Raw genomic sequence first — 57671 nt, 5'->3', positions numbered from 1 at the left:
AAATTTAGGCGACGAAATTGAAAACGTTGTAACGGGCAAAATTTTAAGTGTGGAAAAGCACCCGGACGCAGATAAGTTAAAAATCTGCCAGGTGGACGTGGGAAGCGAAACCATTCAAATTGTCACAGGAGCAGACAATGTAAAACCGGGACAGACCGTTCCCGTTGCGAAAGACGGAGCGCGCCTTCCCGGCGGCAAGAAAATAAAAAAGGGCAAGCTTAGGGGCGTTGTGTCCAACGGCATGATGTGCTCGTATGAGGAAATTGGCATGACGAAAGAAGATTTCCCCGACGCTGAATATGGAATTTTGATTTTGGAGGACGGCCTGCCTTTAGGAAAAGATATTAAAGAAGTATTCGGGCTGGACAACCCGGTTGTGGAATTTGAAATTACCTCCAACAGGCCGGACTGTTTCAGCATTATCGGGCTGGCAAGGGAAACGGCTGTTACCTTTAACAGGCCGTTTCATCTGCACACGCCCGAAGTGAAGGGCAGCGGCGACGACATTCACAATTACATGAAAGTAACGGTTGACGAGCCTGCCCTTTGCAAACGGTACACCGCAAAAATGGTGAAAAATGTGAAAATTGGACCGTCCCCCCGCTGGATGGTGGACCGTCTCCGCTCCTGCGGCATTCGCTCTATTAACAATTTAGTTGACATCACAAACTATGTGCTGTTGGAGTATGGTCAGCCCATGCACGCATTTGACATGAACTATTTAGAGGGCGGCGAAATTCATGTGCGCTGCGCAGAAGAAAACGAAAAAATGACGACGTTAGACGGCACAGAACACACCTTAGACAGTTCTATGCTGATGATTTGCGACGGGAAAAAACCTGTGGCGGTTGCCGGTGTTATGGGTGGCGAAAACTCTGAAGTGCGAGAGGAAACGAAAGATGTGCTGTTTGAGTCTGCAACGTTTTTAGGCTCATCCGTCCGCATTACTGCAAAAAAGTTGGGGTTAAGAACAGAAAGCTCCTCGCGGTATGAAAAGGGTTTGGATACGGAAAACACGGTGCCGGCTGTTTTGCGCGCCTGCGAGCTGGTGGAGCAGCTTGGCTGCGGCGAGGTGGTAGACGGATTAATTGACGTTTATACAGCTAAGCCGGAAACTGTAAAAATACCCTTTGAGCCGGAACGAATCAATCGGTTTATCGGTTTTAATGTGCCGGAAGAATTTATGGTTCAGGCACTCACGGACTTAGGATTTGTTGTTGCAAACGGTGAAATTACCGTCCCGACCTACCGGCCGGACGTGCTATGCTTTAACGATGTTGCAGAGGAGGTCGCCCGCATCTATGGGTATGACAAAATTCCCTCCACGCTAATGAAAGGCGAAGCGACGGTAGGCGTGAAAACGTATGAACAAAAACTGGAGGAACGGGTGAAAAACACGTTGGTGGGCTGCGGACTGCACGAAATTTTGGTGTTCAGCTTTACAAACCCGAATATTTTTGATAAGCTTAACATGGATGATGACGACCCGCGCAGAACCGCGGTTGTCATTTCAAATCCGTTAGGGGAAGAAAACTCCATTATGAGAACAACTGCGTTGGCCTCCATGATGGAAGTGATTTCACGAAACGAAAACTTTAAGGCGGAAAGTGTTCGTCTGTTTGAGGTCGGAAAGGTTTACCGCCCCGTTTTAGGCGAACAGCTGCCGGAGGAAAAGCACGTTGTTACCTTAGGAATGTTTGGCGGCTGCGATTTTTATGATTTAAAAGGCATAGTAGAAGTCTTGCTGAACGATTTGGGCATTGCAAAAGCAAGCTTTTTGCCAAAGAGCGACGATCCCACCTTCCACCCCGGCAGATGTGCAGAGCTGATTGCCGGCGGCAAGGTAATCGGGCGGCTTGGCCAAATGCACCCGGCTGTTTGCGAAAATTATGACGTGGAGAACCATGTATATGCTGCGGAGCTTGATTTAGACGCGTTAATTTCGCTGGCCAATACGGATAAAAGCTATAAAAAACTGCCCAAATTCCCGTCCACGCAGCGGGATTTGGCCCTGATTGCAGACGACGGCGTTTTAGCTGCGCAGATTGAAGGAATTATAAAGAAAAAAGCAGGGAATATCTTTGAGTCCCTGACGCTGTTCGATGTTTATAAGGGCAAACAGGTGCCGGAGGGTAAAAAGTCGATGGCCTATTCAGTGGTGTTCCGCGCGGAAGAGAAAACGCTGACAGACGAAGACGTAAATCCCGTGGTAGACAGCATTTTAAAAGCCCTGTCCGACCAGTTGGGTGTAACCTTGCGTTAATGGTGAATTTTATGAGTAAAACAATTGCGATATCTCCCGGTTGCCTTTCAGGCACGGTTATAGCACCGCCATCAAAAAGCGCGGCGCACCGTGCGCTTATCTGCGCGGCTTTGGCCAAGGGAACATCCGTCATTTCAAACATTGCTTTGAGTGATGATATATCTGCTACTTTAGCGGCGGTGCGCATGTTGGGCGCCGAGGCCACCGTTTCAGATGGCAATGTAACGATTTGCAGCGCGGGGAAAAGAAGTCCCTTTTGCGGCGAAAATATCTTCTGCAACGAGTCCGGCTCGACCCTGCGGTTTTTGATTCCTATTCTGCTGAGCTTTGGCGGACGGTTTACCGTATCCGGCAGGGGACGGCTGATGCAAAGGCCGTTAGACGATTATTTTCAGATTTTTGACCAAAAAGGAATACAATATGAACTGCGGGGAGATAAGCTTCAGCTTGAAGGAACGCTTTTGCACGGCAGGTTTTCTCTTGCGGGAAACGTGAGTTCTCAATATATCACCGGTCTTTTATTTGCGCTTCCGCTTTTGAGCGGCGACAGCGAAATTGTTGTCACAACACCTGTTGAGTCTGTAGGATATATTGACATGACGCTGGAAATGATGAAGCGGTTTGGCGTTAGGGTGCAAGCACAAAAGGATTACAGATACTTTTATATTCCCGGAAACCAAACTTATCAGCCGCAAAACACTGCGGTGGAGGGTGACTATTCCCAGGCGGCGTTTTATCTTGTTGCAAACGAGCTGGGCAGTAAAGTTTGCGTGACGGGGCTAAGTGAAAGCTCCTCCCAGGGTGATAAAGAGATTGTAAATATGATAGAGCGGCTAAAAAAAGACGAGCCGGTTCATATTGTTGATGTGAGCCAGGTGCCGGATTTGGTGCCGGTGTTGTCTGTTTTGGCAGCAAAGGCAAAAGGCATTACCCGAATTGTGGGTGCATCGCGGCTCAGGCTAAAAGAAAGCGACCGGCTGCATGCAGTGTGTACAGAATTAAAAAAACTGGGCGTTTTGATAAAAGAAGAAAACGATGCGCTGGAAATTTGTGGTGAAAGCTGCTTTTTTAGTGCCGTGGTCGACAGCCACAACGACCACCGGATGGCAATGGCGCTGGCAATTGCGGCAACGGCGGCGGAGGGCGACGTTGTGATTTGCGGCGCGGACAGCGTGAAAAAATCCTACGGGAACTTTTGGGAAAAATTTGCAGAGCTTGGAGGCGCAATACACGAATGTCAGCAACCTATGGAAACCTGTTTCAAATAACGATTTTTGGGGAGTCCCATTCCAACGCAATTGGCGTAGTTTTAGACGGACTGCCTTCAGGAATTGCAGTTGATTTTGATAAAATAAAAATGGAAATGGCTCGGCGTGCGCCAGGAAAAAACAAGCTATCCACCCCCAGATCGGAGAGCGATGTTCCGCAAATACAAAGCGGAATATTTAACGGAAAAACCACGGGAACGCCGGTTTGCGCAATTATTTCCAATACAAACACCAGATCGCAGGATTATCAGCCGGAACTGCTTCGCCCCTCCCATGCAGATTACAGCGGCATCGTGCGCTATCACGGGTTTAACGACTACCGCGGCGGCGGTCATTTTTCCGGCAGATTAACTGCGCCTTTGGTATTTGCCGGCGCGATTGCAAAACAGGTTTTGGAAAAAGAGCAGATTGAGGTTTTGGCGCACATTAAAAACATTGGCAGCGTTTGCGACGCAGCGTTAGACTATGCTGCACCTGACGTTGAGTTATTAAGAAAGATAAAAAGCGAAACCCTGCCGCTGCTCGACCGCTCGAAGGCTGCGGCAATGGAAAACGAAATTTTAGCGGCAAAGTTGGAGGCAGATTCGATTGGCGGCGCGGTTGAAGCGGTCGTAATAGGGCTAAAGCCCGGAATGGGTTCGCCGTTTTTCGAGTCGATGGAAAGCCGGATTGCCCAAATCCTTTTTTCTGTCCCGGCGGTGAAAGCGGTTGAGTTTGGCATTGGAACCTCGTTTTCACAAATGCGCGGCAGCCAAGCGAACGATCCGTTTTATATTCAAAACGGTGAAATAAAAACAAAAACCAATCATAACGGCGGTATAAACGGCGGCATTACAAACGGTATGCCGGTTGTGGTTACAGCTGCCATTAAGCCTACGCCGTCTATCGGCAAGCCGCAGGAAACTGTAAATATCAAAGAAATGAAAGAGACCACTTATAGCACCCATGGCCGGCATGACCCCTGCATTGTGCAGCGGGCTGTACCGGTAATAGAGGCGGCGCTGGCTGTGGCGGTTTTGGATATGCTGTTGGAGGAAAAGACATATGCTGGAACAATATAGAAAAGAGATTGACCAAATTGACGAACAGCTCGTGGACCTTTTTGAAAAACGCATGGACACGGCAAAAAAGGTAGGCGAATATAAAAAGGAACGCGGCCTTGAAATTTTTTGTCCTGATCGGGAAAAGGCCGTGATAAAAAAACGGACGGAGCAGACGAAAAATCCTGCCTACAGACAATATACCGCCGAGTTTTTTGAAGACATTATGCGGATTTCGCGTTCGCTTCAGGCAAAGGTTTTAAATGGCGCGCAGAATTTTTTATATCAGCCTGCTGATTTTTTAAACGCCGATTTAAAGGTTGTTTATCCCGGCGTTGTTGGGTCTTACAGCGGTGAGGCATTAAATAAGTTTTTTCCCGCTGTGAAGCATAAGTTAAATGTAAACACCTTTTTAGAGGCGGCAAAACTGGTTGCAGACGGGGAAGCGGACTTTGGCGTTCTGCCTTTTGAAAACAACTCCTCCGGCGCAATTGCCGATACCTTGGATTTAATTTTGTCGGAGCATTTGTTTATTGCCGGCGAAACGTATGTAGACGTGCGCCATTGCCTGCTGGGAACCAGTGACGCTGAGATGGAGGACATAAAAGAAATTTATTCCCACAATCAAGGGTTTGTTCAAAGCGGCCTGTTTTTAAGCAGCCTTAAGGCGGACATTAAATGTGTGCCTATGGAAAACACTGCGTTAGCCGCCAAATATGTTGCAGAATGCGGCAACAAAAAAAAGGCGGCCATTGCAAGCAGGCTTGCCGCAGAGAGTTATGGCCTGAAAATTTTGAAAGAAAACATTCACGAAAACAGCGGCAACACCACCCGCTTTGTGGTGGTTTCCAACAAACTTACCTGTGATAATAATTGCGACAAAATCAGCGCGGCGTTTACCACAAGGCATAAAAGCGGTGCGCTTTGCGATGTGTTGGCTGTGTTTGCCCGCAACGGCGTAAATTTGATGCATATTGAATCGCGTCCGTTAAAACAAAAGGATTTTTCCTACATGTTTTACATAGATTTTGAAGGAAATTTGGCTGACTCTAATGTTGCGGATGCTATTACGCAGATTAAAGAAACCGGTGCGGAATTAATTCTGCTTGGAAATTACAGAACTGAGAACGTAAGATGAAAGGTTGCAGCATGAAAAAGAGCAATATCGTTCTAATCGGAATGTCGGGAGCAGGGAAGTCGACAGTCGGGATTGCTCTGTCTTTTAAGATGAGAATGCCCTTTGTGGACATGGATAACTACATAGAGCGAACACAGAAAATGACGATTTCTAAAATATTTGAAACACGGGGAAACGAATATTTCCGCGACATCGAGGCAAAGGCGGCGAAGCATATCGGCCTTTCCTACCGGCATACCATCGTTTCCACCGGCGGCGGCGTTATTCTGCGGCCGGAAAACATGAAATATTTAAAGAAAAACGGAGTGGTGGTCTACATCAACCGCTCTGTGGAAAATATTTTAAAAACACTGAACGCGGAAAAAAGGCCGCTTTTAAAAAACAATCCGCAAAAGCTTTACGATATGTATGAAGAGCGCCACGAGCTGTATTTAAAATATGCAGATGTGGTTGTGGTGAATGGGTCTGATTTTAAAAGCGGCGTGCAAAACGTATATGATGCGGTAAAAGGGCTTGTGAAGCAATAAAATTGGAGGGAAAAGTGATGAGAACATTAAACCATCAGGTGGATTTATGTGTTGTGGGCGGCGGCTTAGCTGGCCTTTGTGCGGCTGTTTCTGCCGCGCGGCACGGGATTAAAGTCGCAATTATGCAGGACCGGCCGGTTTTCGGCGGGAACTCGTCCAGCGAAATTAGAATGTGGGTTTGCGGCGCACGGGGAAAAGACAACCGTGAAACCGGCATAATTGAAGAGATGATTTTAGACAATCATTACAGGAACACGTCCCTTAGCTTTAGCATTTGGGACAGTGTACTGTATGAAAAGGCGCTTTTGGAGGAAAATCTTCAGGTAATTATGAACTGCTCGTGCTTAGATGCAGAAATGGACGGGAACAAAATCGTAAGCGTAAAGGGCTGGCAGACGACGACCCAAACCTTTCACATTGTGAAAGCAACCTACTTTGCCGACTGTTCAGGCGACTCTATTTTAGCGCCGTTATCTGGCGCAGAGCATACCTACGGACGGGAAGCAAAGCGCGATTATAATGAAACCATTCCCCCTGATGAGCGGGATTTAAAAACCATGGGCATGAGCTGTTTAATGCAGTTCCGCGAAACCGACCACAAGTGCGAGTTTATCCCGCCGAAGTGGGCCTATCAATACACAGACGACTCCTGCTTCAAATGCAAGCGCCACGACAAAGAAGAAAACTATTGGTGGATTGAAGTGGGCGGCCTTCAAAACTGTATTGACGACACAGAGGAATTAAAAGACGAGCTTTTAAAAATTGCGTTCGGCGTTATCGACCACATTAAAAACCACGGCGACCACGGCATGGACAACTGGGAACTCGACTGGGTGGGCTTTTTGCCCGGCAAGCGGGAAAGCAGACGCTATATCGGAAAACATGTGGTGACGCAGAACGATGTGGAAGCAGAAGGAAAGTTTTATGACATAGTGGGTTACGGCGGCTGGACTATGGATGACCATTTTCCTGAAGGGTTTTACTATCAAAAGGGTGAAACAACTATTTTCCACCCAGCTCCATCCCCTTGGGGAATTCCGTTTCGGGCGCTGTGCTCCAAAAACATTGAAAACCTAATGTTTGCAGGCAGAAACATCAGCGTGACCCATGCGGCACTGAGTTCCTCCCGTGTCATGGCAACCTGCGCTGTTTTAGGGCAGGCGCTGGGCACAGCCGCGGCACTAATGGTTAACAGCGGCACAGATATAAACAGCATTGATATAAAAGAGCTGCAAAGACAGCTTATGTTTGACGACTGCTATCTTCCGTTTATGGAAAGGGAGGTTTCGCCCCTCACCCTTAAGGCAAAAACAAACGCTGAAATTGTTCGGAACGGCAAAGACCGCGGGGAGGAAAACTTGTGGAAAGGAAGCGCAGGCGACAGCTTGGTTTATGAATTTGATTCGCCGGAGCTGGTTGAAAAAATAAGAATCATTTTCGACAGCGACTTAAACCGCAAATATCACAACATGCCCTGCAGATTCGACCTTGTAGAAAAAAATTACCGCATGCCAAAAACCATGGTAAAGGAATATGCGGTGAAAATTACAGATGAAAACGGAAATGTTTCTGAAATTCATGTTAAGGATAACTGCCAGCGTTTGGTATTTCATGAGATTGGCAAAAAGGTGAAAAAAATTGAGCTTGTCCCCTTCGCAAACTTTGGCGGAACTGACGAAATGCGCGTGTTTTCCTTTGAACTTGTGTAAGGAGGAGAAAAAAGATGATATTATCCACCACAACAGACAGTGTGTTTGAAACATTTGGGTATGAAAACGGCATTCGGCTTCTGGCAAAGCTGGGCTTTGACGCGCTGGATTTAAACCTGATTCATCCTATTTATGAAGCAGAATTTTCGGAAGAAAATTATGAAAACACCTGCTTAAAATTAAAGCAGTGGGCGGAAGACAACAATATCTATTTTAACCAGGCCCACGCGCCGTTCCCGTCTTACAGGTTTGGTGACGATGAATATAACGAAAAGGTAAAACCTGCCTTAATCCGTTCGATAAAAGCGGCAGGTTTGGTGGGAGCAAAGCAGATTGTTGTGCATCCAACAGCATGTCCCGACAGTGTAGATCAAAAAAAGTTTAACATTGAGTTTTATAACAGCTTACTTCCGTATGCAAAAGAAGCGCACACAAAAATTGCGTTGGAGAATATGTGGGGTTTTGACAGTGCACAGAATAAAATTGTTCCCAACGTGTGCAGCTTTGGCCGGGAACTTGCCGACTTTTTTGATGCGTTAGACCCGGAGTATTTTACAGTTTGCTTAGACGTGGGCCATTGCGGCCTGGTTGGGCAAACTGCGGAGGCCGCAATATTTGAGCTTGGGGGACAGCGGCTTTGTGCGCTTCATGTTCACGATAACGACAATGTGCGCGATTTGCACACCATTCCCTACCAGGGGAAAATTAACTGGGACGCGGTGATGACCGCGCTGAAATGTATTGAATATGACGGTGATTTTACCTATGAAGTCGGCGGGCATTTTTTAAGCACCTATAAAAATGAGCCTGAACTTATGGTGAAGGCTTTAGAGTTTATGGTTACTACCGGCAGGATTTTAATTGCAAAATATGATAATGCTTTTTAAAAAATATTGGAGGAAGGCAGCATGAAAGCGACCAATGCGGCGGTAATGAAAGAAAAAAACAAAAAGCTGGTTTTGGACTTAATTCGCGAACGGAATTTGTCCAGAGCAGAATTGTCGCAGCAAACGGGCTTAACCAAGCCCGCGCTTTCCACCATTGTGGACGAACTGCTAAAAGAAAACATTGTTTTAGAAGTGCCGCAAATTACAAACGAGGTGGGCCGGCGCCCAAAGAAGCTTTATTTAAACCGGGAATATTTATATTTTGCGGGCGTAAATATTACAAGAAACCATTTTGAGGCGGGCATCATCAATTTTTACGGCGAGGTTTTAGTTCAGAAAAGAGAAAAAATGAAAGAAAGCCTAACGGCAAACGAAGTTATAGAACAGGTATGCAGTATGATAGCCCGGGAAATTTCAGAGCTGTCAATTCCCAAAAAAAAGCTGTTTGCAATCGGCGTTACCACCCCAGGGCCGGTTGATCGAAACAATACCACAGTTTTAGCTGCGCCGAACTTTAACCAGTGGCACTTTGTAAACATTGGTGCGCAGATAAAGCACCATTTTCACGTTCCTGTTTATTTAGAAAATGTTTCTAACGCATGGGCGGTTTGTGAAAAATATTTTGGAACGGCAAAAGAGGTTCCCAATTTTATGGTGGTGAAGATTGACGAGGGCATTGGCTCCGGCATTATATTGGGCGGCAGTCTGTATGAGGGATTAAACGAGCTTGGGCACACAACCATAAATTATAACGGAATTCTCTGTGAATGCGGCAATAGGGGGTGCCTAGAAACCTATGCATCAATCCGTTCTATTTTAAAAAATACCCCCTACCAAACCTGGACGGAGGCGGTTGATGCAGAAGACACTGTCCTCATCGAAAAGGAAGCAGAATATTTAGTTCCTGCGCTGGTGAATGTCAGCAATTTGTTTTCTCTTGACATTATTGTGCTGGCTTCAGACATCGCTTACAAGTCCGAACAGTTGTTATCTATTTTAAATGCCCGTGTCCGTGAAAAGAGCCTGAACCAAAAGGTAAGCATCGTGAAAACAAAAATAACGTCTTCCATCCAGAGTGCCGCTGTGATTGCGCTGGACAAATTTTTTCATTTATGATTGACAAATGGAAAAAGATGTGCTACTATCAAATTAATAAGACCAATTAACTAATTTTAAGGGGATGGTTTTTATAAAAATTTTTCAAAAGGGGTTTAACTATTCCCAGGACGGACCGGGAAACCGGCTTGTGTACCATATGCAGGGCTGTAATTTTCGGTGCAAGTGGTGCTCCAACCCGGAAAGCATGGAAAACGTTTGTAAAACCACTGTGAATTACAGTCCGGAGGAAATTGCTGACGAGGCGAAGCGGTGCAAAATGATGTTTTTCGACGGCGGTGGTGTAACCTTTACAGGCGGAGAGCCAACCGTGCAGTTTGAAGAGCTTTTCAACACGCTGCGCATTTTAAAGGAAAACGAGATTCACACCGCAATTGAAACCAACGGTTCCTGCGGCAGACTGACAGAGCTGCTACAGTTTGTAGATTTTTTGATGATAGATGTAAAGCATGTTGATATGGAGCAGCACAAGCAATGGACGGGGGCAGACAACTTGCAAACGCTGAACAACATTGCGGAAATAACAAAAATGGGGCGGCAGGTGCTCATTAGAATTCCGCTCATTCATGGCTTTAACAGTGGAGCGCATAAAGAATTTGCTTCTTTTTTTAAAAATCTAGACACACAAAACGCAGCTTTTGAACTGCTGCCATATCATGAATATGGCAAGGATAAATGGGAGCGTCCCTATGAAATTGAAAACGGATTTGTTTCCAAGCAGGAAATAGACAATTTTAAAGAGGAATTTTATAAAAACGGATTGAAACTGGTTATAACTTAAGGAGGGTTATTTGTTATGCTGCAAAATCTTTATGAAAAAAATGAAATTACAGACAAAGCGAAAAAGCTGTTTGCCTATGAACGCAGCAAAAAACGGCTGGACGGCTGGTTTATCGCCCAGGAAATTGCGTGCGGGGTTGACAAACAGTTTACAGGAGTTCCAGAGGAACTGAAAAAGGCTTATATTTTGCAGGAAATTGCAAAAAAAATTCCACTGGAGCTAAACGAGAACTGTATTTTTGCGGGAACGCAGGACGATGGTTTTGCCAGGAGCTATGCGCTGATTAACCCTTCTTTTAAGGTAGAGGAGTTCAGCGGATATTGCGACCCCACGGCAGTATTTAGTGACATTGAGCCGAATGACGAATTTTCAAAAGACAGAATTGAAGCGGTGAGGAAACAATATGAAAACACCCCATATGTGCAGGAGCTGGGAAAGGTTTATAAATCTGCAGAGAATTACACCAAAGAGGTGGCGTTTTTCGTTGAACAGGTAACGGGCCACTTGATTCCCGATTTTCGGTTTGCGCTAAAACATGGGTTGAACGAGATGATTCAAACGCTCAGCCAAAGGAACGGAACCGGATATCAGGCAATGGCGGAATCTTTAAAAACCGTCTTGATTTTGGCGCAGAGGTATCGTATAATTGTAAAAGAACAAATGAAAACGGCAGACATACATAGGAAAAATCAGCTTGCACACATAGCGGATACGTTAAAAAAAGTGCCGGAAAACGGTGCGGAAAACTTGTATGAGGCAATTCAGTTTTTCATTTTGCTTTGGCAGGTTATGTGCTTAGAGCAAACGCCCAATCCTTTTGCTTTTTCCGTTGGCAATGCAGACCGGATTTTTGGCGAATTCCGAGGCGGCATGGACAGAGAAGAAATGTCGGAGCTTTTCCGCCACTTTTTGGTGTTCTTTAATGTTGCCGACAGAAGCTGGGCCATTTCGCAAAATATCATTATCAGCGGAAAAGACATTTGCGGAAACGATTTGACCAATGAGACCACCTATGCGCTTTTAGATGCATATTACGACATGAATTTGCCGCAGCCCATTTTGTCGGTAAAGCTGCATAAGAACACGCCGGATAAGCTGTACCGCGAGCTGGGCAGATTTTTCTTTTCTCCAGGCGTTCTGACGCCGTCGCTGTTTAACGACGATGCCCTGTTCGAGGTGCTTAAGGCAAGCGGGGTTGAAGACAGCGACTTACCCGACATTGCGATTGCCGGCTGCCAGGAACCCCTTATCATGGGAAAAGACAACGGCAACACCACAAACAGCTGGCTGAACCTGCCAAAAATTTTAGAACTGACGTTAAATGGCGGTATATCTATTTTAACGGGTGAAAAAATAGCAGAGCTTAGCCCCTGTGATTTGCGAAGTGTAAGAGAGCTATTTTATAAAAACGTGGAATTTTTTGCAGAAAAAATGGTGGAAGCTGCAAACGGTGCGTCGCAAGCACTGTCAAATTTAAGAGTGCCGTTTTTATCCTGCTTTATGGGCGGGTTTGATAGTGGAATTGACCTGCGGGATACAAAGCAGCAGGGTACAAAATATAACGGCAGCGGGTGCTTAATTCACGGATTAACTGTTGTGGCAGACTGCTTTATTGCAATTGATAGCTTATTAAAAGAACGGCCTGACGAGGCGGAAAACCTAATTCCAGCTTTAAAGAACAATTTCGAGGGATATCAATCGCTACACAAATTTTTGCTTTCCTGCCATAAATTTGGAAACAATTTAGAAGATGTTGATGATGAAGCGGCGGAGATTGCAGAGCGGATTGCGGACATTGTGTCATCGAAAAAGAACTATTTGGGCAACCCCTTCCGGCCGGACTTCAGCAGCCCGTCTACCCATCTTTTATACGGATATTGGGTTTCGGCAACGCCCGACGGAAGAAAGGCAAGGGAAATGCTGGGCTATGGCGTAGATCCGCTGTATGGGGAAGCCGGCAACGGGCTGGGCTTTCGTATGCTTTCTAACATGAAGCTGCCCTTTGAAAAAATGAACGGCGGATATGCTTCCCATTTGGGAATTGACCCGAAATATTTTAAAGCGGATACCATGGAAGAAAAGGGAATGGAGTTTAAAAACAAGATTATAAATCCGCTGTTTTTTAACGAGCTGAATGAAGGGGCGGCACCGTTTTATCTCTATGTGAACGTAACAACGCCGGAAACCTTGCGGAAGGTTTTGGAAAATCCGAAAAAGTATGCCCCCAGCGGCGTTTATATCATGCGTATTCACGGCACGTTTGTAAACTTTTTGGATTTGTCCCCGGCCATTCAGCAGGATATTATAAAGCGTTTGGACTTAAAGTCAACAGCAATTTAAGGGGGGGAGCAGCTTGAAAGCAATTGGACTGGACATTGGAACCACCAGCATTTGCGGAATTTTGGCAGACATACACAGCGGCACCGTGGAAAAATCAATCACCCTCCCCAACGACAGCGGATTGTCAAGTCCCAATGTTTGGGAAAAAATACAATCTCCGCTGAGGATTTTGGAAACAGTTCACATCATTCTTTCAAAGCTGATGTGCGATGGTGTAGTGAGCATTGGTGTGACGGGACAAATGCACGGAATTTTGTATGTGGATGCGGAGGGAAACGCCGCGAGTCCCCTTTACACATGGCAGGACGGCCGGGGTGATTTGGCGTTTCAAAACACAACCTATGCCAGATTTTTAAACAGCGCAACTGGCTACGGGTTGGTAACAGACTTTTACAATGAAAAAAACGGCCTGATTCCTGAAACGGCGGAAAAATTCTGCACCATTCACGATTTTGTTGTGATGAAGCTTTGCGGCAACAAAGCGCCGGTTATTCATGTTTCGGACGCCGCAAGTTTTGGATTATATGATTTAAAAAACAATGCTTTTACAATTGTAAATGATAGGATTCCGGAAGTTGTTCATGGCGTTCAAACTGTTGGTTACTACAAAAATATTCCTGTTACCGTGGCAATTGGGGACAATCAGGCCAGCTTTATCGGCTCAGTGAAAGATCAAAATGCAGTTTTGGTTAATGTGGGAACAGGCAGCCAAATCTCCGTTCTGTCTGATGAAATTTACAGCGTAAGGGGCCTTGAAACCCGCCCGCTTTATGATGATAAATATATCTTAGTTGGATCGGCGCTTTGCGGCGGCAGGTCTTTTGCCGCTTTGGAATGCTTTTTCAGGGAGGTTGTCTTCCTTGCCACAAAAGAAAAATGCGCATCGCTCTATGGGCCGATGTTAGATGCAATTGATAATCTGAAAGAAACTGGACTCATATTTGACAACCGCTTTTGCGGAACCAGGGAAATGCCGGATTTAAGGGGGAGCATTCAAAATATATCCCTTGAAAACTTCACGCCGGAAAACTTTATTTTTGGCAGTTTATACGCCATATCTGATGAGCTTTTTCAAATGTATCAAAAAACAGGAAAAACGTGCGGTGCCCTTGTAGGCTCGGGGAATGGCATTCGGAAGAACAAAAAGCTTAGGCAGATGTTTGAAGCGGCATTTTCGTGCAAAATGAATATACCGAACCAGCAGGAGGAAGCTTCCTTTGGTGCAATGCTGTTTTCTCTGGCGGGCGCCAAGGTTTATGAAAGCATTGAGGAAGCGCAGAAAATCATTCAATATGAGGAGACGAGATAACATGTTTTATGACAAACCAATATTTTTTGAGCAAAACAGGGTGTACAGGGTATATACCGGCGGTAAATTGTTTGCCGGCTTTTTTGGCGACAGCTCTGAAGACAGTTTTTATCCTGAGGAATGGGTTGCATCTCCGGTGAAAGCAATGAACAAAAATAGCAGCGGCCCAAAAGAAGGCGTTTCCAAACTGCTGGGGGAAGACCTCTATTTTGACGATGCGCTGAAAACCTATAAGCAGGAAATGCTTGGCAGCCGAAACGATTTGGGCTTTTTAGTGAAGGTGTTAGACAGCGGTATCAGGCTTCCTGTTCAGGCGCACCCAACCAAAGAATTTTCAAGAAAATATTTTCACTCAGAATATGGCAAAGCAGAAAGTTGGGTGATTTTAGGTCTCAGAGAAAACGCCAAGCTTTATTTTGGATTTCAAGACGGTGTTACCATTGAGGAATTTAAAGCGGCCGTTGAAAGATCTGAATATGACAAAGAGGCAATGGTTGGCCTGATTAGAGAAGTTAATGTAGAAAAAGGAGACGTTTTATTTATTCCGGCAGGCGCTGTTCATGCCATTGGCTACGGCTGCCTGATTTTAGAGGTGCAGGAGCCTACCGATTTTACCATTCAGCCCGAACGCTGGTGCGGCGACGTGAAACTTTCTGACTATGAAATGTATTTAGGAATTGACAAGGAAACTGCCTTTACATGCTTTGATTTTGAACATAAGGTGCAAGGCAAGGTGAAAGCGCAGATTATTGAAAAAACGGAACAATTTCAATATGAATCTTTAATTGGGAAACAGCAGACAGATTGTTTCCGGGTAAACAGAATCAATGCAAGCGGAACCATTTCGTTAAAAGAACCTGCGTCGGTGTATGTTGTAACAGACGGAAACGGCGTTTTGTCCGGACAGGACTATGAAAGAAACCTGAAAAAGGGCGATTATTTCTTCCTGCCCTATAACGCCGCAGGTAAGTTCAGCCTTTCTGGAAATCCGTCCATTGAAGTAATTGAGTGTTGTAAATGAACAAATTGAAAAGGAGCGAGCCTAAGTGAATTATTTACCGCATATTTTAGGTTATATCGGCGTACTGTGCCTGGTGCTTTCCTTTCAGGTGAACGACAAGAAAAACATTATGCTTATGCAGGCAATTGGCCGTGCGTTTTTTATCGGCCAGTATGTGTTGCTGGCGGCCTTTGAGGGTGCAGCACAAACCGCGGCATGTATGTTATGCGCCATTGTATTTATGAACCGGGACTGTTTGGAACCCAAAAACCGCAAATGGCTGGTTTTGATTAACCTGCTTGCAGTGGTTTTTGGCGTTATTTGGTGGAAAAACTGGCTTGGCCTGTTTGCAATGGTGGGAGCCATTTTGCAAAATGTGGCGTTTGCAATGAAAAAGCCAAAAGTTGTGCGGATATTAACGGCAATTAGTATTCCGTTTTGGTTTACTTATAATTTTTCGAGCCGGTCCTATGCCAGCATGACAAGCGACTGCCTGACCTTTATTTCGGTAATGACCGGCATTGTGCGGTTTGACATTTTAAAACGGCCGGAGAAACCGAATAATCAAAAAGAGGGGATAGAAGCATGAATAAAGATATAAAAATCATACTGCCGCCAAAACTCTACATTTGTTCCAGCCGGGAAAACCAGACCATTCAGACGGACAGGGAAGAATTTAACATTTTTTATGCCAACATCATTCAGCCGTATTCAGAGGATTTTGACGTTTTCGTAAACTGCGAATATGGAGAAAACCTGGGACATTGCTGGCGCATTGATCAGTTACTGGACAGCGGAACGGTTTTTCCGCTGGAAATTAAGGTATATGACGCATATGGCGCATGTCTGGCGGAAAAGAAAACCATGGTTGAAGCTGTGGCGAAACAGCGCTGTGGTGAAGCTTTTCGCGTGCTTGCCGTCGGCGACTCTATGACGAGAAGTGCAAAATATCTTGCGCACTTGGCCACAAAGCTGTATGGCATTGAATTTGTGGGTTCGCGGTCGTTTGATAAAACAATTTATCACGAAGGCCGCGGCGGGTGGAGCTTTGAAAACTATTTTCACGGAACGCGGGAAAAAGGCAGTGTTACCTCGCCGTTTTTGTTTCCCAAGGGTGTTTCTGGTAAGGAATATTTCGGCGATTTAGGATACCACAGGGACATTGCAGATGCACTTCACGACCCTTACCAGTTCGACGGATTTAAAATGGAGCTTCCGAAAGACGGGCAAATTGTTATGGACAAAAATGAAGCATTTCGGTTTGAACACGGGAAAATGACGCAGCTTGAGAAAAATGTTTTGTGGGAGTTTTCTTTTTCAAAATATATAGAACGACAAGGTCTCACAGACTTAAACGCGGTGACGATTTTGATGGGAGCAAACGATTTGCAGATTTGTCCCTATGAGGAGTCGGATAAACGCATTACAAAGTTTATAGACAATATGGAGCGGTTTGTTCAGTCGGTAAGGGAATACAGCGCAGCGCTTCCAATTGTAATCAATTTGCCGGTTTTGGGTGCGGAGCAGCACGCTTGGGGAAAACAACTGGGCTGCAGGGGTACACAGAAAATGTATCGTTTTAACATTCTGCGGGCAAATCAAATGCTGATTGAAGCTTATGGAAACCGGGAAAATGAATTTATCTTTTTAAGTCCCATGTTTTTAAATCTAGACCCGGAATATGGATTTCCCAAAGAGGGGTACCGGGCGAACAAATATGCAGAAGATGTTGTTGCGCACCAGTCTAACTGGGTGCATCCAAACGAGCAGGGATATTGCCAGATGGGGGACGTGCTTGGCGGTGTGCTGGAAAAAATAAGGGGATTAAGCAGCACAAAAGGAGGAGAATGAGAATGGATCATTGGAAGGTTGCTTATGCAGAGCACAATGCTTGCAAAAACTTGGACTTTTTTACTATTGAACAAATAGAAAACGCAGGGCTTCGCATAATTCCAGCCAGCGTGCCGGGAGAGCTGCAGCTTGATATGATGCGGCAGGGCATTATTGATGATTTGTTTTATTCGGACAATGCATTGACAGCACAGAGACTGGAAAACTTGCATGCATGGTATTATACCCGATTTGACACAAAAAAGGACATGCACCTTAAATTTTATGGGATAGACACCGTTGCGGATATTTATTTAAATGGGAAAATGGTTAAGTCTGTTTCCAACATGTTTTTAGAATATGAAATTTTTGAACCGCTGAAAGAAAAGGACAATGAGCTGATTGTTCACATTAAACCGGTATGCATTGAGGCCAGAAAGTTCGAATTGCCGGCTTCGTGCATCTCACTTGCGGCTTACAACTATCCGGCCTTTTATATGCGCAAGGCTGCGCACTCCTATGGCTGGGACATTATGCCGCGGATTGTGACCAGCGGAATTTGGAAACCGGTGGAGCTGGTGAAAACAAAGAAGAACCAAATTAAAAATGTCTTTTTATCTACAAGTTTAATCGACGGAACAGATGCCGCGCTGACTTTTTGTATCACTACTGAGGTTGAAGGTGATTTTATACAAGATTATTCTGTGCGTGTCACCGGCGTTTGCGAAGACAGCAGGTTTGAAGTAGAAAAGACATTGTATCACACCGACTACCGTTTTGAACTTTTTGTGGAAAACTGCAAACTGTGGTTTCCAAGATTTAAGGGAAAACCTAACCTCTATCGTGTGAAGGCAGAGCTTTTATTCAGAGGGGAGCCGGTAGATTCCTATGAATTTAGAAGTGGAATCAGAACGGTAAGGTTAGAAAGAACAGACGTTGCAGGAATTAACGGCGAGTTTTGCTTTTATATTAACGGCGTGAAAACATTTATTACCGGCACGAACTGGGTTCCGCTGGATGCTTTTCATTCACGGGACGAACAGCGGATGGAAAAAGCGCTAAAACTTCTATATGAGTCCGGCTGCAACATGGTTCGCTGCTGGGGCGGCAATGTGTATGAGCGTCGGGAATTGTTTGATTTTTGTGATGAAAACGGTATAATGGTTTGGCAGGATTTTGCAATGGGCTGCGCAATTTATCCTTTTGACACTACATTTGCGCAAAAAATGCTGGAAGAAGCAGAATTTATCATTAAGCGCTACAGAAACCATCCATCCTTAGTGCTTTGGGCGGGAGACAATGAATGTGACATGGCAATTGCAGAGTGGTCCAATGTAAAACTGAATCCGGACACAAATTGGATTACACGAAAGGTGTTAAAGCACGCCTTGGCACTTCACGATTGGTCACGGCCTTACCTTCCGTCATCACCATATATTTCAGGAACGGCTTTTAAACTTGGGAAAAGACCTTCTGAAGAGCATTTGTGGGGCCCGCGGGACTATTTTAAAAGCAACTATTATAGAAATTCAGAATGTCATTTTGCCAGTGAAACAGGCTATCATGGCTGCAATTCGCCGCAGTCAATGGAAAAGTTTTTGAAAAAGACTTGGCCATTTTTTGACGACAGCGGTGCAGTGCGGAAAGAATTACTTGTTCACGCCACCGCAATGGAAACGGTAGAAGACGCTCCGTACACTTACCGCATACGGCTGATGTATGACCAGGTGAAAACAATGTTTTTAAAGGAGCCTGAAAACTTAAACGACTTTGCAAAAATGAGTCAAATTTCTCAGGCAGAGGCAGACAAGTTTTTAATTGAGCATTTTCGAATTCAAAAATGGAGAAAAACCGGGCTGATTTGGTGGAATTTAATTGACGGCTGGCCGCAATTTTCCGACGCGGTTGTGGATTATTATTTTGAAAAAAAGCTTGCGTTCCACTTTATTAAGCGGGCTCAAAATCCTGTTTTGCTTATGTTTGACGAGCCGGACGGAGCCAATCTTCCGCTTTACGCGGCAAACGACTATTTAGATGATAAAGAAGTATCCTTCCGCATTACAAATATTACGGAAGGTCAATTGGTTTTAGAAGGAAGGGTAAATGTCCGTGCCAATTCAACACAGAAGGTCACAGACATTTTATGGAAGGACCAGTTATTTTATCTGATAGAATTTACTGTTGACGGAAAAACGTATAAAAATCACTATTATACGGGCCTTTTAAATATTTCGTTTGAGAATTATCTGCGGGATTTAAAGAAAAGTGGATTAGACGATTTTACGTTTTAAAACAGCATGGCAAGTGTTCCTAAGGTGATGCACAAAAGTCCAATTCCCGATTTAACCGTTAGTTTTTCACCAAAAACAATTCTGGAAAAAGCTACGGTGATTAAAATGCTGAGCTTGTCGATCGGAACAACCACACTGGCAAGCCCGTCGTGCAGGGCCTTGTAATAGCAGAGCCACGAGGCTCCGGTGGCCAGGCCGGAAAGGCAGATGAACAGAAGCTCGCCCTTTGGAATGTTTTTTACCTGGCTGTGTTTTCCGGTTGCGAAAACCACAATCCAGGACATGATAAGGACCACCACAGTCCGAATAGCCGTTCCCAGGTTCGACTCCACGTTTTCAATTCCGATTTTGACTAAAATAGCTGTCAGGCTGGCAAACAGGGCGGAAAGAAATGCATAAACAAGCCATGCTTTTCCCTCTGGGGGTTCCCCGTTTGCTGCTTTGGTATTTTTTTGAATCATAAGGTAAGTGCCGGCGCCGATTGCTACCGCGCCGGTTATTTTCATTGTGTCGGCCTTTTCGCCTAAAATAATAAACGCTAGAATAATGGTCAGAACGGTGCTGGATTTATCAATAGGAACGACCTTGTTCACATCCCCAATTTGCAGGGCGCGGAAATAACAGAGCCAGGAGGCGCCTGTGGCAACTCCGGACAAGATTAAGAAGGTCAGCGACTTTGCGCTGATGGAAGACAATGTTCCCTGCGAACCCACCACAAACACCATAATCCAGGCAAACAGCAAAACAACAATTGTCCGAATTGCCGTGGCAACGTTTGAGTCTGTTTGTTTAATGCCGCATTTTGCCAGGATTGACGTAATACCGGCAAATAAAGCAGAACCAAAGGCATATAAAATCCACATGGAACCTGTCTCCTTTCTTTTTATTTCATTTCATTTACCAAATCGAAAAGTTCTTCATAGGTCTTGGCTGAAAAAGCCTGCACCTTTAACTTGGCCGAATGGGGAAGCCCTTTTACATACCATGCAAAGTGCTTTCGCATTTCCGGAACACCTATACGCTCAGGTTTTGTTTCTCGCATCAATTCAATATGGCGCTGCATTGCGCGTTGCCTTTCAAACAAGGTTGGTTCGGAGTATGTTTCTCCTGCCAGCGTTTTTTTTATGCACTGAAAAATAAACGGGTTGCCCAAAGCGCCCCGTCCTACCATAATGCTATCGCAGCCGGTTTTGTCAAGCATGTTTTTCGCACTTGCTCCGTCTATGATGTCGCCATTGCCGATTACGGGAATGGAAACCGCCTCTTTTACTCGTTTTATAATTTCTAAATCCGCAGTCCCGCTGTAAAACTGTTCTTTCGTACGCCCATGTATGGCAATGGCCGAAATGCCGGTACACTCCATCACTTTTGCAAAGGAAACGGCGTTTCGGCTGTCCGTGTCCCAGCCTGCGCGGAATTTTACGCTGACAGGAACAGAAACAGCCTGAACGACTGTTTCTGCAATTTTTCCTGCTAATATTTCATTTTTCATCAGCGCGCATCCGTCGCCGTTTTTCACAATTTTCGGAGCAGGGCAGCCCATGTTAATATCAAGATAAGAAACGCCCATGCCCTCCAGTGTTTTTGCGCTTTCGGCCATAATTTCAGGGTCGTTTCCAAATAACTGCACAATCAGCGGCGCTTCGGTTTGGTTTGTCTTTAAAAGCGCGGCGGTTTTTTTGTCCTTATAATGAAGGCCTCGGGAACTGATCATTTCAGAAACCACCAAATCCGCTCCGTATTCTTTGCAAATGGTGCGAAACGCCAAATCCGTAACGCCGGCCATGGGCGCTAACATTACTTTGTTTTTATAAAACTCATTCATTTTTAGTGCGATGCTGTAATTTCGTTCCAGATTTCGAGATATTTCTGATTGATGTTGCCTTCGCTTTGCAGCATTTCGCTTCTTTCTAAAACATCGTTGTCCGGGTAAAGGCCTTTGTTGTTTTTCACTTCGTCCGGAAGCTGGTCGCGGCCTTGTGTGTTCGTAATGCCATAGCAGGTTTCCTGCGCGTTTCTTGCCGCAATGTCAGGCCGCTGCATAAAGTTGATAAACGCCTCTGCGCCGTCTTTGTTCTCAGCAGATTTCGGAACAACCATTGCGTCAACGCAATAAATTGTGCCGTTGTTAGGAATGGCATATTTTAAAGAGTCCTTTTCCTCCATGGCCTTTCCTGCTTCGCCGGAATACACCAGGCCAAGATAGCCCTCGCCGGAAATAATTTTGTCTTTCACTTCGTCTGTTACATAACCCAAAATTAAGGGGCGCTGTTTTAACAGTTCTTCTTTCGCCTGGGCAAGCTCGCTGTCGTTTTCAGTGTTCACAGAATAGCCTAACTTTTTCAGCGTCATACCCATGGTGTCGCGCACGCTGTCTAACATGAATATCTTGCCGGAATACTTTTCGTTCCACATGATGGACATGTCGTCAACCTCATCCGTCACCTTGTCGCCGTCGTAGAGAATCCCCACGGTTGACCACATGTAGGGAACGGAATACTGGTCATTTTCGTCGTAATACGGCGATTTAAAGGTTTCATCAATATACTGGTAGTTGGGAATGTTGTCAAAATTCAAAGGCTGAATTAAATCCTCTTTTACCAGCTTGTCTATCATATAGTCAGAGGGAACCAGCACATCATAGGAGGTTGTTTTTATTTTCGTATACATATCCTCATTAGAAGCAAACTCGCTGTAAACCACTTTATATCCCGTTTCTTTTTCAAATTCCTCAATTACGCCCTCGGCAATGTATTCTGCAGCATTATAAACCTTCACAACCTTCTTGGGGTCGCCGCCGCAGCCGCTGAAAACCGCTGAACAAAGTGTAACCGCTAAAACCAATGCAATAATTTTTTTCATCTTAAAACCTCTTTCTTTCAATATTGTTATATTATGCTTTTGCAGCATTTTTATTAGTTCTGGCATTAATAATAATTAAAAGCACTAAAATCACCGCAAACATTAGCGCCGAAAGTGCGTTAATTGATGGGCTTACGCCTTTTTTTGCCGCGTTATAAATTAATATGGACAAGTTTTCCACACCCGGACCTGTGGTAAAATAGCTGACGATAAAATCGTCGATAGACAGTGTAAATGCCATAAGCAGGCCATTTATCACACCGGGCATAATTTCCGGCAGGGTGACTTTTACAGTTGCTAAGGCCGGCGTTGCGCCCAAATCAAGGGCTGCTTCATAGGTGCCTGCGTTCACCTGTTTTAGCTTTGGCATGACCGACAAAATGACATATGGAATACAAAAGGACATGTGTGCCAAAATCAGCGTAAACCGCCCGGTTGGCAGCTTGCCAATGTAAAACAGAAGCATTAACGAAATGCCTGTTACAATGTCCGGATTTAAAACGGGCAGCATGGTTACATTCATCACCGTGCTTTTCTGCCACTTCTTCAGTCCGTCAATTCCAATTGCCGCCGCTGTTCCAATGATGGTGGAAAGAATTGAGGCGATCACCGCAACAAAAATTGTGTTATAGAGGGCATCCATAATTTGTCTGTTATGAAACAGCTCAATATACCATTTCAGCGAAAAACCAGTCCAAACACGGTATTTCGACTCGTTAAAGGAGTAAATCATTAAAATGATGATGGGTGCATAAAGAAATATGAAAACCAGGTACAGATAAAGCTTTGACAGTCTGTCTTTCATAGCATCATCCCCCCCTGACTTTCCTTTTCAGAATCCGGCATGAAGAGTAAGCTCACCAAAATCATCAACATTAAAATCAGCGACATGGTAGAACCAAAATTCCAGTCTCCGCCCACGCCAAACTGCTTTTCAATCACGTTGCCCAACAGGTTTACATTGTTGCCGCTTAAAATGCTCGAAATGGCAAAGGTAGTAATGGCGGGAACAAACACCATGGTAATTCCTGAGGATATGCCGGGAATGCTTAATGGAAAAATAACCTTTCGAAACACGTTCACTTTTCCTGCGCCTAAATCCTCTGCGGCCTCAATGATGGAGTAATCCATTTTTGACACTACCGAATGAATGGGCAAAATCATAAACGGAAGAAAATTATACACCATACCAAAAATCACAGCGCCCTTGCCGTACAAAAACTGAATATAGCCGTCTTGTTCAATTACGCCGATGAACCGAAGAAACTGGTTAATGAGCCCTTCATTTTCCAACAGCGTCAGCCAGGAATATGTTCTGAGCAATAAATTCATCCACATGGGAATTACGATTAACAGCATCATCACACTTTTATGTTTTAAGTTTTTTGAGGTTAAAATCAGCGCAGCGGGGTAGCCGATAATCAGACAGATGAACGTGCTGATTGCGGCGTATAGAACCGACCGTCCTAACACACCCAGGTACACAGGCGTAAAAAACCGTTTAAAGTTGGCAAAGGAAATGTTAAGCGTTCCGTCAGGCCCCTGAACCGTAATGCCATAAACAAGCACGACGATTAAAGGAACAACGATAAAAATCAGCGCCCAAACGATGTATGGATAGCTATACCAACGTCTGTTCATTCTTCTGCCACCTTCCTCATGATATGAATATCATTGGGATAAAGGTCTAAAAACACCGTGCTGCCTTCAGGCTCCATGGCTGTGGAGTGCACAATCCAGTCAAAATTTTCAGCGCGGATATGCATTTCGTAGTGAACGCCCTTAAACACCACAGACTGGACAGTTCCTTTTATCCTGCCGTTTTCCTTATCAAATTTAATGTCTTCCGGGCGGATTACCACGTCTACCAGTTCATTTTCGTCAAATCCACTGTCTAGGCAAACGAAGTCCTGACCGGCAAACTGCACCAAAAGGTCTTTTTTCATAATGCCGTCTATAATGTTGCTTTCCCCAATAAAACCGGCGACAAATGCATTTTTTGGCTCGTTGTAAATATCCACAGGCGTACCCTTTTGCTGAATTTGGCCGTCGTTCATCACGATAATTTCATCCGACATGGTAAGCGCTTCCTCCTGGTCGTGGGTAACATAAATAAACGTAATGCCCAGCTTGGTCTGAATTTTTTTCAGCTCTAACTGCATTTCCTGCCGGAGCTTTAAGTCAAGCGCGCCTAAAGGCTCGTCCAAAAGCAATACCTCAGGCTCGTTTACCAGTGCTCGGGCAATGGCAATGCGCTGCTGCTGCCCGCCGGAAAGGGACGAAATATTTCTGTTTTCAAAGCCCTTTAAGTTTACAAGCTTTAAAACGTCGCTGACCTTTTCTTTTATAATTTTTTTATCTACTTTTTTTATAGACAAGCCAAAAGCCACATTGTCAAACACGTTCATATGCGGAAAAAGAGCATATTTTTGAAAAACAGTGTTCAGCCGCCTTTTATAAGGGGGAAGACTGGTAATGTCTTCTCCGTCAAACAAAATCCGGCCGCTGTCCGGCAATTCAAAACCGCCGATTAAGCGCAGGGTAGTGGTTTTACCGCACCCACTGGGGCCTAATATTGTGACGAACTCGTGCCGCGCAATTTCAACACTAAAATTTTCAAGAATATCCTCTTCACCAAAGCTTTTAGAAATATTTTCAAGTTTAATAATAGCGTTGGACATTTATCACCCTCCCATACTGTTAAAAAAATGCCGGACGCACATCGTTCTTATGCGTCCGACACCCCACATTTTAAAGCTATACGATAACCGTATATTAAAAAATGAAATATTTAATTCTAAACGTATTATAGCATAAAGTTCCAGAAAAAGAAACACTTTTTTTAAATTTAGTCAATATAAATAAAAATGTCTGGTATAATGTTGGGAAAATTATTACTTATGTCAATGACTTTGCTTAAATACTGCCGAATTTCAGGAGAAAACCATAAAAAAATATATTTTTGTCGTATTCTTATGGACAAATTGCCGGAATTTTGGTATAATAAATACAATATGTAATTTTTAGTTGAGGCACGATACTTGCCCGCGGTAAGTGCCAAAATCTAATTTTTGCGGACAGAAAGGTATTGATACAGTCATGAACGAAAGAGTGCATGAAATGACGCATCCCCTTATCCTGCATAAGATTTCCATGATAAGGGACGAAAAGACCACGGTAAAAGATTTTCGGGAATTGGTGTATGAAATATCCCTGCTGATGGGGTACGAGTCCACCAGAGACCTTGATATGATTGAGCAAACAGTGAAAACACCAATTGCGGAAACTACCGGAAAGTTTATTGCAAAGCAGGTTGCTCTTGTGCCAATCCTCCGGGCGGGTTTAGGAATGGTGGACGCGCTTATGAGCATTATTCCTGCGGCAAAGGTGGGGCATGTCGGCCTTTACCGCGACCATGAAACATTAGAGCCAAAAGAATATTACTGCAAGCTGCCGCCTGACATTGATAAACGACAGGTCATTGTGTTAGACCCTATGCTTGCCACCGGGGGCAGTTCTATTGCTGCGATTGATTTTATCAAGCAGCGCGGCGCGAAACGGATTAAGCTCATGTGCATTATTGGCGCGCCCGAAGGGGTAGAGGCGGTGATGAACGCACATCCGGACATTGAGCTTTTTGTAGGTACAATTGATGAAAAGCTGAACGAAAAAGGTTACATCGTTCCGGGATTGGGCGACGCAGGTGACAGGCTGTTTGGAACAATTTAAAGATAGGAGATCGGTTTATGAATATTGAGGTTTTAAGAAAAGACATGGTTGCAGCAATGAAAGCAAAAGACAAGGCAACCAAAGATGCAATTTCCTCACTGATTGCTGCGGTAAAAAAAGTTGCAATTGACGAAGGCGTGAGAGATGACATTCCAGAAGAACTGGTAGACAGGGTTATTTTAAAAGAGTTAAAATCCATTAAAGAGCAAATCGATACCTGCCCGCCGGAGCGCGATGAACTTAAGGCCGAATATACGGCGTCATATGCAGTGGTTGAAAAATATGCGCCGAAGCAGCTTAGTGAAGATGAAATTAAAGAAATCATTAGCACAAAATTTGCAGATGTTTTGGCTGGAAAAAACAAGGGCCTCATTATGAAGGCCGTTATGGCGGAACTAAAGGGTAAAGCAGACGGTAAAGTTATCAGCGCAGTTGTTGCAGAACTGTGCAAATAAAACAAATAAAAACACAGCCGGCTAATTTGCCGGCTGTGTTTTTATTTAAGCATTTTCAGGTTCAAAATCCGAATCTGGTTCTATCGTCTTCGTTTCTTCCGTTTCGTCGTTTGTCGTTTCATCCATATGAAACAGCTGAACAAATTCATCGCCGTTAATTTTTTCCTTTTCAAACAGAGCGCCTGCAACGTTGTGCAGCTTTGCCATGTTTTCTGTTAAAATATCGGTACAGCGTTTATAAGAATCTTCGATAATTCTGCGAACCTCGCCGTCAATTTCAGCCGCAACCTCTTCGCTGTAGTCTCTGGAGTGGGAGTAACTCATTCCTAAGAAAACTTCATCATTGTCCGAACGGAACGAAATTGGGCCAAGCCGTTCACTCATGCCATATTTTGTAACCATATCACGGGCAATTTTACTTGCACGCTCAATGTCGTTGGAAGCGCCTGTTGAAATATCGTCTAAAACAAGCTTCTCCGCAACGCGGCCGCCTAAGAGGCTTACAATATTGTCCAGCATATCTTCTTTAGAAACATAGTTTTTATCTTCTTTCGGCAGAGACAGCGTATATCCGCCGGCGCGTCCTCGCTGGATAATGGAAACCTCGTGAACCGGGTCGCAGTGGGGCAGAACATGGTGGATAATTGCATGGCCGGCCTCGTGATAGGAGACGAGCTTCTTTTCTTTGTCTGAAACCACCTTCGAGCGCTTTTCAGGCCCTGCAATTACTTTAATCACAGAGTCTTCAATATCTTTCATATTTATTTTCTTCTGACCTTTTTTTGCTGCCAGCAGAGCAGCTTCGTTCATCAGGTTTTCAAGGTCAGCACCGGTAAAGCCGGAGGTGGTTTTCGCCAAAACAGATAAGTCCACATCGCTGGCCAAAGGTTTTGCGCGGGAATGAACTTTTAAAATTTCTTCCCTTCCCTTAGCGTCCGGTGTGTTAACTACTACCTGACGGTCGAATCTGCCGGGACGAAGCAGGGCGGGGTCTAAAATATCCGGCCTGTTGGTCGCCGCAATTATGATAATGCCTTCATTTGCGCCAAATCCGTCCATCTCAACCAAAAGCTGGTTTAAGGTCTGTTCGCGTTCGTCGTGCCCGCCGCCGAGACCGGCACCTCTGTGACGACCAACAGCATCAATCTCATCAATAAAAATAATACTGGGCGAATTCTTCTTTGCCTGTTCAAACAAATCGCGGACGCGGGACGCGCCAACACCCACAAACATTTCAACAAAATCGGAACCGCTGATGCTGAAGAACGGCACCTTTGCTTCACCGGCAACTGCTTTTGCAAGCAACGTTTTACCGGTTCCGGGAGGGCCGACAAGCAAAATTCCTTTCGGAATGCGTGCGCCAAGTTCTATAAATTTAGAGGAATCCCGCAGAAAATCTACAATTTCCTCAAGTTCTTCTTTTTCTTCATCTGCACCGGCAACGTCTTTAAAAGTCACATGGGTTTCGCTGCCTTGGGTCATTTTAGCGGTACTCTTGCCAAAGGACATTGCCTTGCCGCCGCCCTGAGCCTGCCGCATAAAGAAGAACCAAAAGGCAATAAAAATGCCCACAGTGAGCAGGGTAGGTAAAAACGACACCCACCAGGGGAATTCTTCCGGTGCGGGAGTGTCGAGCTTTAAGCTTCCGCTATCTAACTGTTTCTGTATTTCCTCCCCGGCGTTTTCATACAAAATTCCAATAGAAGGAATGCTGGCAATCCGCTTGTTGGAGTCGCCCACGGGGTTTTGTTCTTTTAATGCAATGGTTACCTTTCTGTCCTCGATTACCATTTCTGTAATCTGTTCAGATTTAATATAGTTTAATAAATCAGAGTATAGAATTTGTTTGATACCGGGACGGTAATTTAAAACACTGAAAATCAGCAGAACAATAGCGAGCAGAACCACATAGAACCAAATTCCACTGAAATTTCGTTTGTTATATTTTTTCAAAAATTTTCACTCCTAAAAACCATAAATTCATCTTAGTCTATCATATTATCTTATAAAATACAATCACTAATTCAAAATATTCATTTAATGTTAACGATTTTCATAGACCTCAGACTTTAAAATTCCTATGTATGGCAGTTCGCGGTAACGCTCTGCATAATCAAGCCCATAGCCCACAACAAACTCGTCGGGAATGGTAAAGCCTGTAAAATCGGCTTTAATATCTCGCTCCCGGCGGGAGGGCTTATCTAACAAACAGCACAGCTTTAGGCTTTTGGGGTTTTGCTTAGACAGGTGAGCAAACAGGTTAAAAAGCGTGTTGCCCGAGTCTAAAATATCTTCCACAACCAAAACATTTTTACCCTCAACCGAGGTACTTAAATCTTTAGTAATTTTCAGTGTGCCGGAAGACTTGGTGCTGCTGCCATAGCTTGAGGCGCATATAAAATCAAACATAACTGGGAAACTGACGCATCTTGCCAGGTCGACAAAAAAAGGCAGGCTCCCTTTTAAAACCCCGACGAACAACACTTCCTCGCCTTCATAAACTGCATCGAGTTCCTTTGCCATTTCAGTAATTTTGACTTTAATATCCTCTGCACTGAAATATATTTTGCTTATGTCTTTATTCATGATTTTTCTCCTTAAGATAACTAATTTTTATATACGCATCGCCTGGTACAGCGCGATAGGCGGGATTGTCACGAATTCCGCAAACCCAGACGATTTCGTCACCCAAAAGCAGTATTGGAATTTCATCCCTTAAAAACGAGGGAACTTTTTCGTCAATCAACAGTTTTTTTATAGTTTTATGGCCAAACCCCAGCGAAATGCTATCGCCGGGCAGGCGGTTTCTAACTGTAAAGCATATGTCTTTACACATGGATTTCTTGATATAAATAACATTTTTCTCGTGCGCAAAATCTCCGGAGCCTTCTGAAAACATAAGCTTGTTTCCGGTTTCAGATATGATAATTTTCTCTAAACCTTTGCTTTCATAATAAAACTGCATTTTTGCATTTGCTGTAACAAAATAGAGCCGGTCATACAGTTTGTAAACAGTGAGAAGTGCGCTTACACTTAGCGAGGTGCAATTTCCCAAAACTACGTTTTCATATACGAGCCGTACCGTTTTGCCAGATGCCTCTACTTTTGTCTGTTCCGATATCGCTGTCCGAATCAGGCATTTTACCACATAGCTGTCTTCCTGCAAAAGCGCAGGCAAATTAAAATAAATGCCGTAGCTTTGCCTGTTTGCAAGCTTTAAAAAAGCACTGTCAGCCTGTTTTTTTAAAAAATGGCTGGCCTCGCGGTAAAGTAAAATGTTTTCACTAAGAGTTTCCACAAAATTTTTGTTATAGTTTCTTATAACATCCGGAAGAAAGTGATGCCGGATACGGTTTCTTAAATAATCGTCAGAAAGATTAGAACTGTCGGTAATATAGGAAATGCTGTTTTCTTTTAAATATGTTTCAATATCCTGCCGAGAAGTGTTTAAAAGTGGCCTAATAACAGAAAAATTGTTTTTTATTGGAATTCCTGCAAGACCGTCAATCCCCGTTCCGCGCAAAAAACGCATGCAAACCGTTTCTGCATTGTCGTTTTTATTGTGGGCAGTTGCAATTTTGTCAATGGAATATTTTGTTTTTAAACGCAGAAAAAAATCGTATCTTGCCTTCCGGCCCGCCTCTTCGCAGGTCATTTTATTACAATTTGCCATGTGTGCTACGTCAACACGTTCGCAGTAAAAGGGAATGTTAAGCCGTGCACACAAGCTGCGCACAAATTCTTCATCTCTGTTCGCCTCGCTGCCACGGAGCATATGGTTTAAATGGGCAACCGACAGGGTAAGATTCAATTCATCTTTCAGCGTACACAAAACATGCAGCAGACAAACAGAATCTGCACCGCCTGAAACCGCCACCAGAACAGAGTCTTTGGGGGAGAGCAGACCGTTTCGTAATATTGTATTTTTTATGCAATTCATAAACTCATTTTTCATATGTTTTTAATGCTGGTTGTCAAGGTTCATAAATTTCGTATATTGACCAGCCCAGACCATTTTAATATTTCCCGTTGAACCGTTACGGTGTTTTGCGATGATACATTCCGCAATATTTTTTTGTTCCGTGTCGGGGTTATAAATTTCGTCCCGGTATAAAAACAAAACAATATCTGCGTCCTGCTCAATGGCGCCAGACTCACGAAGGTCGCTCAGCCTTGGTCTATGGTCGTCTTTGCGCTGATCCGGCGCACGGGAAAGCTGGGAAAGGGTTACAATTGGCACATTTAGTTCCTTTGCCAATATCTTTAAGGAACGGGACATATCGGAAACTTCCTGCTGCCTGCTTTCCGACCGGGAGCCGGACATGAGCTGCAAATAGTCAATCACAATCAGTCCTAAGCCCTTTTCCGCCTTTAACCTGCGGCACCTTGCACGGATATCCGATACGGTGATGTTTGTGGAGTCGCTGATGTAAATCGGCGCGTTTCCTAAAGTGTTTAACGACACCGCAATTTTTTCCCAGTCGTCGTCTTCCAGTTCACCACTGCGCAAATGGTTGCTGTCAATGAGCATTTCGGAACTGATTAGCCTTGAAACCAGCTGAACACCGGACATTTCCAAACTGAAAATAGCCACAGGAACATTTCCCCGAATAGCTGCGTGGGACGCGACATTTAAAGCAAAGCTGGTTTTTCCCATTCCAGGCCGGGCGGCAATTAAAATAAGGTCAGACTTCTGCAGCCCATGAAGTTCTTTGTCCAGCCCCTCAAAGCCTGTTGGAGCGCCGGTGAGCTTACCCTTGTTTTGATACATATCCGTAAGGTTGTCGTGTGTCTGCAGAAGCAAATCGCGAATGTGAACCATGCCGCGCTGGCTGTTATCTTCCAGCGCATCGAAAATCAGTTTGCCAGCGTTATCCGCCACTTCCTGGGAGGAGCCGCCTGCGTTGTAACTTTTGTCAATAATGTCGTTTGCGGTATGTATTAATTTTCGTCTTAAGGATTTTTCGCACACAATATCTATATGCTGAACGATGTTTGCTGTTGTCGGCAGTGTTGTGGCAAGATAGGAAATATATTGAATTCCGCCTACCGCTTCCAACACACCGCCTGCGGTGAGCTCCTCAGAAACCGTTACCAAATCGATTGGGGTATTGCGGTTAAACAACGCCTGCATTGCGGCAAATATTTTTTTGTTGGCTTCAATGTAAAAATCGTCTGCACTCAAACGCTCAAAAGCAGCAGTTACGCAGTCGCGGTCAATCAACATGGAGCCGAGCACAGACTGTTCCGCTTCTTTGTTGTGCGGCAGGGGAGTTTGTATGAAATTATCGTTTTGCACATCCATTTGCGGGCAGCCCTTTCCTTTGTGTTTTAAAGCGGTAAAACCTCAACCGTTATCTTTGCGGCAATATTGGCATAAACCTTTATCACAACTTCCGTGCTGCCAAGGGTTTTAATACTGTCCGGCAGCACAACCTTTTTTTTGTCAATCTCAACGTGAAGCTGCATCTTAATTTGTTCGGCAATGTCTTTTGCTGTGATGGAGCCAAACAGCTTTCCGTTGTCTCCTGCCTTTATCTGGAATTTTATCTTAGAGCCTTCTAACTTTTCGGCCAGCTGCTTTGCATGGAGTTCCTCCTGGTTTTTATGAAACTGCTCAGAACTTTTTCTGTTTTCCAGTTCATTTATGGTTGTTTTATCAGCCAAAACGGCAAGGCCTTTTGGAATCAAATAGTTTTTCGCATATCCATCTGATGCGTTTACCAAATCTCCTTTTTTTCCGTGCCCCTTAACGTCGGCCTGTAAAATTACTTTCATGTGTAATTCGCCCCTTTCATACGTTGTAAGTTTAGTTGGTTGATTCTAAATAATATTCGTCAATCGCAGCAAGCAGCTGCTGTTTTGCCTCCTCAGCAGAAGTCCCGGGAAGCTGTGCGCCGGCAATGGTTAAGTGCCCGCCGCCGCCGAGCTTTTCCAAAATTACCTGAACATTAATTCCGCCTAAAGACCTTCCGCTGATGGCGACGCCGTCGTTTGAATTAAAAATAACAAAAGACGCGATAATACCCTTAATATTGAGCAGTTCATCAGCTGCCTGGGCGGCGATGATGTGGGTGGACTCGTCTGATTTCGGCGCAATGCTCACTGCAATGTTATCTCTGATAATCGTAGAGTTTCTGATAATGTCGGACCGCTTAACATAAGACTGCAAATCCTGCTGGAACATGGTTTTCACAGCCACAGTATCAACGCCCTGACGCCTTAAAAAAGAAGCGGCTTCAAAGGTACGGACGCCGGTTTTAAACGTAAAGTTCTTCGTATCTACAACAATACCGGAATAGAGCGCCTCGGCCTCTAATTTTGTTAACGACATTTTGTTCGTTGTATACTGCAAAATCTCTGTAACCATTTCGCAGGCAGAGGAGGCGTAAGGCTCGTGGTAGACCAATGCGGTGTGTTCAATAAAATCTGCGCTTCTTCTGTGGTGGTCTACAATGACAATTTGTTTTGTCGGCTTCAGCAGGGCAGGCGCTTCCAAAAGGGAAGTTTTGTGGGTGTCTACCACAACAATCAGCGTGTTCTGATTGATTCTTGCCGCCGCCTGTGATGCGGTGATAATCAAACCGTCATATTCTTCGCTGTTTTCCAAACGTGTTATCATATTCGCCACGGTTTTGTCGTAGGTTTCCATACAAATGTTAATGGGCCTGTTGTGAATGCGGCAAATCCGATAAATTCCAAATGCCGCGCCAAAACCATCCACATCGGCGTTTTTGTGGGTCAGCACAATAACGTTCTCAGCATTGTTTACAAGGCCGGAAAGGGCAAAGCTTACGACGCGCGCCTTCACCCGGGTGCTTTTTTCGTGTTCTTTTGTTGAGCCACCGTAAAAGCGGAACTGTTCGTTATCCTTCATTACAACCTGGTCGCCGCCGCGGCCTAAGGCCATATTAATGGCATTTTTAGCAAACGTGTCGTTTTCAGACAGCGTCTGGCCGTTTAAGCCGATTCCAATACTGACGGTTGCGGGAATGGTATTTTTTTCGCTGATGGAACGAATTTTGTTTAAAATTTCGAATTTGTTCTTAATAAACTGTTCCAAGTGGCGGTATTCAAAAATAATAAAATATTTGTCTTTTTCATATTTAATGAGCATACCGCTGTGCTCAGCTGTCCAGTCGTTAATTTCCTTATAAATCTGTGCCTGAAGCTGCGGAACGTAGGCCGAAGGGGTAGATTCCATCAGCTCGTCATAGTTATCCACAAAAACCAGGCATTCAAAAGTTTTTTCACTGATATATTTCTTTTGGATTTCCGCTTCTTCTGTTATGTCCTCCAAATAAAGCAGGGTCATGGGCTTGTTTTCTTCTGATGCTTGTGGTGTGTTGCCGATTGCTTTAAACACCTTGTCGCCAGACTTCAATTCACAAATAAACCCATTATTTTCGTCGTCTGCGCGGAGCAGTCCTTTATTAAACTCTGGAAACAGGTCCAAAACAGAACATTCACTTAGGTGCCTGCCCGGAAAAATGTCCCGGAATTCGGTGTTATACCACCGGATTGCACCCTCTGCGTCTAAAAGTGCAATGGGCAGAGGGAACGACAGCAGAGCATTGCTGCTGGTGTCGCCGGCGTCCATGGTGACCTTTTCTATCATGGCGTTTAAACGCTTGCGGGAGATTTTTTTTAAAATAAAATTTAAAACAAGTGAAATAACCGCAAGGGACAGCTGAATAACGCCGATCCAGAAATCGCTGAAAATTAAAACCACGCCTAAAACGGCAAACGCTAAAATATACACCTCACCGGTCAGGTAAAGCTTTTCTATCTTATTATTGTTTTTCATAACGACTCAACTCCTAAAGAAGCTAACGAATGATTTTTTTTCTGTGCCGGAAGTCAAAACAGCCGTCCAGCGCGCCGCAAATGGCGAGTGCTAAAAAGGGAAGCCCCATTAAAACAAAAGCCGACAAAGAAATGCCAACTAAAACGAGTTTGCGCACGCCGGACTTTTCGATCCTATTTTTTAATTTATATTCAAGAAAAGACAGTCCCAAAACAAAAAAGACAAAGGTCATAACAGTAACCATGTTCAGCAGAGTGTCTGACAGAAAATTGCCGGCAGGCACCACAAAATAAAGTGCCAGCAGAACAAAGTAGGTTATGCTGATCACTTTGTCCGCTCTCCAATCAGAAAACGATGCGAACATTGATAGGTCCGATTTTCTAATTTTTAAAATCCGTTTAAACAAATAGTAACTAAGAAGCGCAAAGCAAATACATGCAATTACGATAAAGCTGGGCGTAAACCGCAGCAAGGTGGAGGTCAGCTCCGACACAACATTGTTTATCTCCGTGCCCGAAAGCTGGGAACCATACATTGCAGTTAAAGACTCTTTATAAACCTGCCCTACGGAGGCAATCGCCTCTTCAAAAATGTTTTGCCCCGGCGATGCCATGCCCGCCAGTTTTATATTAACCGCTATGTTCAATACATATACAGAGGTAAAAATACTGAGCAGCTTGAAAACAGACAACTTCACATTATAACAAATTCCCAGCGTAAGTCCGCACAAAATCAAGGGAAGGGAAGTTATCAGTGCACCTGACAGACTCTTTTGAAACAAAACATAAACGGCGCAAATAACAAACGCCTGGAACGCCACAAAACCATAGTGGAACCGCGTGGCGGAATAGCCAAGCAGTGCAGTGACGGCAGCAGCGCACAAAATAGACAGCGCAGCGGCCGGAAGCAATGTGAGCAATGTAAAAACAACTGTTATTAAAACAGCCAGAAAAAATTCCTTTAATTTGTTAGAAGGCAATTCCTTTCCTCCTTATACTCATATATTATTTTACATTTTATCACATTATTTTTAAAATATCAAGATATATCAAAAATTATTCCGCTACCTACCTGACGCCGGATATAGAAATAGCCGCCCGGCAATATGCCGGACAGCCTTTCTTAAAACCAAACCTTATTCATTTTTGTCGCTTACCGCAAGCTCCTTAATGCTTGTCACAAGACCTGCTAACCCCTGAATTTCAGAGGGGATTATAATTTTTGTTGCCTTTCCGTCTGCCGCCTTTTCAAAGCTTTCCAGCGCCTTTAAGGAGATGTAGGCTTCGGTGGGGTGAGATTCGTTAATCTTTCTAATTCCCTCCGCAATAGCGGTTTGAACGGCCACAATTGCTTCCGCCTGTCCCTCCGCTTCTTTAATGGCAGCCTGCTTTTTCGCCTCAGCGCGCAAAATGGCAGATTCCTTTTCGCCTTCCGCCATCAAAATAGCGGATTTTTTCTCGCCCTCGGCCCTTAAAATAGATTCACGCCGCTCACGCTCTGCCTTCATCTGTTTTTCCATGGCGTTTTGAATTTCTTTCGGCGGAATAATATTTTTAAGCTCCACACGGTTCACTTTAATGCCCCAGGGATCTGTAGCTTCATCCAATATGGCGCGCATTTTTGTGTTGATGATGTCTCGGCTGGTGAGCGTGCCGTCAAGCTCCATATCGCCGATAATGTTACGCAGCGTTGTGGCGGTTAAATTTTCAATGGCCATCATGGGGCGTTCCACACCGTAGGTATAAAGCTTTGGGTCGGTAATCTGATAGTAAACAACCGTGTCAATCTGCATGGTTACGTTATCTTTTGTAATAACGGGCTGGGGAGGGAAGTCCACAACCTGTTCTTTTAAATTCACCTTTTTTGCAACCCGCTCCACAAACGGAATTTTAACATGAAGCCCAACCTGCCACGTTGCGCTGTATCCGCCGAAACGTTCAATGATAAATGCGTTGGCCTGGGGGACGATTCTGATGTTTGCAATTACCAAAACCACTAAAATAATGATTAAGCCAATTAAAAATGGCATTTTACCCATCCTCTCATTTTTTTATTTTATTTGGCAACAATAAGTTTCACACCGCTGATTGCCTTAATTGTTACCATTGTTCCTTTTTCTATTGGCTGCCCGTCTTCACTTTTCACAGACCAAACTACGTCGTTCACTGTTAGCTTTCCAGTGGACAAATCGTTGTTGACCTCCTCTGTGAGCAAAGCCGTTTGCCCAATTAACCGATCCGCATTGGTGGGCTCTTTCTGCCTGCGCATTTTTTTCATAAGCGGCCTTGAAAGAACAAGCAAAACTGCTGACACCAGGGCAAACACCAAAACCTGAACGGTGGGACCGGCGCCAAGCAGGAATGCAATTAAAGCACCCAAAGCGCCGCCGGCAAACCAAATGCTGACAAACTGAAACGTTGCTGCTTCTAATATGGCAAAAACGATAATACCAATAAACCATACAAATCCCATGGCACTGCCTCCAACTTTAAAATTTTATCAAAATATACAAATTTATTATATCATTTGTCGAATTTGAAGTCAATATACGCAGAAAAGAAAGAGCAAGGAAAATTCTGCCTGACGCGCAAGATTATCCTTGATATTTCATATTCTGTGTGATATAATAAATATGTTTTAGGCTGGATTAATTTGCTAAGATGTAAGAGATAAGCACCAAACAAGCTTTTGACGTTTATCTCTTATTTCTTGCGGTTAGCCGGTCTTGAGCGATACACCGTTTTGCCCGCATCACGGCGTATTATTTTACTATATTCTATTTCGCGGGCAGAAAGGTTATGAAACAATTTATGTACAAAAGTTTTAAAACAGAATTTGCGGGCAGACCGCTGGAGATTGAAACAGGCAAATTTGCAGAACTGGCAGGCGGGGCAGTTATGGTCCGTTACGGCGAGACCTGCGTTTTGTCTACCGCAACTATGTCGGCAAAGCCGAGAGAGGGAATTGACTTTTTCCCTTTAAGCGTTGATTTTGAAGAAAAACTCTATTCCGTAGGCAGAATTCCCGGCGGATTTACACGGCGCGAGGGCAAACCCTCGGAGAAGGCAGTTTTGGTGTCCCGCGTTATCGACAGGCCCATCAGGCCCCTGTTCCCGAAGGATTTGAGAAACGATGTGTCTGTGGTAAATACCGTGATGTCTGTTGACCAGGATTTTTTGCCTGAGGTTGCTGCAATGATTGGCACGTCCATCGCACTGACAATTTCCGATATTCCGTGGAACGGCCCCATCGGCGGCGTTGTGATGGGATATGTTGACGGTGAAATCATTACGAATCCAGACGTTGCACAGCGGGAGAAAAGCGATTTATATTTAACCGTTGCAGGCACCAAAGACAAAGTCGTTATGATTGAAGCCGGCGCAAACGAAGTGAAAGAAGAAGTTGTGTTTGACGCAATTATGCAGGCTCATGAAGAAATTAAAAAGATTTGCGACTTTATTTTAGACATTCAAAAAGAAGTTGGAAAAGAAAAAATTAAATATGAGCCGCACGTTGTAGACGAAGAAATGTATGAGGCGATTAAAGCCTTTGGTTTAGAAAAATTGAAAGTTGCTTTAGACACAGATGACAAAAACATCCGCGAAGCAAACATGAAAGTGTTTTACGAAGAACTGTATCAGCACTTTGAAGGAACATATACAGAAGAAGAAAACGGTGCAGAGATTACCGAAACCGTGGAAAAACTGATGAAGTTCATCGTTCGCCGCTGGATTTTGGATGAGGGCAAGCGTGTAGACGGCAGAGGTATTTTAGATATTCGTCCCCTGCATGCAGAAGTTGGCCTTCTTCCCAGGGCACATGGCTCCGGCCTGTTTTCAAGAGGTCAGACCCAGGTTATGACCGTGGCTACTTTAGGCCCTGTCGGTGATGCGCAGATATTGGACGGAATTGACTTAGAAACCGAAAAACGCTATATGCACCACTATAACTTCCCGTCCTACAGCGTCGGCGAAACCAGACCGTCCCGCGGGCCGGGCAGACGTGAAATCGGCCACGGTGCTTTGGCAGAGCGTGCTTTAGAGCCGGTTATTCCTGATGTTGACACGTTCCCTTATGCTTACAGGCTGGTGTCTGAAGTGCTCTCCTCAAACGGAAGTACGTCTCAGGCCAGCGTCTGCGGAAGCACATTGGCGCTAATGGACGCAGGCGTTCCCATCAAAGCGCCGGTAGCGGGTATTTCTGTAGGCCTGGTGACCGAGGAAGACCGGTTCATCACTATGGTGGATATTCAGGGACTGGAAGACTTTTACGGAGACATGGACTTTAAGGTTGCCGGCACAAAAGAAGGCATCACCGCAATTCAGATGGACATTAAAATCGACGGGCTGACCCCGGAAATCATCAAGCAGGCTTTTGCACAGACAAAAGAGGCAAGAAACTACATTATAGACGAAGTCATTTTAAAAGCAATTCCGCAGCCCAGAGAGTCGCTGTCGAAATATGCGCCGAAAATCTTTACCATGAATATTGACGTTGACAAAATCCGCGACGTTATCGGTTCCGGCGGAAAGGTTATTCAGAAGATCATTGCTGAAACTCAGACCAAAATCGACATTGAAGACGACGGCACCATTTACATTGCCACTGCCGACGAGGAAATGGCAAACCGGGCCATGGAAATTATCAAAGCAATCTGCGGAAACATTGAAGTTGGAAAGATTTTTAAAGGTAAGGTTGTTACCGTTACATCGTTTGGCGCTTTTGTGGAATTCATTCCCGGCGTAGAGGGCTTAGTGCATATTTCCAAACTCGAAAACAGGCGTGTTGCCAAAGTGGAAGACGTGGTAAACGTTGGCGATGAAATTATGGTTAAGGTTATGGGCGTGGATGAAAAAACAGGAAAAATCAGCCTGTCCCGAAAAGATGCTATATACGAATTGGAACACAAAAACAACGAAGAAAAATAGACAAAGTTGGAGGCAGTAATTATGAAAATCACACTCAAAGACGGAAGTCAGCTTGAATATAACGAACCAAAACCGCTTTATGAGATTGCGGGCGATATCAGCGAGGGCCTTATGCGCGCAGCGCTGTCTGCGGAGGTAGACGGCAATGTGACTGAGATGCAGACCGTAATTGACCGCGACTGCACCGTTAACTTTTTAACCTTTCAGGACCAGAAAGGGAAAGACACCCTTCGCCACACCGCATCGCATATTTTGGCTCAGGCAGTGAAACGGCTGTATCCTGACGCAAAGCTTGCCATTGGGCCGGCGATTGAAAACGGCTTTTATTACGACTTTGACTGCGATGTTTCCTTTTCTGCTGAAATTTTAAAGGCGATTGAAGCCGAAATGAAAAGAATTGTCAAAAAAAACCTTCCCGTTAAAAAATTTACAAAACCCAGGGAAGAAGCCATGAAATATTTTGAAAAAAATGGAGAACCCTATAAAGTAGAGCTCATTCGTGACCTGCCGGAGGACGCTGAAATCTCCTTTTACCAGCAGGGCGAATTTGTAGACCTCTGCGCAGGCCCTCACGTCTCTTCTACAGGAAAAGTAAAGGCTTTTTGCTTAACAGGAACGGCAGGCGCATATTGGCGCGGCAATGAAAAGAACAAAATGTTACAGCGAATTTATGGCACGGCGTTTTTAAAGAAAAGCGATTTGGAAGAACATCTGGCAGCAATGGAGGAAGCAAAAAAACGTGACCATAACAAGCTGGGACGGGAGTTAGAACTGTTTACGACATCTGACGTGATCGGCCAGGGCCTTCCTATTTTGCTGCCAAAGGGCGCCAAAATCATTCAGACGTTACAGCGTTTTGTGGAAGATACAGAGGCCGCACACGGCTGGCTGCTGACCAAAACGCCCTATATGGCCAAAAGCGACATTTATAAAATTTCAGGCCACTGGGATCACTATTTAGACGGTATGTTTGTAATGGGCGACGAGAAGAAGGACAAAGAGGTGTTTGCTCTGCGCCCCATGACATGTCCGTTCCAGTATCAGGCTTATTTAAACAAAATGAGAAGCTACCGTGATTTGCCCCTGCGCTATAACGAAACGTCAACCCTCTTTCGGAACGAGGCCTCCGGCGAAATGCACGGCCTTATCCGAATTCGTCAGTTTACCATTTCCGAGGGACACTTAATGTGCCGTCCAGACCAGTTAGAGGACGAGTTCCGCGGCTGTTTGGAGCTTGCCATTTACATGCTGAAAACCCTGGGGCTGTATGAAGATGTGTCTTATCGGTTCTCCCAGTGGGATCCTGATGACCGCGAAAAATACATTGGCACTGAGGAACAGTGGAACGAAGCGCAGAGCACTATGAAGCGTATTTTAGACCATTTGGAAATACCATATAAAATTGGAATTGGCGAAGCGGCATTCTATGGGCCGAAGCTGGATATTCAGATTCGAAATGTGTTTGGAAAGGAAGACACGCTCATTACGCTGCAAATTGACCAGATGTTGGCAGAAAACTTTGGCATGGAATACACCGACAGCGACGGCACAAAAAAGCACCCATATATTATTCACAGAACTTCCATTGGGTGCTATGAACGCACGTTAGCGCTTTTAATTGAGAAATATGCCGGCGCATTCCCAACATGGCTTGCACCTGTGCAGGTAAAGCTTTTGCCCATTACAGACGGACAGAAGGAATATGCGCGGGAATTTGCGCTTGAGCTTCAGAAAAGTGGAATTCGTTTTGAAGTGGATGACAGAAACGAAAAAATTGGATATAAAATCCGCGAGGCACAGCTTGAAAAGGTTCCCTACATGCTGATAATCGGTGAAAAAGAAACGGAAACGGGTTCCGTCAGCGTCCGTTCCAGAAAAGACGGGGATCTGGGCCAGATGAAAAAGGCAGAGTTTATCGAAAAAATCTTACAGGAAATAAAGGATAAGGTGAGATAAATGGACGAAATTTTAGGCGGCGGCACGGGAGAATATATCGTTGTGCGGGCGGAGGAAGACGGCGTGAGCATTTTCGGCCTTACCCGGGGGCGCGACACCCGCTTTCACCACACAGAAAAGCTTGACAAAGGTGAAATTTATATAGCCGAGTTCACTGAAATGACGTCGGCTATGAAAATTAAAGGCAAGGTGACGGTATTCTGCCGTCACGGCGTTGTAAAATCCAGCGAATAGGCTTTGCGCAATAAGCTAACGGAGGTGTTAATGGTTTGTGGATTGTTGTGTATATTACGCAAAACAAAGAAACGGCTATGACAATTAAAAAGCTTTTGCGTGACGCAGGGCTTTTGGTAAAAATGCGGTCTATTGGACTAAGGTCTGATGAACAGTATGGCTGTTATGAAATTTTACTCCCTGAGTCTGAGGTAGAGGAAGGTCACAGCGTTATCATTGAAAGCATGGTTTAATTTAGCAAAGAATTTGGTTAGGATGTGAATAATATGAAAAAAATTGGTGTTTTAACAAGCGGCGGTGATGCACCGGGAATGAATGCTGCAATTCGTGCGGTTGTGCGTGCCGGTATTAACCAAGGGCTTGAAGTGCTTGGAATTAAAAAAGGATATGTTGGCCTGTTAGAAGGGCTTTATGACGAAATGACGGCCCGGTCGGTTTCAGATATTCTCCACCGGGGCGGCACAATTTTGCAGTCGGCCCGCTGCAAGGAATTTAAAACGCAGGAAGGCGTTCAAAAAGCCGTGGAAACCGCAAAAGAAATTGGGCTTGACGGTTTGGTTGTTATCGGCGGCGACGGTTCTTTCAGGGGCGCGCGGGATTTAAGCCTTGCCGGCCTGCCAACTGTTGGAATTCCGGGCACAATAGACAACGACATTGGCTGTTCCGATTACACCATTGGGTTTGACACGGCGCTTAATACCGTTCAGGAAGCAATTGACAAAATCCGCGACACATGCAGAAGCCATGACCGTTGTTCGGTTGTTGAGGTTATGGGTCGTGATGCAGGGTATATTGCCGCTTATGTGGGCCTGTCTTGCGGGGCTGAGGCTGTAATTGTTCCAGAAAAACATTTTGACTTTAAAAAAGACGTTTTGCAGAGCATTGCAGAAGGTGTGAAACGCGGTAAGGAACAGCATTTAATTATTGTGGCCGAGGGCGTGACGAAAGACAACATCAGCGCAATTGATATGGCGAAACGGATTGAAGAAGAGACAGGCGTTGAAACAAGGGCAACCATTTTGGGACATATCCAGCGCGGCGGAAATCCATCTGTGAAAGACAGAGTAGTGGCCAGCAAAATGGGCTATTTCGCCGTAGAGCTGATTAAAGAGGGCATCGGCAACCGTATTGTGGCAACAAAAGGCGATGATATTGTTGACTACGATATTTTAGAGGGCCTGAACATGTCGAAAAAGTTAGACGCGGAATTGCTGAAAATTTCAGAAATTCTTTCTATGTAATGAAAATAAAATTTAATATTTATGAGGGATTGATGTGTGTTGAATCATCAGTCCCTCATAAACATTCAAGGAGAATAAAAAAACGTGCAAACTACAGAAAATGAGCTAATGGGCACGGAAAAGCTGTCTAAGCTGATGCTGAAAATGGCAATTCCGTCAATCCTGGCTCAAATTATTAATATTTTATACAATATCGTAGACCGAATTTATATTGGAAGAATTCCCGATGTTGGAATTAACGCGCTGACAGGCGTTGGCGTTACTTTTCCAATTTTAACTTTTATTTCGGCGTTTTCTGCCTTCGTTGGCGCCGGCGGCGCCCCGCTTTCCGCCATTTGGCTTGGCAAAGGTGACCGGGATAAGGCCGAAAAAATTATGGGAAACGGCGTGTTCCTATTAATTGTATTTTCTGTTTTGTGTATGGCGGCGTTTTATATTTTTATGCGCCCGATTTTATATGCATTTGGTGCAAGCGATAGTACATATGGGTATGCTAGCAGTTACCTTTCGATTTATCTGGTAGGTACGCTTTTGGTGCAGCTTGTTCTGGGGCTGAATCCTTACATCATTACCCAGGGCAGATCCACTCACGCAATGGTTTCCATTGTTGTCGGCGCGGTTACAAACATTGTGTTAGACCCCATTTTTATTTTTGTGTTTAAAATGGGCGTTCGCGGCGCCGCGGTTGCCACCGTTATTTCTCAGTTGTTCAGCGCTATTTGGACGGTTTATGTTCTGTGTGACAAAAAGTCTACACTTAAAATCAAACTTAAGTTTTTAAAACCGGATTTCAAAATCATTGGCCACATCTGTGCGCTTGGGGTTTCACCTTTTATTATGCGGTCTACAGAAAGCCTGGTGGGCATTGTGCTAAACCGCGGCCTTCAGCTTTACGGCGGCGACTTGCATGTGGCCACTGTTACGGTTATGCAGAGCATTATGCAACTGATTTTCGCCCCCATTTCCGGCTTTACACAGGGAGTTCAGCCAATTATCAGCTACAACTATGGCGCCGGCAAGTTCCATAGGGTGAAACGGACTTATCGTAGCATGATCGGAATTTGTTTTGTTTTTTCATTGGTAGCCACATTGTTAACGATTTTTCTGCCCAGGTTCTTTGCGTCCATGTTCACCACGGATATAACGCTGATTGAGCTGGTGGGCAGACAAATGCCGGTCTTCATGTTTGGTATGCTGTTCTTCGGACTGCAAATGGGTATTCAGCCAACCTTTTTGGGACTGGGCGAAGCAAAGCTTTCGCTGTTTATTGCACTTTTAAGAAAGGTGCTTCTGCTGGTTCCCCTGGCAATTATCCTGCCGAAATTTTTCGGCGTTTGGGGTATTTATTATGCAGAGCCTATATCAGACATTCTATCGGCAACAATCGCAACGCTATTGTTTATTTTTAATATCAGGCGGATTTTAACAACAGAAAATTTAGAAAAAATTAAATAAAAGGAGAGAAAATCATGCAGGTTGAAACATTTCAGCTATGGAAAAATACACCAGGGATGTGCGAAGAGGTGCCAACAATTACGGCGTATATTCCTGAACGGGGAAAAAAGCAGGGCGCAGTGGTAATTTTGCCCGGCGGCGGTTACTGTCACAGAGCGCCCCATGAGGGAATGGGATATGCAGAGTTTTTGGCGGTTCACGGATATAGTTCTTTTGTGGTGGAATATCGTGTTTCGCCACACGAATTCCCTCTGCCGCTTTTAGACGCGCGCCGGGGCATTCGGTATGTCCGGTACTATGCGGAAAAGTTTGGAATTGATAAAAACAAGGTTGCCATCATGGGTTCTTCTGCCGGCGGCCATCTGGCGGCGCTGACGTCTACCTATTTTGACACAATTGATTATGAGGGAAAAGACGAAATTGACAAAGAGGATTTTCTTCCAAATGCGCAGATTTTGTGCTATCCGGTAATTGACCTGCATACTCCCATAGCGCACGAGGGAAGCGGCATGTGTCTATTAGGGGCAAGATATGATTCCGACTTTGAAAAGTTTATTCCACGGCTTCTGGCTTCGGAAAACACGCCCCAGGCGTTTATCTGGCACACCTTTGAAGACGACGCTGTAGACGTGCGCAACAGCTTAGGCTATGCTGCCGCACTGCGGGAAAAGGGCGTTCCAACGGAACTGCACGTGTTCCCCAACGGCGGTCATGGCAAGGGACGGTCTGAAGCAGATGACAAGATTTCAAGGCATATTTACCAATGGAACGGCCTTTTGTTAAAATGGCTGGAATACATAGAACAATAAGAAACCCGTCCGGCAGAAAATGCCGGACGGGTTTCTTATTGTTCTGTTGCCTTAAAAACAGCCTGCGGTATTGTTTTATCTGACGGTTTTAGCACCTTCTTTTTAATGTAAAGGTAGCAGAAAAAGTGCACCAGTGATGTAAAGGTCCAGGACAATACATAGGAAAGATACAAACAGTCCAGTGTGTGAACATATTGAAACGCTGTAAAAATCCAAACGATACGAACACCGCATACGCCAAAAATAGACACTACCATGGGCATGACAGTGGAGCCTGTTCCGCGGATTACGCCGGTAAACACCTCCATAATTCCGCAGGTCACATATAGCAAACAAATGTATTTCAGACGAATCATGCCGAAATAAATGGCGTTTAAGTTGTCCGGGCTGTAAATTTTTAAAAGAGGAGTGCCAAACACATATAAAAGCGGCCCCAAAACCAGACCTACAGCTCCTGTAAACAAAAGACATATTTTTAATGTGGAATTCACGCGCCGGAATTGTTTGGCACCGAAATTTTGCCCGGAAAAGGTTGTGGCGGCCTGCCCGAAAGCGTTCATAATGGAATATAAAAACCCTTCAATGTTTGCGGCGGCTGCGTTGCCGGCCACCGTGTCGGAGCCAAACGAGTTGATAGACGACTGGATTATGACGTTTGAAAAGGAAAAGATGGAACTTTGAATGGCAACGGGCAGCCCAATTTTCACCATTTTCAGTAATGTAGCTCCGTGAATTTTCAATTCCTTTAGATAAAGACGGCAGATCCCGTCCGTCTTTATAAGGGAAAGCACAACAAAAATGGCGGAAATATACTGTGAAACGATTGTGGCAATTGCCACGCCCGCAACGCCCATATCAAATTTAATAACGGTAATCAGATTCAAAACAACGTTTACCAGTCCTGAAATGGACAAAAAGAACAACGGGCGCTTTGTGTCACCCACGGTGCGCATAATAACGCTTCCAAATGTATAAATCATAAATGCGGGCATACCCAGAAAGTATATTTTCATGTAGAGGGTCGCCTGATCAATCACATCGTCCGGAGAGCCCATAGCGTGAAGCAGCGCCCTGCAGGAAAAAAAGCCAAAAATGCTTACCATAATGCCGCCAACAAGGCTGGTTAGCATGGCAGTGTGCACAGCGTCGTGGGCTTTGTCATAGTCGTTTGCACCAACGTTTTGCGCTAGCAGAACGCCGGTTCCTACCGAAAGGCCAATAAACGCATTTACAATTAAATTAATTAAAGAAGATGTTGAACCTACTGCGGCAAGTGCGGTGCTTCCCACATACCGTCCCACAACGATAATGTCAACAGCGTTATATAAAAGCTGCAATAAACTTGTTAAAATTACAGGAATTGAGAACTTGACAATTTTGGGGAACAAAGAACCCGAGCACATGTCAATTTCATATTTTCCAGCCAAACTTTACACCCTCTTAATATTCATTCATGGCTTAGTATACCACCACAAATTTTTTGTGTCAATAACAGAAAATACGGTTTGGTGAAATAGAACAAATTTACATGCTTTTCCGAATTTAATTTATTGTTTTGTCCCATGCAAAAAAATTGAAAAAAAGTTCCAAACATGATATAATAAATAAAAAAGGAAAAGAAAGCCATTTCTTTACAAGACAGGAGTGCAGTACAAATGACAAATATTTTAATTGTTGGCTTGGGGCTTATTGGCGGTTCGTTTGCTAAGGCGCTGTCGGGTTTTCCAAATGCAACGGTTTATGGCTTAGATATTGACGAAAATGTAATTGCGCAGGCAGAAGCAGATGGCGCCATTGCAAAAGGTGTGTGCGAAGCAGACGCGATTTTACCAAAAATGGATATTGTCATTTTGTGCGTTACACCAAAAGCTGCAGTGGACTTTATTAATACGAAGACGTTTCAAAAAGGCGCCCTTGTCACGGACGTGTGCGGCGTTAAGGGAATGATGTTTGCAGAAATTAAAAATGACGACATTGATTATATTGGCGGGCACCCCATGGCAGGCAGGGAATGTGATGGTTATGAAAATTCCACAGGCGACTTGTTTCGCGGGGCAAACTATATTATGGTGACAAAAGAATCCAACTCTGTGGAGCATATTCAAATTCTACAAGATATTATAAAATATATTGGCTGCACAAAAATAACGAGAACTACATCAAAAGAACACGACGTGATGATTGCCTATACAAGCCAGCTGATGCATGTGGTGGCGGCCACCCTATGCGACAATGAAATTTTAGACCGGGCAGAGGGCTTCAGCGCAGGCAGTTTAAGAGACTGCACGCGAGTAGCAAAGCTAAATCCCAAAATGTGGGCCGAACTTTTCGTTGAAAACAGGGAAGCGCTGTCTGAGCAGATTGACATTTTCACAGCCAGCTTAAAAAAAATTGAGATGATGATTAAAAATTCAGACGTTTCGGGAATTGAGGACTTTTTAACCGTGACCTGTGAACGCAAAAAACGGTATCTGGCAGAAAAAGAAAAACGGTGATTGCGGAGGGATCTTATATGAAACAATATGATCTGGTTGTAATCGGCGGCGGTTTTGCCGGCACGGCGGTTCCCATTGCAAAAAAAGATTGTGTGCAGCTAACTGCGGTAAATATAGATAAACCGAGAAAAACACTGAAACAAAACGGTGCTTTTTGCGGCTGAGAAAGGGGTGACAAATGTGGGTGACAAAAAAATATTAAAGCTTGTCATTGCGGCAATGTTTGCATCCTTAGTTTGTGTAGCGACGATGGTAATTAAAATCCCTACGCCGACGAACGGATATGTGAATTTGGGCGATTGCATTGTTCTTCTCTCCGGCTGGTTGTTAGGGCCCGTTTACGGAGTTGCAGCCGCTGCAATTGGCTCTATGCTTGCAGATTTGTTTGCAGGATATCCTGTATATGCCGCGGCAACCTTTGTAATTAAAGGCGCGGTGGCGCTGATTGCATGGCTGATTTTTGGCAGAAAGAGCAGAGGTGCTGTTTTAGCCGTTGTTTCTGCTGTTTGCGCGGAAGCTTTTATGGCGTTTGCTTATTTTGTGTTTGAGTGGCTGTTAATGGGCCAGGGAATATCCGCCGCTGCAGGCATTCCTGCGAACCTGGTTCAGGGTTTAATTGGTGCAGTTTTAGCACTTATACTTTTAAAGCTTTTTACAGGCAGCAAGGCGCTTTCAGAGTTCTTTGAAACTTTTAAAAAGAAAAATTAATGCGGACAACTTACCGAATTATTCGTTCTTACATAGTATGTAGCATAACGAATAAAGGAGGTAAGAGTTATGGGATGCAATGGTGGCTTCTTAGGCGGCTTCGGCGATAACAACTGCATTTGGATCATTCTTATAATTATCCTCATTTGCTGCTGCTGTAACGACTAGTTATTAGAAAAGGGGGCGCCGTCTTGCAGGCTTTGCCTGTGGGGCGGCGCCTTATTTGCGTTTTATTTGGACAAATTAATCAAAAAATGTCCGGCGGCATACTTGAAAAACAAAATACCGTGTGATACACTCAACCCAAGAGGTGAAAAGAATATGCAAAACAGCGGCATAATGTTAAATGAAGATCCCAATCATATTTATGTTTCACGGATGAACGTGGCCAACGAAATTGATGAGGCCTATTTAAGAAGTTTTATTGACCAGTATCAAGACACAGACGTAACAGACTTTTTAATCTGCGCAAACGGCCCTTTGTCTTCCTTCCCGTCAGAGGTGCTCATGTCTTTCAGTGATAAATATCTTGTACGGGAGGAGCTGGGCCAACCGGTAGATTATACGGGTACCTTTGTAAAAAACGCATATAAAATTTGGAATGAAAAGGGACTTGACCTTTTTTCCATTTGGATTGACCAATGCAACCGAAACGGAATTCATCCGTGGATATCGTTTCGAATGAATGATGCACATTGCCATTATGACATTCCAAATGTGCTAATCAGTCAAAATTATTACGATCACTTTAAAGATTTTTCCCGCGTGCGCCACCGCCGGCAGTTTCAATATTATGACCGATGCCGGGATTTCGCAATTCTTGAGGTGCGCAAGGAGTGGATTGCCTATATCACCGAAACACTGGAACGTTATAGCCCCTATGGAATTGAGCTGGACTTTCAAAGAGAGTTCGACTGCTTTCAAATAGGCCATGAGTGGGCGGGCATAGAGATTATGACGTCGTTTTTAAAAGAGGTGAAAGAAACCGTTATAAACGCCGAAAAGCGGATTGGCCATCCAATTAAAATTGCCGTCCGCTGCCATGCGGACCCTGTTTATTGCATGGAATTAGGATTTGATATTTTAAAATGGGCTAAGCTGCAATATATTGACATGGTTATACCGTCGCCGCGGTTTCGCACAACCGACAACGATATGCCCATCCGGCTGTGGAAACAAATGTTACAGCCATATCATGTGGAGCTTGCAGGTGCAATGGAAATATTGGTCAATCAAACCCCTGTGGGCGACACTTACGAGGTTCAGGCAAACACCGTCAGCACAGCGTTGGGAACGGCGGCAAACATACTGTCCCAGGGCGCGGATAAGCTTTATCTGTTTAATTATATGGATACGGCAGACCATATGATTTTGGACAAGTCAAATATCGACAGTTCTGCCGATGAATTGATTACTGGAGAGACATTATATATTAATTCCAGCAGTGCGTATTGCCGTTTGCTGACAACTGCTGGGTCTTTAGAAAAAATTAACAAAGCATTTAGACGGCATATTGTTACCTATCAGGATAAAAATCCTTTGTGGCGGGATACGAGAGCTCAACTTCCATGCACGGTCCAATCGGCAGAAGAGCCAAAATTTATTAAAATTGCTACCGGAATCATTCCGCAAACCTGCAGCACAGTTTTAAAGTTGGGGATTACAGGGAACGTGAATCCAAAATCGGATTTGGAATTATACATCAACAGCAGCGAAGTGCGGTTCTTGAAAGAGGTTTCCCCAGAGCCGCCAATATTAACGAAAAGTCCTGTATACTCCTTTGTAATTCCGAACACCGCCATCCAGCAGTTTTTTCAGGTGCTCGAAATCTTTACCAAAGGAAAAACGTTTACAATCGATTATGTTGAAATAGCGGTAATACCAAAATAAGTTTGGGAGGTGCGGGTTTCATGAATAAATATTCTGCCGAATACTTTGCAAAATCATTTTATGATGAACATAATTTTCCATTGGCATATCAAAAAGGCATGAGTTGTGAAGAACGGGAAAATTGGAAACAGGCGCTAACAGATAAAATACGAGAACTGATGGCGTTCCCGAAAACGATGTATGAAGAGCCAAAAGTTCATTTGTTGCTGTCAAAAAAACGAGAAAACTATCGCATAGAAAAGTATGAAATGAGCCCAGAGCCAAATTTGTGGATTACGTTCTTTTTAATGGTGCCAGATTTTGCGTCAGAGAAGCATCAAACGCCCGGTGTTTTATGCCTTCCGGGCACAGGATGGACAAAGGAGGCACTTTGCGGTGAAGATTTCTGCGATTTGGACTATGATCCCCCGCAGCCAATAACTGGCATCGGTCACAGATATTATTATGCCAACGTGCAGGCGTTACACTACGTCAAAAATGGCATGACCGCAATTGCCTGTGAAGATATTGGCGTTGGAGAGCATGCAGGGAAAAGCCTCGATGTAAATGACATTGAGAAGCTTTTAATTGGGCAGGGGAGAAGTATAATGGGCGTAACCGTTGAGATTCGCCTTGCTCTGCTGAAGTGGCTGAAAAAACTTCCCTTCGTGGACCGCAACCGTATTGCTATCAGCGGCCATTCGCTGGGAGTGGATTCTGCTATGCATGTTGTTTTGCTGGACACCGATGTCAAAGCTTTTGTGTATAATGATTTTATTTGTGATACGCAGCAAAGAATTTCCGCTATCTGTCCACCGGAACACTTTTACCCAAACTGCTGGCACATGTATCCTGGAATTTACCGTTGGTATTCTTATCCAGACCTTTTGGCAGCTTATGCGCCGCGGAAACTGTTTATCACCGAGGGAGGAATGACGGAGCACCTTGAACGGTTGGCTAATGTTTATGCAGAATATGGAGCGTTAGAAAACTTCCGTTACGAACATTATCGCGAATACAGCGCCCCGGAAAATCGAAAACATGACCACGAACCGCTTCCCAAAGGGTTGACGCATGCTGAATATTTCGAATTTGCCAATGTAAATCCGGAAAAGCATTTCTTCAAGTTTGAAGCGGCAATTCCCTGGCTAAAGGATGCATTAAAATAACAAAATAGAGCGGCCTGTTATGGCCGCTCTATTTATTTGTTCCAACATTAATATATTCAATTCCTGATTCAACAAATTTATCCATATATTCATCACTGAGGTTAGAATCCGTAATAAAATAGTCAATACCGTCTAACGGGGCCAGTTTGTAAAACCCGACTTTGCCGATTTTTGTGGAATCGCATAAATAATATTTTTCATTGGCATTAGCCAGCATTTGCTGTTTGATGAAACACTCCTGCTCGTTGCTTTCCAAAATTCCTGCATTAGGCGTAATCCCCTTGCTGGAAAAGAAAACCTTGCCGGCAAAAAAGTTGTTTTTAATGGTGTTTTCCGCCAAAGAACCAACAAAAGATTGATTGCTGCTGACCAAACCGCCAACAGTGATCAATTTTACCGACTCAACGCCGGAAAGCTCATTAATAATCCGTAAGGAATTGGTAATTACCGTTATGTTTCTTATTTTTTTTATTTCTTTTGCCATGTAAAATGTGGTAGTGGAGGAGTCTAAAAAAATGGTGTCGCCGGGCAGCAGATGCTCTGCGGCCTCTTTTGCCAGCCGTTCCTTTGCAGCGGAGTTGGTTTGTTTCCGTTTCTCAAGCGAAAGTTCATACGAACTGTCAGTTATGGGAACAGCGCCGCCGTGCGTGCGAACCAAAACCTCCTGCTTTTCAAGCTTTTCCAAGTCCCGCCGAACGGTTTCCTCCGTAACGCCCAGTTCTGCGCTGAGCTTGCTCACCCAAACAGCGCCGTTGGCATTTAAATTTTCCAATATTCGTTTTTGGCGTTCTAAAGCAAACATAGGTTCTCCTTAAAAACTACTGTTTTTTTAAAATCTTAACCTTATCGCCGTTTCTAAGCATAGTGGAATTTGCATCGTCTGTGTCGATATGCATTTCACAGCGAAAATCGTCGCGCACACGAACCTGAACATCATAAAACCTTGTGGGTTTAATACCCTCAACAAAAACATCAACATATTCGTTGTCCGAAATATTGTTTGCCGCGGCATATTCAGGGTCTAAGTGAATGTGGCGGTTGGCAATGATAACCCCCTCTTTTAAATACACCGTTCCGCAAGGACCGACCAGAACGAGGCGTTCTGAGCCTTCAATGTTTCCCGAGGGGCGCACCGGGGGACTTACTTTTAATATGAACGTGTCAGTTTTCGAAATTTCCACCTGGGTGTTCTTTCTCACAGGTCCCAAAACGCGAACCTTTTCAATGGATTTTAAAGACGGGCCAACCAGCGTTACAAACTGGTCTGATGCAAATTCGCGGCCCATAAGGGTTTTCTTTTTGGTAAGCTCAAACCCCTCGCCAAACAGAATATCCAAATCCTTTCTGGACAAATGGACATGACGCTGCGACACGCCGATTGTTACGGAGTCTCTATTCTTTTCAAAATCAACAAGCGCATTTTTCACCGCTTCTTCAATTGTTTTCATATCTATCATAACAATACACTCGCTTTACGTTAATTTAGTTTTCCGTGTCAAAAAACTTGATTACTTCGTCGTGGGGGCGGGGAATAACCGCTTTTCCATAAATCTTGCCAAGCTTAGAGGCGTGCGTTTCGCCTGCCTCAATGGCAGCTTTCACAGAGGACACGCTGCCGCAAATTACAAAGGTACAAAGTCTTCCGCCCAGTCGTTTTTCTGTATGGATTAGCCGAACGTCTGCGGCTTTTAGCATTGCGTCTAAGCCTTCAATGGAAGCCACTAAACCTTGAACTTCTAAAAGGCCAATGTCAGCGGCTATACCGGGTTCTATTTCTGCACCCAAAAAGCTTTTAGGAAGCTTTTTGTTAAACTTGTCTTTATTAATATCCATTAAATATGCCATTTTTTCCACGTCTGTGCCCGGATTGGCAATCACGTGGGAAACAATGAATTTACCCTGAGACTTTGCATATTCCACACCGGCCTCAACTGCGGCCTTAACGGCAGACACATTGCCCTCCATTTTTACCACCATCACCAGCGGGGCGGGAACGTCGGGGCTAAGCGGCCTGTTTCTGTCAAACGCAATAATTTTTACATCGGCAGCTTTTGCAGCAACATCTGCAACGCAAACCGCTGTGGTAAAGCTATATACTTCAACTAATCCTAATGCGTTCATAACATACATCCTTTATCGAAATTTTAAATAATATGAAGCCCGTCAACCATAACGCATCTTCTCGCACGTGTGAAGGAATGGGCAGCGGTTAATCCCTCGCCTGTGGGTCCTGCAATTGTAAAGGTTGTATAGCCTTCGCCGCCTGCGCCGATTCCTGCATAAGAAGGTGCATTCTTCACAAAGATGGTAGTTTCAACAGCTTTTGCAAAGGCTGTTAAATGGTCAATATTTTTTGAATGAATGTGTGCAGAGTGGCGGTTACCGTGCTCAGCATTCACAGCCATTTTAATTGCTTCTTCAATACTGTTCACGCGGACAATTGCCAAAATGGGCATCATCATTTCCACCTGAACAAAAGGATGCATTTCCTCAGTTTCACAAATAATGAGTTTCGCGTCGGAGTCAATGCCCAGTTCCTTTAAGAACAGGCTGGCGTCTTTGCCCACCCATTTTTTATTAATTCCAAATTTGCCGTCTTTTTCAATTAAGGCAATTTTCTTTAAACGTTCAACTTGGTCGCCGTCAATCATGTATGCGCCGTTTTTTATCATGCTGTCAATCAGCTCATCGGCAATGTTGCTGAATGCAAAGCACTCTTTTTCCGCAATGCAAGGCAGGTTGTTATCAAAGCTTGCACCAAGAACAATGTCGCGGCCGGCTTTTGCAACGTCGGCGGTGTCGTCTACAATGACAGGCGGGTTGCCTGCGCCTGCTCCGATTGCTTTTTTGCCGGAGGAGAGAAGCGTTCTAACCACGCCCGGTCCGCCGGTTGCAACCAACATTCTGACAATGGGCGAAGCCATCATTTCTTTAGAAGTATCCATCGTCGGTTTCGCAACAGAAACAACTAAGTTTTCAGGGCCGCCGGCTTCCACAATTGCACGGTTTACCAAATCTACCGCATAGTTTGCTGTTCTGCAGGCGTTGGGGTGTGGATTAAACACAACGCCGTTTCCGCCCGCAATCATTCCAATAGAATTACATATAACCGTTTCGCTGGGATTGGTAGACGGTGTGATGCTGCCGATAACGCCGAATGGCGCCATTTCAACTAATGTTAAGCCGTCGTCGCCGGTTAAAGCGGTGGGTTTTAAATCCTCCGTGCCGGGGGTTTTGTTGGCAACGAGCTGATGCTTAATAATTTTGTCAGCAATCCGGCCCATTCCTGTTTCTTCAACGCCCAATTTTGCTAACGTTTCTGCTTCCTCTAAGGTGAGCTTGCGGATGTTGGCAATCATTTTTTCGCGCTGTGCAATGGAATAACTGCGGTAGAACTGATAAGCCTTGTTAACCGCCTCCAGGGCATCGGTCATACTGTCGAAAACACCCTTTAACCGCTGCTGGGGAGCTGCCTTTTCTAGGTTTTTCACAACATTTTGAACAATTTGGTTGATATAGTTTTCATTTAATTCCATATTCTAACCCTCCGGTCTTATTTTGTATCTCGTCCGCAAAGCGGAAATTTTTACGTCGTAAATTATAGAAGTGTTTGCCATAACTTTTCGTCAGGCCGCGCAATGATAGAACTGTCTAAGAAAAAGCCGTTATCGGTTATCTGCGCTTTTGTCTTTTCAATTGCAGCGGTAACAGATGCCACGCTACCCGTAATTAGCATATAGGATTTACCGCACATGCCCTTTGCAATTCTCAGTTCAATCAATTCGACCTCAGCAGTTTTTGCCGCCACATCGGCTGCAACAATAATAGAAGCGGCGGAATAGGTTTCTAAAACGCCCAACGCCTCCACAGTTTCTATGCGTGTTGCACCATAAATGGCCGAAAAAATGGATTCGTGGGGATTACCCAGAACAAAACTGTCAATCAGTTTTTCGTCAAACTTGGTTTTCGAGGCGTCAACCGCGGCGCGGACGGCGCTCAGTTCACCTGAAATGATGATGATATATTTACCGGGACAAACCGTTTGTGCTTCCAAAATATCCACATCAGCGGTTTTCACCATGGTATCTGCGGCCAGAATGCCGGTTGAAACTGTAACATATTCCACCATGCCGATTGCTTTACTCATAAAGTGGTCTTCCTTCCAAAATTTTATTTATTACACTGAATCAAAATAAAGTGGTCGTTCGCATCAATCACCGTGCCGCTGACGGGGGAGTGTAACGAAAGCCCCAAAACTTTTGGATCAGCCTGGGCGATTACGTCGCCTTTGCTGATCGTTTGCCCGGCAGAAACCACCGGGGGATTGGGCGCACCAATATTTTGCTTTAAAGAAATTCTCAGTTTATCTAAGTGAAGCTCTGTTTCATCCAAACGCGCTGGTTTGTTATATTTCGTAAGTCCCAGCCGGGCAATTAATCGGGGAATGGGAACCAGCTTCATGCTTCTGTTTGGGTCAACCGTTTTCACAGGAATATCCACGGGGATTTTCACACCATTTGCTTTAAGCCCGGCTTTATATTCAGAAATAAGCGTTCTGGGAGCTAACCCCTGAGGACAGGAATATAGCTCGCAAAGACCGCAGCCGGAGCAAAATAAGGTATTGATAAACGGCCCTAAGTCCTTCGTGTCGCCGCTGGTTGCGCTCCGCATAAATGCGTGAGGCTCAATGGGGTGGCCCAGCAAATTGCGGGAACAGGTGGTTGTGCAGGCGCGGCATTGGCAGCAGGTGCCCATGGCGCGCTTTAAGCTGATGGATATTCTGGTCTTTTTCATTTCAACAACGGGGTGGTTTTTGGGAAACACCAAAATGCCGTTTGTTGTTTTCGTTACCGTGTCTAACGGATTCACCAGCGCACCCATCATGGGGCCGCCGGAAATCACGGCATAATCTTCTTCTGTTGCGCCGCCTGCCAAGTCAATAAGCTCCGAAAAGGTCATTCCCAAAGGGGCTTTCACTGTAATCGGATTTTGAACAGCGCCGGAAATGGTCACATATTTATGTGTAACAGATTTTCCCTCGAACACGGCGCGGTAAATGTTTAAAGCAGTTTCCACATTAAACACCGTAACGCCGACAGAAATTGGAATGCTTCCCGGAGGGACCACCCTGCCTGTGGTTTCATAAATGGTGATAACCTCATCTCCTGCAGGATAAACCTCAGGAAGATAAGAGAGTTTTATATTATTAAATTTATCTAAAACAGCGTTCACTGCATTGATTGCATCGTTATAATTTTTTTTCAGGGCAATAATCACATGCTCTGCGTTGGTCGCCTCTGAAATTACATGAAGTGCCGAAAGAATTTCAAAAGCGAATTTTGCCAGAACCTGCTGATGCAGTTTTAAAAGCGGCTCACATTCGGCACAGTTTAAAATAATGGTATCGGCCTTATCGCTGAGCTTTGCGTAAGCGGGGAAACCCGCACCGCCTGCACCGGCAACGCCGGCGTTTTGAAGTATTTTTTTTAACTCTTCAAGTGACATCTACATCACAACTCCAATTCAGAACCGTTATCTACAATACCTACAATTGCGGCGTCAACAGGGGAGTTATCAAGATTGCAGCCAATCCGCGCGGCGCTGCCCTGTGCTACCATTACGACTTCGCCAATTCCGGCGCCAACGTTGTCCACTGCAATAATTTTGGATTTGCCGTTGTTCATCTTTTCAAAAATTTCAACAATCATCAGCTTGCAGCCTACAAGCTTTTCGTTTTTGCGTGTAGCGACAATGCTTCCGGTCACTTTTCCGATAATCATAATTCACCATTCCTCACATCTATTTTGGAACATCAGCGTAAATTTCTCCCGTGCCGGACTTTTTATAAAATCCGGCACGAAAGGAATTCTAAATGGAAAAGATTTGTTATTTAATAGCCGGTAAAATCTTTTCAACGTCGCCGTGGGGTCTCGGAATTACGTGGGTAGCTACGAGTTCGCCAAGTTTAGCAGCATTGTTAGAGCCTGCTTCAACAGCGGCTTTCACAGCGCCAACATCGCCGCGAACCATAACGCTTACCAATCCGGAACCGATTTTTTCTGTGCCGACCAAAACAACATTCGCTGCTTTGAGCATAGAATCTGCAGCTTCAATTGCTGCAACCAAACCTCTTGTTTCCACCATTCCTAATGCTTCCTGTGCCATTGTAAAGTCTCCCTTCATATTTTCATTCATAGTTTTATTTGAATTTTCATTTACTGACTTTTTTGCCTTTTTTTCTTTTTCAGCCATGATGCTTCACCCAGCTTTCAATTAGAATGACGGTAAAATCTTTTCAACGTCAGCATGGGGTCTGGGAATTACGTGAACCGCAACCAGCTCTCCAAGCTTTGACGCACATTCAGCACCGGCTTCTGTTGCAGCTTTCACAGCGCCAACGTCGCCGCGAACCATAACGCTTACCAATCCGGAACCGATTTTTTCTGTGCCGATGA

General features: G+C 44.5%; 54 protein-coding genes (1 of these 54 running past the window's edge). 29 read left to right on the top strand and 25 right to left on the bottom strand.

Annotated features, from left to right (window positions below):
- From pheT to WIG73_RS00995, 15 genes are all read left to right on the top strand, one after another.
- Positions 1-2263: the 3' portion of a phenylalanine--tRNA ligase subunit beta gene (gene pheT / locus WIG73_RS01065; protein WP_337398927.1), read on the top strand. Its footprint begins 110 nt before the window's first position; only the last 2263 of its 2373 coding nucleotides appear in the window; its start codon lies beyond the left edge, outside the window; its stop codon occupies positions 2261-2263.
- Positions 2264-2274: 11 nt separating this feature from the next.
- Complete coding sequence (gene aroA / locus WIG73_RS01060) at positions 2275-3531, top strand: 3-phosphoshikimate 1-carboxyvinyltransferase (RefSeq protein ID WP_337398926.1); 1257 nt, start codon at positions 2275-2277, stop codon at positions 3529-3531.
- A complete protein-coding gene (aroC, locus tag WIG73_RS01055; RefSeq protein ID WP_337398924.1) occupies positions 3498-4592 on the top strand; it encodes a chorismate synthase in 1095 nt (364 codons plus the stop codon). Before aroA ends, aroC begins: the two co-directional genes overlap by 34 nt.
- Positions 4576-5709 (top strand): prephenate dehydratase, encoded by a 1134-nt coding sequence (gene pheA, locus WIG73_RS01050; protein WP_337398923.1) that lies wholly within the window; start codon positions 4576-4578, stop codon positions 5707-5709. The genes aroC and pheA overlap by 17 nt, the downstream gene beginning before the upstream one ends.
- A gap of 11 nt (positions 5710-5720) precedes the next feature.
- Complete coding sequence (locus tag WIG73_RS01045; protein ID WP_249311683.1) at positions 5721-6236, top strand: shikimate kinase; 516 nt, start codon at positions 5721-5723, stop codon at positions 6234-6236.
- 17 nt (positions 6237-6253) lie between these two features.
- A complete protein-coding gene (locus WIG73_RS01040) occupies positions 6254-7945 on the top strand; it encodes an FAD-dependent oxidoreductase (RefSeq protein ID WP_337398922.1) in 1692 nt (563 codons plus the stop codon).
- Positions 7946-7959: 14 nt separating this feature from the next.
- Complete coding sequence (locus tag WIG73_RS01035) at positions 7960-8832, top strand: sugar phosphate isomerase/epimerase family protein (protein WP_337398921.1); 873 nt, start codon at positions 7960-7962, stop codon at positions 8830-8832.
- 21 nt (positions 8833-8853) lie between these two features.
- The gene (locus WIG73_RS01030) at positions 8854-9948 is read left to right on the top strand and encodes an ROK family transcriptional regulator (RefSeq protein WP_249311680.1); all 1095 of its coding nucleotides are present in this window, start codon (positions 8854-8856) and stop codon (positions 9946-9948) included.
- A 64-nt stretch (positions 9949-10012) separates the two neighbouring features.
- On the top strand, positions 10013-10729 hold the full coding sequence (locus tag WIG73_RS01025; protein ID WP_337398920.1) for a radical SAM protein: 717 nt from the start codon (positions 10013-10015) through the stop codon (positions 10727-10729).
- Positions 10730-10744: 15 nt separating this feature from the next.
- Positions 10745-13069 carry a pyruvate formate lyase family protein gene (locus WIG73_RS01020; RefSeq protein WP_337398919.1) on the top strand — a complete coding sequence of 775 codons (2325 nt, stop codon included), beginning with the start codon at positions 10745-10747 and terminating at the stop codon, positions 13067-13069.
- 13 nt (positions 13070-13082) lie between these two features.
- Positions 13083-14378, top strand: coding sequence for an FGGY family carbohydrate kinase (locus WIG73_RS01015; protein WP_337398917.1), 1296 nt, complete (start codon positions 13083-13085; stop codon positions 14376-14378).
- Between the two features lies 1 nt (position 14379).
- On the top strand, positions 14380-15399 hold the full coding sequence (locus WIG73_RS01010; protein WP_337398915.1) for a class I mannose-6-phosphate isomerase: 1020 nt from the start codon (positions 14380-14382) through the stop codon (positions 15397-15399).
- Between the two features lie 25 nt (positions 15400-15424).
- Complete coding sequence (locus WIG73_RS01005; protein ID WP_337398914.1) at positions 15425-15967, top strand: YgjV family protein; 543 nt, start codon at positions 15425-15427, stop codon at positions 15965-15967.
- On the top strand, positions 15964-17229 hold the full coding sequence (locus WIG73_RS01000) for an SGNH/GDSL hydrolase family protein (RefSeq protein ID WP_337398913.1): 1266 nt from the start codon (positions 15964-15966) through the stop codon (positions 17227-17229). Before WIG73_RS01005 ends, WIG73_RS01000 begins: the two co-directional genes overlap by 4 nt.
- 2 nt (positions 17230-17231) lie before the next feature.
- Positions 17232-19499, top strand: a complete 2268-nt coding sequence (locus WIG73_RS00995; protein WP_337398912.1) for a glycoside hydrolase family 2 TIM barrel-domain containing protein — start codon at positions 17232-17234, stop codon at positions 19497-19499.
- On the opposite strand, the gene WIG73_RS00990 is transcribed toward WIG73_RS00995, so the two are convergent.
- The 6 genes from WIG73_RS00990 to potA are packed head-to-tail and all read right to left on the bottom strand — an operon-like array spanning position 19496 to position 25042.
- Positions 19496-20362 carry an EamA family transporter gene (locus tag WIG73_RS00990; RefSeq protein ID WP_337398911.1) on the bottom strand — a complete coding sequence of 289 codons (867 nt, stop codon included), beginning with the start codon at positions 20360-20362 and terminating at the stop codon, positions 19496-19498. The two genes, WIG73_RS00995 and WIG73_RS00990, sit on opposite strands and share 4 nt — an antisense overlap.
- Positions 20363-20382: 20 nt before the next feature.
- Positions 20383-21324 (bottom strand): tRNA dihydrouridine synthase DusB, encoded by a 942-nt coding sequence (gene dusB, locus WIG73_RS00985; RefSeq protein WP_337398910.1) that lies wholly within the window; start codon positions 21322-21324, stop codon positions 20383-20385.
- A 2-nt stretch (positions 21325-21326) separates the two neighbouring features.
- A complete protein-coding gene (locus tag WIG73_RS00980) occupies positions 21327-22361 on the bottom strand; it encodes a spermidine/putrescine ABC transporter substrate-binding protein (RefSeq protein ID WP_337398909.1) in 1035 nt (344 codons plus the stop codon).
- Positions 22362-22392: 31 nt separating this feature from the next.
- On the bottom strand, positions 22393-23166 hold the full coding sequence (locus tag WIG73_RS00975; RefSeq protein WP_177679681.1) for an ABC transporter permease subunit: 774 nt from the start codon (positions 23164-23166) through the stop codon (positions 22393-22395).
- Positions 23163-24002 carry an ABC transporter permease gene (locus WIG73_RS00970; protein ID WP_337398908.1) on the bottom strand — a complete coding sequence of 280 codons (840 nt, stop codon included), beginning with the start codon at positions 24000-24002 and terminating at the stop codon, positions 23163-23165. The genes WIG73_RS00975 and WIG73_RS00970 overlap by 4 nt, the downstream gene beginning before the upstream one ends.
- Entirely contained in the window at positions 23999-25042 is a 1044-nt protein-coding gene (gene potA, locus WIG73_RS00965; protein ID WP_337398907.1) for a spermidine/putrescine ABC transporter ATP-binding protein, read from the bottom strand. The genes WIG73_RS00970 and potA overlap by 4 nt, the downstream gene beginning before the upstream one ends.
- Before the next feature lie 418 nt (positions 25043-25460).
- Here potA and upp point away from each other — a divergent pair, with 418 nt between their 5' ends.
- Entirely contained in the window at positions 25461-26090 is a 630-nt protein-coding gene (upp, locus tag WIG73_RS00960; RefSeq protein WP_177677981.1) for a uracil phosphoribosyltransferase, read from the top strand.
- A 17-nt stretch (positions 26091-26107) separates the two neighbouring features.
- Positions 26108-26545 (top strand): GatB/YqeY domain-containing protein, encoded by a 438-nt coding sequence (locus WIG73_RS00955; protein WP_337398905.1) that lies wholly within the window; start codon positions 26108-26110, stop codon positions 26543-26545.
- Positions 26546-26590: 45 nt separating this feature from the next.
- On the opposite strand, the gene ftsH is transcribed toward WIG73_RS00955, so the two are convergent.
- From ftsH to WIG73_RS00910, 9 genes are all read right to left on the bottom strand, one after another.
- Complete coding sequence (ftsH, locus tag WIG73_RS00950; RefSeq protein WP_249311665.1) at positions 26591-28498, bottom strand: ATP-dependent zinc metalloprotease FtsH; 1908 nt, start codon at positions 28496-28498, stop codon at positions 26591-26593.
- 90 nt (positions 28499-28588) lie between these two features.
- Positions 28589-29131, bottom strand: coding sequence for a hypoxanthine phosphoribosyltransferase (gene hpt / locus WIG73_RS00945; RefSeq protein ID WP_337398904.1), 543 nt, complete (start codon positions 29129-29131; stop codon positions 28589-28591).
- On the bottom strand, positions 29124-30485 hold the full coding sequence (tilS, locus tag WIG73_RS00940; protein ID WP_337398903.1) for a tRNA lysidine(34) synthetase TilS: 1362 nt from the start codon (positions 30483-30485) through the stop codon (positions 29124-29126). Before tilS ends, hpt begins: the two co-directional genes overlap by 8 nt.
- Positions 30486-30506: 21 nt before the next feature.
- Positions 30507-31850, bottom strand: a complete 1344-nt coding sequence (dnaB, locus tag WIG73_RS00935; protein ID WP_337398902.1) for a replicative DNA helicase — start codon at positions 31848-31850, stop codon at positions 30507-30509.
- A 26-nt stretch (positions 31851-31876) separates the two neighbouring features.
- Entirely contained in the window at positions 31877-32323 is a 447-nt protein-coding gene (rplI, locus tag WIG73_RS00930; protein WP_177680090.1) for a 50S ribosomal protein L9, read from the bottom strand.
- A gap of 31 nt (positions 32324-32354) precedes the next feature.
- The gene (locus WIG73_RS00925; protein WP_337398900.1) at positions 32355-34352 is read right to left on the bottom strand and encodes a DHH family phosphoesterase; all 1998 of its coding nucleotides are present in this window, start codon (positions 34350-34352) and stop codon (positions 32355-32357) included.
- Positions 34353-34374: 22 nt separating this feature from the next.
- Positions 34375-35331: a DUF2232 domain-containing protein gene (locus WIG73_RS00920; protein WP_337398898.1), complete on the bottom strand. Its 957-nt coding sequence runs from the start codon at positions 35329-35331 to the stop codon at positions 34375-34377.
- Between the two features lie 156 nt (positions 35332-35487).
- The gene (locus WIG73_RS00915) at positions 35488-36390 is read right to left on the bottom strand and encodes an SPFH domain-containing protein (protein WP_337398897.1); all 903 of its coding nucleotides are present in this window, start codon (positions 36388-36390) and stop codon (positions 35488-35490) included.
- Positions 36391-36407: 17 nt separating this feature from the next.
- The gene (locus tag WIG73_RS00910; RefSeq protein WP_337398896.1) at positions 36408-36824 is read right to left on the bottom strand and encodes an NfeD family protein; all 417 of its coding nucleotides are present in this window, start codon (positions 36822-36824) and stop codon (positions 36408-36410) included.
- A gap of 338 nt (positions 36825-37162) precedes the next feature.
- Here WIG73_RS00910 and WIG73_RS00905 point away from each other — a divergent pair, with 338 nt between their 5' ends.
- The 7 genes from WIG73_RS00905 (at position 37163) to WIG73_RS00875 (ending at position 44975) form a co-directional block, all read left to right on the top strand.
- A complete protein-coding gene (locus tag WIG73_RS00905; RefSeq protein WP_337398936.1) occupies positions 37163-39280 on the top strand; it encodes a polyribonucleotide nucleotidyltransferase in 2118 nt (705 codons plus the stop codon).
- 18 nt (positions 39281-39298) lie between these two features.
- The gene (thrS, locus tag WIG73_RS00900) at positions 39299-41236 is read left to right on the top strand and encodes a threonine--tRNA ligase (protein WP_337398935.1); all 1938 of its coding nucleotides are present in this window, start codon (positions 39299-39301) and stop codon (positions 41234-41236) included.
- The gene (gene mtrB / locus WIG73_RS00895; RefSeq protein WP_177680003.1) at positions 41237-41470 is read left to right on the top strand and encodes a trp RNA-binding attenuation protein MtrB; all 234 of its coding nucleotides are present in this window, start codon (positions 41237-41239) and stop codon (positions 41468-41470) included.
- Between the two features lie 35 nt (positions 41471-41505).
- Positions 41506-41703, top strand: a complete 198-nt coding sequence (locus WIG73_RS00890) for a hypothetical protein (RefSeq protein ID WP_177680004.1) — start codon at positions 41506-41508, stop codon at positions 41701-41703.
- Between the two features lie 24 nt (positions 41704-41727).
- On the top strand, positions 41728-42711 hold the full coding sequence (gene pfkA, locus WIG73_RS00885) for a 6-phosphofructokinase (RefSeq protein ID WP_249311657.1): 984 nt from the start codon (positions 41728-41730) through the stop codon (positions 42709-42711).
- A gap of 84 nt (positions 42712-42795) precedes the next feature.
- Positions 42796-44166, top strand: coding sequence for an MATE family efflux transporter (locus tag WIG73_RS00880; RefSeq protein WP_337398895.1), 1371 nt, complete (start codon positions 42796-42798; stop codon positions 44164-44166).
- A 14-nt stretch (positions 44167-44180) separates the two neighbouring features.
- Positions 44181-44975, top strand: a complete 795-nt coding sequence (locus WIG73_RS00875; protein WP_337398894.1) for an alpha/beta hydrolase — start codon at positions 44181-44183, stop codon at positions 44973-44975.
- Positions 44976-45010: 35 nt separating this feature from the next.
- On the opposite strand, the gene WIG73_RS00870 is transcribed toward WIG73_RS00875, so the two are convergent.
- Positions 45011-46402, bottom strand: a complete 1392-nt coding sequence (locus WIG73_RS00870) for an MATE family efflux transporter (RefSeq protein ID WP_337398893.1) — start codon at positions 46400-46402, stop codon at positions 45011-45013.
- A 228-nt stretch (positions 46403-46630) separates the two neighbouring features.
- Here WIG73_RS00870 and WIG73_RS00865 point away from each other — a divergent pair, with 228 nt between their 5' ends.
- The 5 genes from WIG73_RS00865 (at position 46631) to WIG73_RS00845 (ending at position 51216) form a co-directional block, all read left to right on the top strand.
- Positions 46631-47470 carry a prephenate dehydrogenase/arogenate dehydrogenase family protein gene (locus WIG73_RS00865; RefSeq protein ID WP_337398892.1) on the top strand — a complete coding sequence of 280 codons (840 nt, stop codon included), beginning with the start codon at positions 46631-46633 and terminating at the stop codon, positions 47468-47470.
- Positions 47471-47487: 17 nt separating this feature from the next.
- Complete coding sequence (locus WIG73_RS00860; protein WP_337398891.1) at positions 47488-47634, top strand: hypothetical protein; 147 nt, start codon at positions 47488-47490, stop codon at positions 47632-47634.
- A gap of 16 nt (positions 47635-47650) precedes the next feature.
- On the top strand, positions 47651-48178 hold the full coding sequence (locus WIG73_RS00855; RefSeq protein WP_249311651.1) for an ECF transporter S component: 528 nt from the start codon (positions 47651-47653) through the stop codon (positions 48176-48178).
- Between the two features lie 270 nt (positions 48179-48448).
- Positions 48449-50068 (top strand): hypothetical protein, encoded by a 1620-nt coding sequence (locus WIG73_RS00850; RefSeq protein WP_337398890.1) that lies wholly within the window; start codon positions 48449-48451, stop codon positions 50066-50068.
- A 20-nt stretch (positions 50069-50088) separates the two neighbouring features.
- A complete protein-coding gene (locus tag WIG73_RS00845; RefSeq protein ID WP_337398889.1) occupies positions 50089-51216 on the top strand; it encodes an alpha/beta hydrolase family protein in 1128 nt (375 codons plus the stop codon).
- 28 nt (positions 51217-51244) lie between these two features.
- Here the strand turns inward: WIG73_RS00845 and WIG73_RS00840 are convergent, their stop codons facing one another.
- The 9 genes from WIG73_RS00840 to WIG73_RS00800 form a co-directional block, all read right to left on the bottom strand.
- Positions 51245-52018, bottom strand: coding sequence for a DeoR/GlpR family DNA-binding transcription regulator (locus WIG73_RS00840; RefSeq protein ID WP_337398888.1), 774 nt, complete (start codon positions 52016-52018; stop codon positions 51245-51247).
- Between the two features lie 16 nt (positions 52019-52034).
- On the bottom strand, positions 52035-52673 hold the full coding sequence (gene pduL, locus WIG73_RS00835; RefSeq protein WP_249311648.1) for a phosphate propanoyltransferase: 639 nt from the start codon (positions 52671-52673) through the stop codon (positions 52035-52037).
- 25 nt (positions 52674-52698) lie between these two features.
- Positions 52699-53337, bottom strand: a complete 639-nt coding sequence (locus WIG73_RS00830; RefSeq protein ID WP_337398887.1) for a BMC domain-containing protein — start codon at positions 53335-53337, stop codon at positions 52699-52701.
- Between the two features lie 23 nt (positions 53338-53360).
- A complete protein-coding gene (locus WIG73_RS00825) occupies positions 53361-54752 on the bottom strand; it encodes an aldehyde dehydrogenase family protein (protein WP_337398886.1) in 1392 nt (463 codons plus the stop codon).
- Between the two features lie 62 nt (positions 54753-54814).
- Complete coding sequence (locus WIG73_RS00820) at positions 54815-55363, bottom strand: BMC domain-containing protein (RefSeq protein ID WP_177677729.1); 549 nt, start codon at positions 55361-55363, stop codon at positions 54815-54817.
- A gap of 23 nt (positions 55364-55386) precedes the next feature.
- Positions 55387-56721, bottom strand: coding sequence for an SLBB domain-containing protein (locus WIG73_RS00815; protein WP_337398885.1), 1335 nt, complete (start codon positions 56719-56721; stop codon positions 55387-55389).
- 5 nt (positions 56722-56726) lie between these two features.
- A complete protein-coding gene (locus tag WIG73_RS00810) occupies positions 56727-56996 on the bottom strand; it encodes a EutN/CcmL family microcompartment protein (protein ID WP_177677725.1) in 270 nt (89 codons plus the stop codon).
- Positions 56997-57102: 106 nt separating this feature from the next.
- Complete coding sequence (locus WIG73_RS00805; protein ID WP_177677744.1) at positions 57103-57381, bottom strand: BMC domain-containing protein; 279 nt, start codon at positions 57379-57381, stop codon at positions 57103-57105.
- Between the two features lie 108 nt (positions 57382-57489).
- The coding region (locus WIG73_RS00800) for a BMC domain-containing protein (protein ID WP_337398884.1) at positions 57490-57671 on the bottom strand (182 nt) is incomplete at its 5' end.

This window comes from Congzhengia sp. (assembly GCF_037235575.1).
GTDB classification, from domain to species: domain Bacteria; phylum Bacillota; class Clostridia; order UBA1381; family UBA9506; genus Congzhengia; species Congzhengia minquanensis.
Note: the sequence above shows the minus strand (reverse complement) of the source record. Positions and strands in the feature narration are given on the sequence as shown.

What these genes read in the sequence shown, in the direction of transcription:
- aroA (WP_337398926.1), top strand. Translation starts at nt 2,275, where the DNA reads ATGAGTAAAACAATTGCGATATCTCCCGGTTGCCTTTCAGGCACGGTT.
- aroC (WP_337398924.1), top strand. Translation starts at nt 3,498, where the DNA reads ATGTCAGCAACCTATGGAAACCTGTTTCAAATAACGATTTTTGGGGAG.
- pheA (WP_337398923.1), top strand. Translation starts at nt 4,576, where the DNA reads ATGCTGGAACAATATAGAAAAGAGATTGACCAAATTGACGAACAGCTC.
- WIG73_RS01045 (WP_249311683.1), top strand. Translation starts at nt 5,721, where the DNA reads ATGAAAAAGAGCAATATCGTTCTAATCGGAATGTCGGGAGCAGGGAAG.
- WIG73_RS01040 (WP_337398922.1), top strand. Translation starts at nt 6,254, where the DNA reads ATGAGAACATTAAACCATCAGGTGGATTTATGTGTTGTGGGCGGCGGC.
- WIG73_RS01035 (WP_337398921.1), top strand. Translation starts at nt 7,960, where the DNA reads ATGATATTATCCACCACAACAGACAGTGTGTTTGAAACATTTGGGTAT.
- WIG73_RS01030 (WP_249311680.1), top strand. Translation starts at nt 8,854, where the DNA reads ATGAAAGCGACCAATGCGGCGGTAATGAAAGAAAAAAACAAAAAGCTG.
- WIG73_RS01025 (WP_337398920.1), top strand. Translation starts at nt 10,013, where the DNA reads ATGGTTTTTATAAAAATTTTTCAAAAGGGGTTTAACTATTCCCAGGAC.
- WIG73_RS01020 (WP_337398919.1), top strand. Translation starts at nt 10,745, where the DNA reads ATGCTGCAAAATCTTTATGAAAAAAATGAAATTACAGACAAAGCGAAA.
- WIG73_RS01010 (WP_337398915.1), top strand. Translation starts at nt 14,380, where the DNA reads ATGTTTTATGACAAACCAATATTTTTTGAGCAAAACAGGGTGTACAGG.
- WIG73_RS01000 (WP_337398913.1), top strand. Translation starts at nt 15,964, where the DNA reads ATGAATAAAGATATAAAAATCATACTGCCGCCAAAACTCTACATTTGT.
- WIG73_RS00995 (WP_337398912.1), top strand. Translation starts at nt 17,232, where the DNA reads ATGGATCATTGGAAGGTTGCTTATGCAGAGCACAATGCTTGCAAAAAC.
- WIG73_RS00990 (WP_337398911.1), bottom strand. Translation starts at nt 20,362, where the DNA reads ATGTGGATTTTATATGCCTTTGGTTCTGCTTTATTTGCCGGTATTACG.
- dusB (WP_337398910.1), bottom strand. Translation starts at nt 21,324, where the DNA reads ATGAATGAGTTTTATAAAAACAAAGTAATGTTAGCGCCCATGGCCGGC.
- WIG73_RS00980 (WP_337398909.1), bottom strand. Translation starts at nt 22,361, where the DNA reads ATGAAAAAAATTATTGCATTGGTTTTAGCGGTTACACTTTGTTCAGCG.
- WIG73_RS00975 (WP_177679681.1), bottom strand. Translation starts at nt 23,166, where the DNA reads ATGAAAGACAGACTGTCAAAGCTTTATCTGTACCTGGTTTTCATATTT.
- WIG73_RS00970 (WP_337398908.1), bottom strand. Translation starts at nt 24,002, where the DNA reads ATGAACAGACGTTGGTATAGCTATCCATACATCGTTTGGGCGCTGATT.
- potA (WP_337398907.1), bottom strand. Translation starts at nt 25,042, where the DNA reads ATGTCCAACGCTATTATTAAACTTGAAAATATTTCTAAAAGCTTTGGT.
- upp (WP_177677981.1), top strand. Translation starts at nt 25,461, where the DNA reads ATGAACGAAAGAGTGCATGAAATGACGCATCCCCTTATCCTGCATAAG.
- WIG73_RS00955 (WP_337398905.1), top strand. Translation starts at nt 26,108, where the DNA reads ATGAATATTGAGGTTTTAAGAAAAGACATGGTTGCAGCAATGAAAGCA.
- hpt (WP_337398904.1), bottom strand. Translation starts at nt 29,131, where the DNA reads ATGAATAAAGACATAAGCAAAATATATTTCAGTGCAGAGGATATTAAA.
- tilS (WP_337398903.1), bottom strand. Translation starts at nt 30,485, where the DNA reads ATGAATTGCATAAAAAATACAATATTACGAAACGGTCTGCTCTCCCCC.
- dnaB (WP_337398902.1), bottom strand. Translation starts at nt 31,850, where the DNA reads ATGGATGTGCAAAACGATAATTTCATACAAACTCCCCTGCCGCACAAC.
- rplI (WP_177680090.1), bottom strand. Translation starts at nt 32,323, where the DNA reads ATGAAAGTAATTTTACAGGCCGACGTTAAGGGGCACGGAAAAAAAGGA.
- WIG73_RS00925 (WP_337398900.1), bottom strand. Translation starts at nt 34,352, where the DNA reads ATGAAAAACAATAATAAGATAGAAAAGCTTTACCTGACCGGTGAGGTG.
- WIG73_RS00915 (WP_337398897.1), bottom strand. Translation starts at nt 36,390, where the DNA reads ATGGGTAAAATGCCATTTTTAATTGGCTTAATCATTATTTTAGTGGTT.
- WIG73_RS00910 (WP_337398896.1), bottom strand. Translation starts at nt 36,824, where the DNA reads ATGGGATTTGTATGGTTTATTGGTATTATCGTTTTTGCCATATTAGAA.
- WIG73_RS00905 (WP_337398936.1), top strand. Translation starts at nt 37,163, where the DNA reads ATGTACAAAAGTTTTAAAACAGAATTTGCGGGCAGACCGCTGGAGATT.
- mtrB (WP_177680003.1), top strand. Translation starts at nt 41,237, where the DNA reads ATGGACGAAATTTTAGGCGGCGGCACGGGAGAATATATCGTTGTGCGG.
- WIG73_RS00875 (WP_337398894.1), top strand. Translation starts at nt 44,181, where the DNA reads ATGCAGGTTGAAACATTTCAGCTATGGAAAAATACACCAGGGATGTGC.
- WIG73_RS00865 (WP_337398892.1), top strand. Translation starts at nt 46,631, where the DNA reads ATGACAAATATTTTAATTGTTGGCTTGGGGCTTATTGGCGGTTCGTTT.
- WIG73_RS00860 (WP_337398891.1), top strand. Translation starts at nt 47,488, where the DNA reads ATGAAACAATATGATCTGGTTGTAATCGGCGGCGGTTTTGCCGGCACG.
- WIG73_RS00845 (WP_337398889.1), top strand. Translation starts at nt 50,089, where the DNA reads ATGAATAAATATTCTGCCGAATACTTTGCAAAATCATTTTATGATGAA.
- WIG73_RS00840 (WP_337398888.1), bottom strand. Translation starts at nt 52,018, where the DNA reads ATGTTTGCTTTAGAACGCCAAAAACGAATATTGGAAAATTTAAATGCC.
- pduL (WP_249311648.1), bottom strand. Translation starts at nt 52,673, where the DNA reads ATGATAGATATGAAAACAATTGAAGAAGCGGTGAAAAATGCGCTTGTT.
- WIG73_RS00830 (WP_337398887.1), bottom strand. Translation starts at nt 53,337, where the DNA reads ATGAACGCATTAGGATTAGTTGAAGTATATAGCTTTACCACAGCGGTT.
- WIG73_RS00825 (WP_337398886.1), bottom strand. Translation starts at nt 54,752, where the DNA reads ATGGAATTAAATGAAAACTATATCAACCAAATTGTTCAAAATGTTGTG.
- WIG73_RS00820 (WP_177677729.1), bottom strand. Translation starts at nt 55,363, where the DNA reads ATGAGTAAAGCAATCGGCATGGTGGAATATGTTACAGTTTCAACCGGC.
- WIG73_RS00815 (WP_337398885.1), bottom strand. Translation starts at nt 56,721, where the DNA reads ATGTCACTTGAAGAGTTAAAAAAAATACTTCAAAACGCCGGCGTTGCC.
- WIG73_RS00810 (WP_177677725.1), bottom strand. Translation starts at nt 56,996, where the DNA reads ATGATTATCGGAAAAGTGACCGGAAGCATTGTCGCTACACGCAAAAAC.
- WIG73_RS00805 (WP_177677744.1), bottom strand. Translation starts at nt 57,381, where the DNA reads ATGGCACAGGAAGCATTAGGAATGGTGGAAACAAGAGGTTTGGTTGCA.